General features: G+C 71.5%; 39 protein-coding genes and 3 tRNA genes. 25 read left to right on the top strand and 17 right to left on the bottom strand.

All coding sequences use genetic code 11. The features are described from left to right. From BDW27_RS11145 to BDW27_RS11110, 8 genes are all read left to right on the top strand, one after another. Positions 1-1,559 (top strand): glycosyltransferase family A protein (locus tag BDW27_RS11145; RefSeq protein ID WP_233515726.1); only part of this gene is annotated, 1,559 nt, incomplete at its 5' end. A gap of 94 nt (positions 1,560-1,653) precedes the next feature. Further along, positions 1,654-3,195 carry a glycosyltransferase family 2 protein gene (locus tag BDW27_RS11140; protein ID WP_233515725.1) on the top strand — a complete coding sequence of 514 codons (1,542 nt, stop codon included), beginning with the start codon at positions 1,654-1,656 and terminating at the stop codon, positions 3,193-3,195. Between the two features lie 638 nt (positions 3,196-3,833). Then, positions 3,834-4,898, top strand: a complete 1,065-nt coding sequence (locus BDW27_RS11135) for a 3-isopropylmalate dehydrogenase (RefSeq protein WP_110049243.1) — start codon at positions 3,834-3,836, stop codon at positions 4,896-4,898. Between the two features lie 204 nt (positions 4,899-5,102). Then, entirely contained in the window at positions 5,103-6,227 is a 1,125-nt protein-coding gene (locus BDW27_RS11130; RefSeq protein ID WP_110049242.1) for a branched-chain amino acid aminotransferase, read from the top strand. Between the two features lie 338 nt (positions 6,228-6,565). After that, on the top strand, positions 6,566-8,176 hold the full coding sequence (gene cimA / locus BDW27_RS11125; protein WP_049568507.1) for a citramalate synthase: 1,611 nt from the start codon (positions 6,566-6,568) through the stop codon (positions 8,174-8,176). Between the two features lie 393 nt (positions 8,177-8,569). Then, entirely contained in the window at positions 8,570-9,517 is a 948-nt protein-coding gene (locus tag BDW27_RS11120; protein ID WP_017545906.1) for a carbohydrate ABC transporter permease, read from the top strand. Beyond that, on the top strand, positions 9,514-10,416 hold the full coding sequence (locus tag BDW27_RS11115) for a carbohydrate ABC transporter permease (RefSeq protein WP_017545907.1): 903 nt from the start codon (positions 9,514-9,516) through the stop codon (positions 10,414-10,416). Before BDW27_RS11120 ends, BDW27_RS11115 begins: the two co-directional genes overlap by 4 nt. 32 nt (positions 10,417-10,448) lie before the next feature. Further along, a complete protein-coding gene (locus BDW27_RS11110) occupies positions 10,449-11,852 on the top strand; it encodes an ABC transporter substrate-binding protein (protein ID WP_110049241.1) in 1,404 nt (467 codons plus the stop codon). 60 nt (positions 11,853-11,912) lie between these two features. On the opposite strand, the gene BDW27_RS11105 is transcribed toward BDW27_RS11110, so the two are convergent. Further along, entirely contained in the window at positions 11,913-12,338 is a 426-nt protein-coding gene (locus BDW27_RS11105) for a Rieske (2Fe-2S) protein (protein ID WP_233515723.1), read from the bottom strand. 505 nt (positions 12,339-12,843) lie between these two features. Between BDW27_RS11105 and BDW27_RS11100 the strand changes: the two genes are divergently transcribed. Further along, complete coding sequence (locus tag BDW27_RS11100; protein ID WP_110049240.1) at positions 12,844-14,025, top strand: triacylglycerol lipase; 1,182 nt, start codon at positions 12,844-12,846, stop codon at positions 14,023-14,025. A gap of 64 nt (positions 14,026-14,089) precedes the next feature. Here the strand turns inward: BDW27_RS11100 and BDW27_RS11095 are convergent, their stop codons facing one another. Beyond that, complete coding sequence (locus BDW27_RS11095; protein WP_110049239.1) at positions 14,090-14,884, bottom strand: DUF3152 domain-containing protein; 795 nt, start codon at positions 14,882-14,884, stop codon at positions 14,090-14,092. Between the two features lie 412 nt (positions 14,885-15,296). Between BDW27_RS11095 and BDW27_RS11090 the strand changes: the two genes are divergently transcribed. The 6 genes from BDW27_RS11090 to BDW27_RS11065 all read left to right on the top strand — a co-directional run bounded on the left by BDW27_RS11090 (position 15,297) and on the right by BDW27_RS11065 (position 19,333). Continuing rightward, a complete protein-coding gene (locus BDW27_RS11090; protein WP_017545913.1) occupies positions 15,297-16,097 on the top strand; it encodes a fumarylacetoacetate hydrolase family protein in 801 nt (266 codons plus the stop codon). 104 nt (positions 16,098-16,201) lie between these two features. Next, positions 16,202-17,266 (top strand): GDSL-type esterase/lipase family protein, encoded by a 1,065-nt coding sequence (locus BDW27_RS11085; RefSeq protein WP_199560616.1) that lies wholly within the window; start codon positions 16,202-16,204, stop codon positions 17,264-17,266. A gap of 86 nt (positions 17,267-17,352) precedes the next feature. Beyond that, positions 17,353-18,801 carry a glutamate--tRNA ligase gene (gene gltX, locus BDW27_RS11080; RefSeq protein WP_083927574.1) on the top strand — a complete coding sequence of 483 codons (1,449 nt, stop codon included), beginning with the start codon at positions 17,353-17,355 and terminating at the stop codon, positions 18,799-18,801. Between the two features lie 132 nt (positions 18,802-18,933). Then, positions 18,934-19,005 (top strand) — tRNA-Gln (locus tag BDW27_RS11075). Between the two features lie 51 nt (positions 19,006-19,056). Continuing rightward, positions 19,057-19,132: transfer RNA gene (locus BDW27_RS11070), tRNA-Glu, on the top strand. Positions 19,133-19,257: 125 nt separating this feature from the next. Next, positions 19,258-19,333: transfer RNA gene (locus BDW27_RS11065), tRNA-Glu, on the top strand. A gap of 198 nt (positions 19,334-19,531) precedes the next feature. On the opposite strand, the gene BDW27_RS11060 is transcribed toward BDW27_RS11065, so the two are convergent. From BDW27_RS11060 to BDW27_RS11035, 6 genes are all read right to left on the bottom strand, one after another. Further along, complete coding sequence (locus BDW27_RS11060; protein WP_110049320.1) at positions 19,532-20,134, bottom strand: TetR/AcrR family transcriptional regulator; 603 nt, start codon at positions 20,132-20,134, stop codon at positions 19,532-19,534. A gap of 171 nt (positions 20,135-20,305) precedes the next feature. Beyond that, the gene (locus tag BDW27_RS11055) at positions 20,306-21,448 is read right to left on the bottom strand and encodes a PDR/VanB family oxidoreductase (RefSeq protein ID WP_199560615.1); all 1,143 of its coding nucleotides are present in this window, start codon (positions 21,446-21,448) and stop codon (positions 20,306-20,308) included. After that, on the bottom strand, positions 21,445-22,419 hold the full coding sequence (locus BDW27_RS11050; protein ID WP_110049238.1) for a metal-dependent hydrolase: 975 nt from the start codon (positions 22,417-22,419) through the stop codon (positions 21,445-21,447). Before BDW27_RS11050 ends, BDW27_RS11055 begins: the two co-directional genes overlap by 4 nt. Before the next feature lie 56 nt (positions 22,420-22,475). Continuing rightward, complete coding sequence (locus BDW27_RS11045) at positions 22,476-24,209, bottom strand: SDR family oxidoreductase (protein ID WP_110049237.1); 1,734 nt, start codon at positions 24,207-24,209, stop codon at positions 22,476-22,478. Next, a complete protein-coding gene (locus tag BDW27_RS11040; protein WP_110049236.1) occupies positions 24,206-25,081 on the bottom strand; it encodes a M24 family metallopeptidase in 876 nt (291 codons plus the stop codon). The genes BDW27_RS11045 and BDW27_RS11040 overlap by 4 nt, the downstream gene beginning before the upstream one ends. Before the next feature lie 259 nt (positions 25,082-25,340). Further along, the gene (locus BDW27_RS11035) at positions 25,341-26,027 is read right to left on the bottom strand and encodes an IclR family transcriptional regulator (RefSeq protein ID WP_017545921.1); all 687 of its coding nucleotides are present in this window, start codon (positions 26,025-26,027) and stop codon (positions 25,341-25,343) included. 179 nt (positions 26,028-26,206) lie between these two features. Between BDW27_RS11035 and leuC the strand changes: the two genes are divergently transcribed. The 3 genes from leuC (at position 26,207) to BDW27_RS11020 (ending at position 28,869) form a co-directional block, all read left to right on the top strand. Beyond that, positions 26,207-27,613: a 3-isopropylmalate dehydratase large subunit gene (gene leuC, locus BDW27_RS11030; protein ID WP_017545922.1), complete on the top strand. Its 1,407-nt coding sequence runs from the start codon at positions 26,207-26,209 to the stop codon at positions 27,611-27,613. A 28-nt stretch (positions 27,614-27,641) separates the two neighbouring features. After that, positions 27,642-28,238 (top strand): 3-isopropylmalate dehydratase small subunit, encoded by a 597-nt coding sequence (gene leuD / locus BDW27_RS11025; RefSeq protein WP_017545923.1) that lies wholly within the window; start codon positions 27,642-27,644, stop codon positions 28,236-28,238. Positions 28,239-28,587: 349 nt separating this feature from the next. Beyond that, entirely contained in the window at positions 28,588-28,869 is a 282-nt protein-coding gene (locus tag BDW27_RS11020; RefSeq protein ID WP_014910144.1) for an HU family DNA-binding protein, read from the top strand. 44 nt (positions 28,870-28,913) lie between these two features. On the opposite strand, the gene cofC is transcribed toward BDW27_RS11020, so the two are convergent. Continuing rightward, positions 28,914-29,621 carry a 2-phospho-L-lactate guanylyltransferase gene (gene cofC, locus BDW27_RS11015; protein ID WP_017545924.1) on the bottom strand — a complete coding sequence of 236 codons (708 nt, stop codon included), beginning with the start codon at positions 29,619-29,621 and terminating at the stop codon, positions 28,914-28,916. Between the two features lie 238 nt (positions 29,622-29,859). On the opposite strand from cofC, the gene BDW27_RS11010 reads away from it, so the two are divergent. The 4 genes from BDW27_RS11010 to BDW27_RS10995 are packed head-to-tail and all read left to right on the top strand — an operon-like array spanning position 29,860 to position 34,158. Further along, the gene (locus BDW27_RS11010) at positions 29,860-30,684 is read left to right on the top strand and encodes a 1-acyl-sn-glycerol-3-phosphate acyltransferase (protein WP_017545925.1); all 825 of its coding nucleotides are present in this window, start codon (positions 29,860-29,862) and stop codon (positions 30,682-30,684) included. Further along, complete coding sequence (locus tag BDW27_RS11005) at positions 30,681-31,745, top strand: NAD(P)H-dependent glycerol-3-phosphate dehydrogenase (RefSeq protein ID WP_199560614.1); 1,065 nt, start codon at positions 30,681-30,683, stop codon at positions 31,743-31,745. Before BDW27_RS11010 ends, BDW27_RS11005 begins: the two co-directional genes overlap by 4 nt. An 11-nt stretch (positions 31,746-31,756) precedes the next feature. Further along, entirely contained in the window at positions 31,757-32,974 is a 1,218-nt protein-coding gene (locus tag BDW27_RS11000; protein WP_110049235.1) for a PLP-dependent aspartate aminotransferase family protein, read from the top strand. A gap of 59 nt (positions 32,975-33,033) precedes the next feature. Further along, complete coding sequence (locus BDW27_RS10995; RefSeq protein ID WP_017545928.1) at positions 33,034-34,158, top strand: D-alanine--D-alanine ligase family protein; 1,125 nt, start codon at positions 33,034-33,036, stop codon at positions 34,156-34,158. A 72-nt stretch (positions 34,159-34,230) separates the two neighbouring features. On the opposite strand, the gene BDW27_RS10990 is transcribed toward BDW27_RS10995, so the two are convergent. From BDW27_RS10990 to BDW27_RS10965, 6 genes are all read right to left on the bottom strand, one after another. Continuing rightward, positions 34,231-35,094, bottom strand: a complete 864-nt coding sequence (locus BDW27_RS10990; protein WP_110049234.1) for an EI24 domain-containing protein — start codon at positions 35,092-35,094, stop codon at positions 34,231-34,233. A gap of 9 nt (positions 35,095-35,103) precedes the next feature. Further along, positions 35,104-36,879, bottom strand: coding sequence for a thiol reductant ABC exporter subunit CydC (gene cydC, locus BDW27_RS10985; RefSeq protein ID WP_110049233.1), 1,776 nt, complete (start codon positions 36,877-36,879; stop codon positions 35,104-35,106). Further along, positions 36,876-38,621: a thiol reductant ABC exporter subunit CydD gene (cydD, locus tag BDW27_RS10980; RefSeq protein ID WP_110049232.1), complete on the bottom strand. Its 1,746-nt coding sequence runs from the start codon at positions 38,619-38,621 to the stop codon at positions 36,876-36,878. The genes cydC and cydD overlap by 4 nt, the downstream gene beginning before the upstream one ends. 183 nt (positions 38,622-38,804) lie before the next feature. Then, the gene (gene cydB, locus BDW27_RS10975; protein WP_110049231.1) at positions 38,805-39,845 is read right to left on the bottom strand and encodes a cytochrome d ubiquinol oxidase subunit II; all 1,041 of its coding nucleotides are present in this window, start codon (positions 39,843-39,845) and stop codon (positions 38,805-38,807) included. 12 nt (positions 39,846-39,857) lie between these two features. After that, positions 39,858-41,303 carry a cytochrome ubiquinol oxidase subunit I gene (locus BDW27_RS10970; protein ID WP_110049230.1) on the bottom strand — a complete coding sequence of 482 codons (1,446 nt, stop codon included), beginning with the start codon at positions 41,301-41,303 and terminating at the stop codon, positions 39,858-39,860. 235 nt (positions 41,304-41,538) lie between these two features. Continuing rightward, positions 41,539-42,261 (bottom strand): DUF305 domain-containing protein, encoded by a 723-nt coding sequence (locus BDW27_RS10965; RefSeq protein ID WP_110049229.1) that lies wholly within the window; start codon positions 42,259-42,261, stop codon positions 41,539-41,541. Positions 42,262-42,350: 89 nt separating this feature from the next. Here BDW27_RS10965 and BDW27_RS10960 point away from each other — a divergent pair, with 89 nt between their 5' ends. Continuing rightward, complete coding sequence (locus BDW27_RS10960) at positions 42,351-43,124, top strand: DUF3105 domain-containing protein (protein WP_110049228.1); 774 nt, start codon at positions 42,351-42,353, stop codon at positions 43,122-43,124. A gap of 119 nt (positions 43,125-43,243) precedes the next feature. Here the strand turns inward: BDW27_RS10960 and BDW27_RS10955 are convergent, their stop codons facing one another. Beyond that, the gene (locus BDW27_RS10955; protein WP_110049227.1) at positions 43,244-43,705 is read right to left on the bottom strand and encodes a DUF3515 domain-containing protein; all 462 of its coding nucleotides are present in this window, start codon (positions 43,703-43,705) and stop codon (positions 43,244-43,246) included. Between the two features lie 31 nt (positions 43,706-43,736). Continuing rightward, entirely contained in the window at positions 43,737-43,970 is a 234-nt protein-coding gene (locus BDW27_RS10950) for an Lrp/AsnC family transcriptional regulator (protein ID WP_017545937.1), read from the bottom strand. 153 nt (positions 43,971-44,123) lie between these two features. Between BDW27_RS10950 and BDW27_RS10945 the strand changes: the two genes are divergently transcribed. Together BDW27_RS10945 and BDW27_RS10940 are read left to right on the top strand one after the other, a co-directional pair. Further along, positions 44,124-45,110 (top strand): thiamine-phosphate kinase, encoded by a 987-nt coding sequence (locus BDW27_RS10945; protein ID WP_110049226.1) that lies wholly within the window; start codon positions 44,124-44,126, stop codon positions 45,108-45,110. A gap of 200 nt (positions 45,111-45,310) precedes the next feature. Continuing rightward, positions 45,311-45,964, top strand: coding sequence for a cellulose binding domain-containing protein (locus BDW27_RS10940; RefSeq protein ID WP_110049225.1), 654 nt, complete (start codon positions 45,311-45,313; stop codon positions 45,962-45,964). Positions 45,965-46,010: the final 46 nt, after the last annotated feature.

Here is a 46,010-nt window from a genome sequence, read left to right as displayed (position 1 = left end):
GCCGCAACGACTACTCGGTGCTGGAACCGCCGCCGCTGGGGGAGTGGGAGCCGGACCTGTCGGTGTGCGTGGTCGTCCCGGCGTACGGAGGGCAGGAGAAACTCGACCTGACCCTGGCGTCGATGGCCGCGCAGAGTTATCCGTCCGCCCTGACGGAGGTCGTGGTGGTGGACGACGGCAGCGAACCCGCGCTGCGGCTGCCGCCGATCCGCCCCGAGCACACCCGGATCGTGCCCAACGAGCCCGGCGGCTGGGCGCGCGGGCACGCGTTGAACACCGGCGCGGCCGCCACCGACGCGGACGTGCTGCTGTTCTTCGACGCGGACATGATCGCCTTCCGCGAGCACCTTGAGGCGCAGATGCGCTGGCACCACCTGGCCGACTACGTCGCGGTCACCGGTCATCTGCGCTGTGTCGATCACACGCCCGGGACCCTGTTCCCGGCGGCCGTCCTCGACGCGGTGCGCCGGGGCGCCCCCGAGGCGCTGGTGGCCGGTCCGGGTGAGGAACTGCTCTGGCTGCGGCGTGCCTACAAGCGCACGAACCTCCTGCGCGAGGTCGGCCACCAGGGGTTCCACTACTTCATCGGCGGGACCGGGTCCGTGCGGCGCGCCTTCTTCGAGGAGTCGGGCGGGGCCGCGTCCGCGCTCGTCCTGGGAGAGGACACCCACCTCGGATACCGGTTCGCCCAGAACGGGGCGGTCTTCGTGCCCGAGCAGGAGGCCGGGAGCTGGCACCTGGGACTCCCGCAGATGGAGACGCGCAGGGAGGAGGGGGGCCGGTTCCGCCGCCCCTTCGTCGGCTCCCGGCTCCCGCTCGCCGAAGAGCGGCGGGCCCTGAAGGGACGCCAGTGGGAGGTGCCGCTGGTCGACGCGGTGGTCGACACCGAAGGGGCGGGGTTCGACGAGGTCGCGGAGACCGTGGACGCGCTGCTGGCCGGTGACGTGGCCGACGTCCGGATCACGCTGGTGGGCGCGTGGGGACGGGTGACCCCGGGGCGGCACCGGGTCCTGGACGATCCGGACCTGGACGTGCGCCTGCTCCACGAGCACTACCGGTGCGAGCCGAGGGTGCGCCTGGCCGAGTCGGAGCCGGTGACCGACCCCGACGTCCCCTTCGTGCTGCGGGCCGTTCCGGGGCAACCCATGACCCCCAACGCCCTGAACCACATGATCGGCCTGGCCGACGAGACCCACTCGGGGCTGGTGCGCGCCACGGGGCCCGGTGACGACCTGGGCGGACCCCGGCTGGAACGCGTGGCGGCCCTGGCCCGCGCACGGCGGCTGCGGGTGGCGGAGGAGGACCTGGACGACCTGCTGGACCGGGTGGCCGGAGTGCACTGGATCGACGGCGACTCGGTGTTGTCCAGTCAGCAGGAACCGGAGGGGGCGCGCCCTGTGAAGGCGGTGGCGGAGCCGCCGGGGGACTGGCGGCAACGGCTGGAGGAGGCCCAGGCACGGGCGGAGTCGGAGCGGGTCCGAGCCGAGCGGTTGGAGCGTCGGTTCCGCTGGTTGACCAGGAGTCGAACCGGTCGGCTCCTGTACCGGATCATCGGTTGAGGACGTGGGACGGCACATGGTGAACGAGGGCGTGCGCGGCGCGGGGACCGGTTCCGGACCCGTGCGAGGTGGGGACCCGCGGGGACGGCCCAGGGTGGTCCGCAACGACTACTCGGTGCTGGAACCGCCGCCGCTGGGGGAGTGGGAGCCGGACCTGTCGGTGTGCGTGGTCGTCCCGGCGTACGGAGGGCAGGAGAAGCTGGACCTGACGCTGGCCGCCCTGAGCACGCAGAGCTACCCGTCCGCCCTGACGGAGGTCGTGGTGGTGGACGACGGCAGCGAACCCGCGCTGCGGCTGCCGCCCGTGCGTCCCGAGCACACCCGCCTCATCGCCGCGCCCGAGCGCGGGTGGGGCCCCGGGCACGCGGTCGGCGCGGGGGTGGAGGCCACACGGGCGTCCGTCGTGATGCGGCTGGACGCGGACGTGGTGGTCGGCCGCGAGCACGTCGAGGCGCAGATGCGCTGGCACCACCTGGCCGACTACCTCGTCGTCATGGGCGGGGTCGAGTTCGGTGACCACCCCGACTCCGGGCTCACCCCCGCCGAGGTGTACGAACACGTGCGCGCGGGGAGGCACGCGGACCTCACGGGCGCGGGCACGGACAGCATGGAGTGGATCACCGAGGTGCTGGAACGCACCGACGGGCTGCGTGACGCGGGGCACCGGGCCTGGCAGATCTTCACCGGGGCCACCGCCTCCCTGCCGCGTGCGCTGTACTCGACCGCCGGAGGATCGGCGGCCGACCTGGTGATGGGTGAGGACAGCGAACTCGGCTACCGGCTCTCCCAGCGGGGCGCGGTGTTCGTCCCCGAGCCCCTGGCCACCGGTCTGCACCTGGGGAGGCCGACGACGGAGGAGCGCGGGGCGGAGGCGGCACGCTTCCGGCGGCCGTTCATGGAGAACCGGGTACCCCGGCTGAACTCGCGTCGTGTGGCACCCAAGCGGACCTGGCAGGTGCCGTTCGTCGACGTGGAGATCGACACCGTGGGGCGCGGGTTCGAGGACGTCACCGCGACGGCGGACGCCCTGCTGGCCGGTGACGCGGCCGACATCCGGGTCACGTTGGTGGGGCAGTGGTCCCGGGTGACCCCGGGGCGGCACGCCACGGTGGACGACCCGGCGCTGGACGTGCGCCTCGTCCACGAGCACTACCGGTGCGAGCCGAGGGTGCGCCTGGCCGAGTCGGAGCCGGTGACCGACCCCGACGTCCCCTTCCGGCTGCTGCTGTCGCCGGGCGTCCGTCCGAGGAGGCGAATGGTGCGGGCGCTGACGGGGGCCGCCGACCGTGAGGGCGCCGGGCTCGTCCTCGTGCGGGGCTCCGGTGGACGGACGTGGTCCCTGCGCCTGGAGCGCACCGCGGCCTTCGCCCGCGCGCGGCATCTGGGTGTGGACGAGGCGGACCGGGACGCCGCCGTCGCCGAGTTGTGGGGGGTCCACGAGCTGGACCAGGCCGGGCTCCTGGCGGTGGACGAGGAGGAGGGTGACGGGCCGCCGAAGGACTGGCACCGGAAGATGCGCAAGGCGGAGAAGGCGCAGGTCCGCTGGCGGACGGAGGCCGAACGGTGGGAGCGCCGCGTCCGCGCGCTCACCCAGGGGCGGGGTGCGTGGCTCCTGCTCATGGGTCTCCGGAGGTGACCAGGGGGCAATCGCCGCACTGAGAACGGGTTTCCTTGCGTTGCTTTGACCAGGAGAAACGCCGGAGTGTCTCACGGTATGAGAATTCCTGGTCATATAGTTGGACATCCGATATTCTGACGTCCTAGGAGTCAGTGGTGTCGGCTCCACCGCCGCACACCACGGTCCAGCGCCCTACTCCGCCCGGCGCCACCCTTGTCCGGGCGTCCCGACGCGGTCCTCCGTGTCGGGTCGTGTCGGTGCCTCCGGCAGACGATCCCGCCGGGGCGAGCTCCTGTCCTTCTGTCGTGGACAACGTCGCCCACACCGCGCCCCTTCGGGCCGATCCGGCCTCCGCCGCCATCGGGCCAGGGGTGCACACCGTCGAACGCCAGCGGCCGAGCCGTGCGCTCCCGCCGTCACGCAGAGCCTCCGGAGGATCACATGTACGACATGATCGAGTACCCGTCCACGCCCGACTCCGACGACGAGATCCACCGCGCCCTCCAGGACGCGATCAACCGTCGCGACTGAGCGGACCCGAGGTCGGGCGGCTGTACCGGTCACCTGGACCGGTACAGTTGTCTCACCTACTGTTCCCTTGATCTCGCCAGGTGAGACAGCCGTGGTGGGGTCACGTCCGAGTTAGAGGCAGTCCAATGGCAGCTCGCACCCTGAAACTGGCCGTCATCCCCGGTGACGGGATCGGCTCCGAGGTGGTCGCCGAGGGTCTCAAGGTGCTGGAGGTCGCGGCCTCCCAGTACGACCTGGCCATCGACACCACCGAGTACGAGCTCGGCGCGAGGCTCTGGCACCGCACCGGCGAGACGCTGCCCGACTCGGTCGCCGCCGAGCTGCGCGACCACGAGGCGATCTTCCTGGGGGCCGTCGGCGACCCGTCCGTCCCCAGCGGCGTCCTGGAGCGCGGCCTGCTGCTGCGCCTGCGCTTCGAGTTCGACCACTACGTCAACCTGCGCCCCGTGCGCCTCTACCCCGGGGTGGACAGCCCCCTGGCCGGGGTGGCCCCCGAGGACATCGACATGCTGGTCGTGCGTGAGGGCACCGAGGGCCCCTACGCGGGCGCCGGGGGCGTGCTGCGCAAGGGCACCCCGCACGAGATCGCCACCCAGGACAGCGTCAACACCCGCTTCGGCGTCGAGCGCCTGGTCCGCTTCGCCTTCGAGAAGGCCGCGGCCCGCCCCCGCCGGAAGCTGACCCTGGTGCACAAGGACAACGTCCTGACCTTCGCGGGCGAGCTGTGGCAGCGCACCGTCAGGGAGGTCGGGGCCGAGTACCCGCAGGTGTCCGTGGACTACTGCCACGTCGACGCCGCCGCGATGTTCTTCGTCAACCAGCCGGGCCGCTTCGACGTGGTCGTCACCGACAACCTCTTCGGCGACATCATCACCGACATCGGCGCCGCCATCACCGGCGGCATCGGCCTGGCCGCCAGCGGCAACATCAACCCGGACAACACCTTCCCCAGCATGTTCGAGCCGGTCCACGGCTCCGCGCCGGACATCGCCGGCCAGGGCAAGGCCGACCCCACCGCCACCGTGCTCTCCGCCGCGACCATGCTGGACCACCTGGGCCTGCCCGAGGCCGCCGGCCGGATCGAGGCCGCGGTCTCCGCCGACCTCAAGACCCGCGCCCAGGACGGTGCGGTCCGCACCACCTCCCGCATCGGTGACGACCTCGCCGCGCGAGTAGCCGAGCAGGGCTGACACCATCGATGTCGGCCCTGCCACTTCTGAGGCGCGGCCGACGACGTACGAGCCAACCGTGATCGTCAGCGGGCGCGCCGGAGACCCATCCGCGCGCCCGCTGTCCGTGTGACCCGACCTGGCACCGGGTGCGCTCTTCCGACACACTAGATCCCAGGTCGGCGGCGCTGCCGACCGGTTGCATCCGAGAGGACCACCGACGACATGAACAACAACACCACCACCACTGGGTTGACGTTCGACATCCAGCTCTCCGACCAGCGGAAGACCCCGCAGGAACGTGAGGCACTGCTGGAGAACCCCGGGTTCGGTCAGGTGTTCACCGACCACATGGTGAGCATCCGGTACACGGAGGGCAAGGGCTGGCACGACGCCAAGCTGGAGCCCTACGGCCCGCTGAGCCTGGACCCCGCCACGGCGGCACTGCACTACGCGCAGGAGATCTTCGAGGGGCTCAAGGCCTACCGCCACCCGGACGGCTCGCTGGCCTCGTTCCGCCCCGAGGCCAACGCCGCGCGCTTCAACAGGAGCGCGGCGCGGATGGCCATGCCGGCGCTGCCCGAGGAGCTCTTCCTCAAGTCCATCGAGCTGCTGCTCGAACACGACGGCGACTGGGTCCCGTCCAAGGAGTACTTCAGCCTCTACCTGCGCCCCTTCATGGTCGCCACCGACGTGGGCCTGGGCGTCAACAACCCGTCGCGCAGCTACGTCTACCTGCTCATCGCGTCGCCGGTGGGTTCCTACTTCTCCGGTGGCGTCAAGCCGGTGACGGTCTGGCTGTCCAAGGACTTCACCCGCGCCGCCCCCGGCGGGACCGGCGCGGCGAAGTTCGCGGGCAACTACGCCGCGAGCTTCCTGGCCCAGGCCCAGGCCGTGGAGAAGGGCTGCGACCAGGTCGTGTGGCTCGACGCCCGCGAGCACCGCTGGGTCGAGGAGATGGGCGGCATGAACCTGTGGTTCGTGTTCGGCGAGGGCGAGAACGCCCGCCTGCGCACGCCTCCGCTGACCGGCACCCTGCTGCCCGGCATCACCCGTGAGTCGCTGCTCAGCCTCGCCCCCGACCTGGGCATCCCCGCCGAGGAGGAGCCGCTGTCCATCGAGGAGTGGAGGGCGGCGGCCGAGTCCGGTGAGATGACCGAGGTGTTCGCCTGTGGCACCGCCGCCGTGGTCACCCCGGTCGGCCACGTCAAGAGCGACGACGGTGAGTTCACCATCGGCGACGGCCAGCCCGGCCCGATCACCATGCGCCTGCGTGAGGAGCTGGTGGGCCTCCAGACCGGCCTGCGCGAGGACAGGCACGGCTGGATCACCCGCTTCCAGGGGGCCTAGACCCGGCGGGGGCCGTCACCGGACACCGGTGGCGGCCCCCGACACGTCCCACGGGGCTCCGGAGTCACGGAAGGCGTCCGGTGTGTCCGGTATGAGGATTATTCGTCTCGCCTGGTGAGACATATTGGCCCCGAGCTGCGACTCCGTCGGGTTCGTGTGGCACACTGGCGACATGCTGTCCCAGGTAGTCATTATTTTGGGGCGCGCTGGCTGACGACTTCCCGCGTAGACGCAGGGAAGAAACCGGACCCTGCCAGCGCGCTGACCTCTCGTGTCCACGAGGGGTCTTTTTTGTTGGCCGGGGCCGCCACACACAGCATCGACCGGGAGTTCCACCCATGAGGAACGACAGTTTCCACGTCTTCGACACCACGCTGCGCGACGGAGCCCAGCGCGAGGGGATCAACCTGCGGGTCTCCGACAAGCTGGCCATCGCGAAGCTGCTGGACGACTTCGGGGTCGCGTTCATCGAGGGCGGCTGGCCCGGGTCCAACCCCAAGGACACCGAGTTCTTCCAGCGGGCTTCACAAGAGCTGACGCTGGAACACGCGCGACTCACCGCGTTCGGCGCGACCCGCCGGGCCGGTGTGAGGGCCGCCGACGACCCACAGGTGGCCGCGCTGCGCGACAGCGGCGCGTCGGTCGTCACCCTTGTCGCCAAGAGTGACGACCGGCACGTCGAACGGGCCCTGCGCACGACCCTCGACGAGAACCTCGCCATGGTCGCCGACACCGTCTCGTACCTGCGCGAACACGGGCAGCGCGTGTTCGTGGACTGCGAGCACTTCTTCGACGGCTACCACCACGACCCCGAGTACGCCCTCTCGGTGGTCCGCGCCGCCTCCGACGCCGGAGCCGACGTCGTCGTCCTGTGCGACACCAACGGCGGCATGCTCCCCAGCGACGTCACCCGCGTGGTCACGGAGGTGCTGGAGGCCACCGGCGCCCGTCTGGGCATCCACGCCCAGGACGACACCGGCTGCGCGGTCGCCAACACCCTCGCCGCCGTGGACGCGGGCGCCACGCACGTCCAGTGCACCGCCAACGGCTATGGCGAGCGGGTGGGCAACGCCAACCTCTTCTCCGTGGTCGGGGCGCTCGGCCTCAAACGCGGCATGGACGTCCTGCCCGAGGGCTGCCTGGCCGAGATGACCCGCGTGTCCACCGCCATCGCGGAGATCGTGAACCTGGCGCCCGACACTCACCAGCCCTACGTGGGGGTGTCGGCCTTCGCGCACAAGGCCGGTCTGCACGCCTCGGCGATCAAGGTCGACCCCGACCTCTACCAGCACACCGACCCCGAGCTGGTCGGCAACCGCATGCGCATGCTCGTCTCCGACATGGCCGGGCGCGCCTCCATCGAGCTCAAGGCGCGGGAGCTGGGCCTGGACCTGTCCGGGGACCGCGAACTGTCCGGCCGGGTCGTGGACCGCGTCAAGAGCCTCGAACTGTCCGGGTACAGCTTCGAGGCGGCCGACGCCTCCCTGGAGCTGCTGCTGCGCGAGGAGCTGGGTTCCCCCGTCCGGTACTTCGAGACCGAGTCCTGGCGGGTGCTCACCGAGCGCCGTCCGGCCGCGGGGGTCAGCCCGCTCTCCAACGAGTACGAGAGCCTCAGCGAGGCCACCGTCAAGCTCCGGGTCAAGGGTGAGCGGATCATCGCCACGGCCGAGGGCAACGGCCCGGTCAACGCCCTGGACCGGGCGCTGCGCAGTTCGATGGAGAACGTCTACACGGCCCTCGCCGGGCTGGAGCTGACCGACTACAAGGTCCGCATCCTGGAGGGGACCTCGGGCACCAACGCGATCACCCGCATCCTCGTCACCTTCAGCGACGGGACCGAGGAGTGGACGACCGTCGGCGTGGGTCCGAACGTCGTCGACGCCTCGTGGGTGGCGCTGGAGCAGGCCATCACCTACGGGCTGTTGCACCAGGGCTACCCCCGGAGCTGACGGCCGGGCCACCGGGCCGAGGGGCTTCCGTCACCGCCCGCCCCCGGTGCACTCCGTGCACCGGTCCGGTGTCGGGCCGGTGACGCGAACGTCACGGTCGAAACCTCGACGTCACGCGACCGCCTGACCCGAAAGTCGAGGTCAGGCGGTCGCGTCTTACCTGAAGGTAAGACAGACCTGTCCTTGAGGTCATAGCCAGTGTGTCTGCGACCACTCGATACTGCGGACTTTGAAGATGTCCGAGATGTACGAGTGGTGATAGATGCCCGTCATAACCAATGTGCGCGCTTTCGTTGGCGCGCAGTTCGCCGTCCAGCGAACCGCAGGTCACCTGCGCCCTGAAGACTTCGAGCCGTGTCCTCACCCACCATCCGACAGGACGGGGGGAACAGGGTGACCCACGGTTCGGTGACAGAACGCCGCGCCGCGTCGCCACCCTCCCCCAAGCCCTCGAACAAGCGCGCCCGACCGGGGCGGGACGCGATACTCGCCTGGGGCTTCCTCGGCCCCTCCGTGGCGGTCTTCGCGCTCTTCCTGGTCTATCCACTGGGCCGCACCGTCTACCTGTCGATGCACGGCAACGACATCATCGGCCAGCCCAACCGCTTCGTCGGTCTGAGCCACTTCGCCGAGATGGCCTCGCCCGAGTTCGGCCGGATCCTCCTCACCACCCTGGTGTTCACCCTCGGAGTCGTCGTCCCCGGTGTCGTGGGCGCCCTCGTGGTCGTCCTCCTCCTGGAGGGGGTGCTGCGAGCCCAGCGGTTCCTGCGCGGCGCCTTCGCGCTGCCCTTCGCCTTCTCCGTGGCCAGCGCCTCGGTGATCTTCGCGGTCTTCTACAGCCCCGGAAACAGCGTCCTCAACGGCGTCCTCTACCGGATGGGCCTCGACCAGGTCCCGTGGCTGACCTCCCAGGAGATGGCCCTGTGGTCGGTCGCCCTCACCACGGTGTGGATGAACCTCGGATACGGAGTCCTCGTGCTCGCGGCCGGGGTCGGCTCCATTCCCAAGGAGGTCAACGAGGCCGCCCGCATCGACGGCGCCACCGGGCCGCGCCTGGCCTGGGACGTCACCATCCCGATGCTCGGCCCGCAGCTCTTCTTCCTGATCGTCATCTCCACGATCAACGCGCTCCAGAGCTTCGGGCAGATCCACATCCTCACCGCGGGCGGACCGGTCGGCTCCACGACCACCCTCGTCTACTCCATCTACCAGGACGCCTTCGCCTACGGGACCAGCGACTTCGGCCGGGCCAGCGCCCAGGCACTCGTCCTGCTCGTGGTGGTCCTGGTGTGCACCGTCGTCCAGTTCGGTGTCATCGAGCGGAAGGTGCACTACTCATGACCGCCCCCTCCGCGACGGCCACCGCCGACCAGCTCTCCCGGAGCGAGCCGGTCCGCGTCCGCAGGCGCCACCGGCACGGGGTCGGGCACGTCGTCGGCCGCGTCCTGCTGTACCTCATGCTGGCGGCGCTGCTCATCCCGGTGCTGTTCCCCGTGTACTACGTGTTCGTGGGAACCCTCATGGAGTCGCGGGAACTGTCCACGTTCCCGCCGCGACTGCTGCCCACCGGTGTGAACTTCGAGAACATCCAGGGGGCGCTCGCCGCCGTCCCGCTCCTGCGCATGTACACGAACTCGCTGGTCATGGCCGGGATCATCACGGTCTGCCAGCTCGTGACGTCGGCTCTGGCCGCGTACGCGTTCGTGTTCCTGCGGTTCCGGGGCAGCGCCGTCGTCTTCGCCCTGTTCCTGTCCACGCTGATGGTCCCGGCCGAGGCCACCTTCATCCCGAACTACCTCACCCTGACCGGGTGGGGCCTGGGCAACACCTACGCCGGTCTGGTCCTGCCCTTCCTGGCCTACGCCTTCGGCACCTTCCTGCTGCGCCAGAGCTTCAGGCAGTTCCCACGGGAGCTGTACGACGCCGCGCGCATCGACGGCATGGGGCACCTCAGGTTCCTGTGGACGATCCTCATGCCGCTCAGCAAGCCGGCCCTGACCGCCGTCGGCATGTACGTGTTCATCACCAGCTGGAACATGTACTTCTGGCCGCTGATCATCACGCGCAGCACCGAGATGCAGACCCTCCAGATCGGCCTGAACAGCCTCAAGGCGGGCGAGGCGGCCAACCCTGGCCTCGTCCTGGCGGGTGCGGCCCTGTCCGTCATCCCCACCCTCGCCCTCGTGATCTTCGGACAGCGCTTCATCGTCCGGGGCCTCACCGCGGGCGCGGTCAAGTAGGCCCCGAGAACCCAGTGGAGAAGAAGAAACCCATGACACGTATCCCCCGACGTCGCGGCGTGAAGGCCGCGGCCCTGCTCGCCAGCCTCGGCCTGGCCCTCAGCGCGTGTTCCGGAGACGGAGGGGGCGGTGGCGGCAGCGACCTCACCGCGCCCGGGCCGGAGGTCCTGGACGACCTCGACGAGGCGGTCCAGGTCGAGTTCTGGCACAGCATGGACGCCACCAACGGCCAGGTGCTGGACGGGCTCATCGACGAGTTCAACGCCCAGAACGAGGGCCGGGTGCAGGTCACCGGCTCCTTCCAGGGCCAGTACGACGAGGCCCTGGCCAGCCACCGCGCGGCGATCCAGCAGGGCGACACCGCCGAGATGATCATGATCTTCGACCTCGGTACACAGTTCATGATCGACTCCGCGCAGACCGTCCCCGCGCAGTCCTTCCTCGACGTGGACGACTACGACACCTCCTCGATCGAGGACGCGCTCCTCAACTACTTCACCGTCGGCGGTGAGCTGAGGTCGTTCCCCTTCAACAACTCGACCCCGCTGATGTACGTCAACCGGGACGCGTTCGAGGAGGCCGGACTCGACCCGGACTCGCCGCCCACCGACCTCGCCGGCATCCGTGAGGCCGCCGAGGAGCTCACCGTCCGGGACGACGACGGCACCGTGGTCCAGTACGGCTTCGGCGCCTCCGTGTACGGGTGGTTCATCGAGCAGTTCATGGCGCGCGCCGCCACCCCCTACTGCGACGCCTCCAACGGCCGAGACGGCCGCGCCAGCGAGGTGCTCTTCGACGACCCGAAGATCGTGGAGCTCGTCGAGTGGTGGGACCAGATGATCGAGGACGAACTGGCGGTCCAGATCGGTCGCAACACCGACGACGGACAGGCCGCGTTCACCTCGGGCCGGGCCGCGATGACGCTGGAGTCCACCGGTTCCCTGGGCGGTTTCATCGAGCAGTCCGACTTCGAGGTCGGCGCCGGGTACTTCCCGCTGATCGGCGCGGACGACCCGGGCGGCTCGGTCATCGGCGGTGCCTCGCTGTGGATCAACGGTGAGGGGCACACCCCCGAGGAGATCCGCGGGTCCTGGGAGTTCGTCCAGTTCCTGCTCACCCCGGAGTCGCAGTCGGTCTGGCACGCGGGAACCGGATACCTGGCGGTCAACACCGAGGGCTACGACGGACCCGAGGCCTCCGAGCGCGCCGAGGAGTTCCCGCAGTTCTCCGTGGCCGCCGACCAGCTGGCGGACTCGGTGATCAACGAGAACACCGCGGGCTGCATGATGGGCGTGATGTCCGAGGCCCGCGTCGCCGCCGAGGAGGGCTGGGAGACCGCCCTGACCAGTGAGACCTCCGCCGAGGAGGCCATGGCCAACGCCGCCGCGAGCGTGTCCCGGACCATCGAGGAGTACAACGCCTCGGTCGAGGACTGACGTGAACCGGTGACCGGGGGCCGCGGTGGTGCCACCACCGCGGCCCCCGCCGTTCCCGGCTCAGGCCAGCAGGATGGAGTCCCCGTCGACCCGGATCCGGACCTCCTCCAACGGGGTCCGGGCCGGACCCTCCGTAGGGGAGCCGTCCTCGATGGAGAAGCGGCTGCCGTGGCAGGGGCACTGGATCTGTCCGTCGACGACCTGGTCGACCGGGCACCCCTCGTGCGTGCAGGCGGTGGAGAAGGCGCGGAAGGTGCCCTCCTCGGGCTGGGTGACGACCACCTCGTGCTCGCTGAGGATGGCGCCCTCGCCCACGGGGATCTCGTCGGTGGTGGCGATCGGGGCGTCGAGGCCGTCCTGGTCCGTGTCCTGCCCCTGCTCGTCGTAGCCGCCGCCACCCCCGCCGCCCTCGGTCCCGCCACACGCGGTCACCACCCCGACCACGGCGCCACCGCTGGCGACTCCGAACACGGAGCGCCTGGTCACCTCGGGCTGGACGGTCACGGGACGGGCTGCGCGGCAGTCACACATACGGCCTCACTCTCTCGCCCGACACGGTGCGGGCGGACCTCCGCACGGGGCGCGGGCCCCCTCGCGGGCGACGAACGGCCCCGGTCGGTGGGGCCACCCCCATGGAACACGGTGCGGGCCCTCCGTGTCCGGGAAACCAGCCGAGTGTCCCCGCGCCGATCGACGCGTGTCCCGGTGGCGGACCGGTCGTCGGTCACACCGGCGGCGCCACCGCAACCCCGGTTCCGACCGGGCCGCTACCGCCTCCGCAGACCGGCTGAATCGGGGGTGAAGCGGACCACATCGGGGTCGTTCGGTGCCCACCCGGTTCCGGAGGGCGACCGGATGGACAGGATGCGGTTGCCCGCGTCACCGACCATCCGCTCCCCGCAGGTACGGCGGAAGGCCCTCCCGGACCCCCGGAGGGCCGGTGTGCGGGCGCCTCTCAGGCGTTCGCGCCTCCTCACCGAAAGCGGCCGTGATGACCGACCAACAACAGCCCGTCGTGGAGCCCTTCGGCTTCCTCGCTCCGACCCCGCCCGCCCTGGAGCCGGCGCCCGCCCCGGACGACACCTGGGAGGTCCCGGGCGGCACGGCCTGGGTGTACCTGAGCGACCCCGACGCCGGCCTGCGGAGGCCGGTGATCCTCTCCGACGGCTTCGAGAGCGGCCCCAGTGACCTCGACCGCCTCTGGGCGGGGCTGGAGCGCGGGGACTACGCCTTCTTCACCGAACTGCGCCGACGCGGCCACGACCTGGTCCTGGTCGGCTACGACGACCGCAGCGCGTCGATCCTGCGCAACGCGGAGACCGTCACCCAGGTCGTCTTCCGCGCCATCGGCGAGCGGCTGGGCGACGCCCCGCTCACCGTCGGCGGCTTCAGCATGGGCGGGCTGGTGACACGGTACGCGCTGGCCAAGTTGGAGGCGGACGGCGTCGACCACCAGACCGCGCTCTACCTCTCGTATGACAGCCCGCACCGGGGGGCGTGGGTGCCGGTCGGGCTCCAGGCGATCGCGCACTTCCTCAAGGCCACCCCCGCGCTGTCCCGGCAGATCAACAGCGCCGCCGCCCGGCAGCTGCTGTGGCGCCACGTCGAGAGCGTCGACGCCGAACCGGTCGAGGACGCCCTGCGCACCGAGTTCCTGGCGGAGCTGGCGAGGGTCGGTTCCTGGCCCCAGCGCCCGCGCAGGATCGGAGTGGCCAACGGCACCGGGAACGGCGTCGGTCCCGGTGTGCCGCCCGACGAGGACGCCGTCACGGTCAGCGGAGGCTGGTTCTCGGGGACGGCCCTTCGCACCCAGGCCTCGGGGGACAAGCGACTCGTCGCGCGGCTCAAGGGCCTGCTGTCCGAAGCGGAGGTACGCACCACGGGGATCCCCGCGCTCGACGGGGCGCCGGGCGGCACCCTGGAGACCTTCGGGATCGCCGGCGACCGCCTCAAACTCACGGGGAGCACGGAGATCGCGGTCCGTTCGATCTGCTTCGTCCCCTCGGTCAGCGCGGTCGCCATCGGTGACCTGGACGATCCGTACGCGGAGGTCGACGCGCTCGACCCCTACACGAGCGAACTCGACGAGTTCAAGCTGGCGCGGACCAACGAACCCCACTCGCACATGAGTGAGGCCCTGGGTTCGTGGATCCTGGACCGCCTGCCCCAGTAGGACGCCGTGAGGTCAGTGGTCCGGTCGGCGGTCGTTCGACGACGGCGTCCGGCCGGGCCCCTGGCTAGGGGTGGACCCACCCGTTGGCCTCGCAGCCCTGGAGGCCCAGGGTCTGCTGCTGCATGACCGGGGCGGGCTCCCCGTCTCCGGGGCAGTCCACGTGTCCGTGGCCCAGGGTGTGGCCCACCTCGTGGTTGATCAGGTAGATCCGGTAGGTCTCCAGGTCGTCGTCGAAGTCGTCGACGCCGGACACCCAGCGGTTCTGGTTGATGATGGCGCGGTTGCCGTTGGCGCAGGACACGTACCCGTTGGTGTTCAGCGGCGCGCACATGCGGTCGACCGTGTCCGGCGCGGCCAGCAGCACCCGGATGTCGGCGTCGTCGCCGTCCACCCGCTGGAGGGACCGGTCCCCGTCGTTGCCCCAGCTGCGGGGGTCGCCGAGGATCTCCTCGACGGCCTCCACGAAGTCCGCGTTCCGGCCGGGCAGGCCCTTCTCCACCTCCACGGCGAAGGTGGTGAGCGGGCCGTCGCCCATGACGTCGCCCTCGCCCTTCATCACCTTGACGTCCCCGTCCGCGGTGTCGACCTCCTCCACCACCGAGCGCAACAGGAGCGGGAGGTCGTCCTCGTCGGTCGGTGACGCGCTGGGGGAGGGGTCCGTCCCACCGGAGGTGGTCCCGGCCGCGGAGTCCTCGGAGCCGGGGTGGTCGCGGGTGCTGTCGTCGGGCACCCCGTCGCCCACGGGGCCGGTCGCGGAGGTCTCCTCGGGGGAGCCGAGGTCCGAGCCGGGCTCGGGCACGCTGACCATCAGCACGGCGGACGCGCCCGAGACCAGGCACAGGCCCAGGGCCAGTCCCATGGGGTACCGGCGGCGTCGGCGGTGCTTGGCTCGGGGAGCGGGAGCGGGCACGAGGCTCAACCTCTCGACAGTGGACGGTGGTACCGCCGGGACTCCGGCGGGGCGAGGTGCGGACCGCCACGCACACTGGTGGTATCGCCGACCTCCGGGACGACGGTTCCCGGGGTGCGGACAACGCATCCAGCATGCCAGAGTTCGCCCCCGTAGAGGGCCAGGCGCCGTGCCGGGAAGGGTGGGTGTGTCACGCCTTCGGACCCCGGTCGGCGTCTTGTTGTGAACAATCCGTCACTCTGGGTTCCCTTGTGTGGGCAGCATCGGGCCCGCACACCCGGACGTACCGGGCACGGTCGCGCCGGGCGCCGCTACGCTTCAAGCGGCAAGAACGAGCAACAGGGCTGCTGGGAGGCATCAGGTGCGTATCGCACGGTTCGCGGCCGGTGACGAGGTCGGGTTCGGCCTGGTCGAGACGGACACGGACAGCGGAGAGGAGTTCGTCGCCCGGCTGACGGGGCATCCGCTGCTGGGGGACATCAAGCTGACGGGTGAGCGGGCGAGGCTCTCCGACGTGCGCCTGCTGTCGCCGGTCCTGCCCACCAAGGTGGTCTGCATCGGCAAGAACTACGCCGACCACGTCGCGGAGATGAAGGATGTTACTGGGGAGTCCACCGACGAACCGGTGGTCTTCCTGAAGCCGTCCACGGCCGTCACGGGGCCGTACGACCCGGTGTTCTACCCCTCGGTCTCTGAGTGGGTCAGCTATGAGGGTGAGCTGGCCATCGTCATCTCCCGGCCCTGCCGCGAGGTGCCGCGTGAGCGCGTCAAGGACGTCATCTTCGGGTACACGGTGGCCAACGACGTCACCGCCCGCGACCTCCAGAAGACCGACAAGCAGTGGACGCGGGCCAAGGGCTTCGACTCCTTCTGTCCGATCGGGCCGTGGATCACCACCGGCCTGAGCATCGAGGAGGCCGAGGACCTCGCAGTCACCACGACCCTGGACGGAGAGGTCCGCCAGGATGGACGAACGTCACAGTTCATCCACGACATTCCGGGCATCATCTCCTACGTCTCCTCCTTCATGACGCTGCTCCCGGGCGACGTTGTCCTGACCGGAACACCGGCGGGAGTGGGCCCGGTCGAGGTCGGCCAGGAGGTCTCCGTCACTGTGGAGCGCCTGGGCACCATCACCAACAGGGTGGTCACCCGGGACTGATCCCCGGGGGCGGGCCCCGTCCCGACCCACCGTGCGCGGGGTCCGCCCCCGCGCACGGTCCCCGGCGGCGCACGCCGACCCACCGAGCGGAAGGACCGAACCCCTTGGCACCTCGACAGGCACCACGACCCGGTCTCGGCCGTCCCGCGAGGCTCGCGGGGGTCCTCACCCTGCTCCTGGCACTGGTGGGATCCGGCCTGTGGCTGGTCACCCGGGTCGGTCCGGGGGACCCCGACCCCACCGACGACCGCGCCCCGGGGGCCTGGATGGAGGAGCGGTCGCGGGTGCGCGTGATGCTCGCCGGGGACTCCATGACCCACGGCGCAGGCGGGGACCGGACCTGGCGCTTCCACCTGTGGAACCACCTCGACCCGCACGTGGAGAACCTGGACTTCGTCGGTCCGTACTCGGACCCCGCCACACCGGAGCAGATCATCCCGCCGGAGCTCTTCGGCGGTGACGAGGACGCCGAGCGCGACGCCGAGGGGGAGGGCGAACCCGGCGTCGGGCAGGGGGGCCACCTCGGAAGCCCCGAGGAACGGCGCGCGGAGCGCCCGTTCGAGGGTCCGGCCCCCGCGGAGGGCCTCGACCCCTCCGGGTTCCCGGACCTGCCGGACCCCTCCGGCGCCCCGGACGGCCGCACCTACCGCGACCCCGACTTCGACCAGGACCACAACGCCCGCTGGGGGCGCACCCTGGCTGACGCCCTCACCACCATCGGGGCCGACGTCGCCACTCACCAGCCGGACGTGCTGTGCGTCCTGATCGGCATCAACGACCTGCTCCACCCGATCACCGCCGAGGAGATGGAACAGCGGCTGCGCGCCTACGTCCAGGCGGCCCGCGAGTCCAACCCCCGGATCCGTGTCCTGTTCGCCGAGGCGCCGCCCATCACGCTGGCCGACAAGGACCAGGGCTTCGCCCTGCGCGTGTACGTCTACAACGAACTGGTCCGCTCCGTGGCCGCCGACACGGCCACCGAGGAGTCCCCGGTGGCCAGCTTCGACCTCGCGGGGGCCGAGTCCTGGGACCCCCACACCGACACCTACGACGGCACCCACCCCAACGACGGCGGTGAGATGAAGATCGCCGCCGGTTTCGCCGACGCCCTCTCCCGCGAGTTCGGCCTGGGCCCGGCCCACGCCCGTCCGCTGCCGATCCACCCCTGAGCCCGCACTGGGGCGCACCTCCCGGGCCCGTCCCCCTCTCCGAGACTTCCCACAGGTCATCCCGGGCCACGGATATCCTCGGAACCGTGACTGAGACTCCGATTCGTACCCGCTTCGCCCCGTCCCCCACGGGCATGTTCCACGTCGGCGGCGCACGCTCCGCCCTGTTCAACTGGGCGCTGGCCCAGCAGCAGCCGGAGGGCCGCATGGTCCTGCGCATCGAGGACACCGACGCCGCCCGCAACCGTCCCGAGTGGACCGACGGCATCATCCGCGCGATGTCCTGGATCGGCATCGACGCGAGCGACCCGCACTTCGAGGGCCCCTACTTCCAGTCGGCCTACGTCGAGAAACACCGCGAGACCGCGCAGGAGCTGTACCGCTCAGGCCGCGCCTACTACTGCGACTGCACCCGCGAACAGGTGCAGGAACGCCGCGACAACCCGAACCTGGGCTACGACGGCTTCTGCCGCGACCGCGGCCTGGAGCCGGGACCGGGCCGGGCGCTGCGCTTCCGCGTGCCCGAGGGCGGCCCCACGGTCGTGCGCGACCAGATCCGCGGCGACGTGGAGTTCGACCACGCCGCCATCGAGGACTTCGTGATCGCCCGCGCCGACGGCTCCCCGCTGTTCGTGCTCGCCAACGTGCTCGACGACGTCGAGATGCGGATCACGCACGTCATCCGCGGTGAGGAGCACCTGTCCAACACCCCCAAGCAGCAGCTGCTGTGGGAGGCCCTGGACCTCACCCCGCCCGTGTGGGCGCACCTGCCCGTCATCGTCAACGAGCAGCGCAAGAAGCTGTCCAAGCGCCGCGACAAGGTCGCCCTGGAGTCCTACCAGGAGGAGGGTTACCTGGCGGAGGCGATGGTCAACTACCTGATGCTGCTGGGCTGGGCTCCGGGTGAGGACCGCGAGATCATGCCGTGGTCGGAGATGATGCCGCTCTTCCGCGTCCAGGACGTCAACAGCTCCAGCGCGTTCTTCGACGAGAAGAAGCTGCGCGCGTTCAACGGCGAGTACATCCGCGCGCTGAGCGTCGAGGAGTTCGCCGAGCGCTGCCAGCCCTGGCTCACCGGTGAGGGCACCCCCTGGGACGCGGCCGACTACGACCCCGAGGTCTTCGCCGCCGTGGCTCCGCTGGCCCAGAGCCGCGTGGCCGTGCTCAGCGAGATCGTCCCCAACGTGGACTTCCTGTTCCTGAAGGAGCCCGCCGAGGACGAGAAGAGCTGGAAGAAGGCGATGAAGCCGGGCGTCGGCAAGGAGATGGTGGAGGCCGCCCTGGCGCGCTACGCCGACCCCGGGCTGGAGTGGACGGCCGACGCCCTCAAGACCGCCACCGAGGAGACCGGGGCGACGCTCGGACTGAAGCTGGGCAAGGCCCAGGCCCCGGTGCGCGTGGCCGTCACGGGACGGACGGTGGGCCTGCCGCTGTTCGAGTCCCTTGAGCTGCTGGGCCGCGAGCGGGTCCAGGCGCGCCTCGAGACGGCGCTGGAGCGCCTGCGCGCCGAGGAGAAGGACGCCGTCGACAACTGATCGGCACGGGGTGGCCGGGGACACGGCCGGCCGCCCCGTATTCGGTTCGCGAGCACTCCGAATGTCCGCTAGAGTTAAACACGTCGCCGAGGGGGACAGGGAAGCGAAAGCTACCGGGTCCTCCCAAAGCATTGGCCTATGGTGTAATCGGCAGCACGACTGATTCTGGTTCAGTTAGTCTAGGTTCGAGTCCTGGTAGGCCAGCGCATGACCACGGTTGTCCGTGGTCGGCACGGGTCTTGCGACCCAAGGTGCGCCCCCGTCGTCTAGTGGCCTAGGACGCCGCCCTCTCAAGGCGGTAACGGCGGTTCGAATCCGCTCGGGGGTACCAACGGCAGGAACTCTCCACTTGGTGGAGCGCTTCCTGTTGGGCCGGTGCTTGTCACCGGTGTCCGGTTCGCGTGGGTATCGTATCCTTACGGCTCACGCGCACCAGCGGTCCTCGCGATCGCGTAGGCCCCCGTCGTCTAGTGGCCTAGGACGCCGCCCTCTCAAGGCGGTAACGGCGGTTCGAATCCGCTCGGGGGTACCACGGAGAAGGCTCCATCCACTGGATGGGGCCTTCCGTCGTTTTCGGGGGTACCGCCCTGGTGGCCACGTGCTCGTCGGCGGTGTGTTCCCGGTGGCGCGACGCCTCGGCCACGGCCGTCCTCGGAGGGGCGACGGCGGTCCGACCGCCCCCTCGCGGGGCATCCGGAGGCGGAGGACGGCGCGGGCGCCGGGCGGCGGCTCAGCCGGTGTGGGCGGCGAGGAGATCCCGTTCCTCCTGGGGGCCGCCCGCGGTGAGCAGCATGGCCGTCAGCTGGTCGAGGAGCCAGTCCGCGAGTTCGTCACGGGTCATCTGCCGCTCCCGCAGCCAGGACATCACCGCGGTCTCCACCGCGGACACCCAGCAGCGCAGGGCCAGCAGCAGCCGGGGCGAGGGCTCGCTGACGCCGACCCGGTCCAGGATCAGGGTCCGTACGCCGTCTCGGACCCGGTCGATCTGGGCCTCGGTCTCCTCCGTGGAGATCACCGAACCCCCGTTGAGCAGGGCCGCGTAGGACGGGGCGTAGGAGTCCGCGAAGTCGACGAAGGTGCGCAGGGCCACCCGCAGCTGCTCGGCCGGAGGAAGGTCGTCGGGCGGGGCCAGCCGCGACATGAGCTCGGACATGGCCTGTTCGAGCGCGGCCCGGCGCAGCTCGGCCATGTTGGGGAAGTAGCGGTAGACCAGGGCCCGGGAGACGTCCGCCGCCTCGGCGACCTCCTCGGGGGTGACGTCGCCGGGCGGGCGCCGCGCGAACACGCGCAGCGCCGTCCGGATCAGGTCCGCCCGGCGTTCGTGTGGCGCCATACGGCGTGGCCGCCGCCCGGTACCCGGTCCGTCGACCGGGACCGCCGAACCCGTCACCCGCGCCTGGTGACGGTCGGCCCTGTGGGACACCACCGCTGTCGTAACCTCCCGAGCCCTCCGGCCCCTCCTCGTCGGGGCACCCCTTCCGAAACTACCGCCCCCGGGAACCGCTCACAGGTCCAGCACGAGCTGTGTGCCCTCGTCGGCGCGGGAGACGCACAGGGCGAACCCCGCGCCGCGGGGGGACCCGCCGGTGGGCCGGTCACGGTTGTGGGGCTCCCCGGACAGCAACCCCACCCGGCAGGTGCCGCAGAAGCCCTGGCGGCAGGAGTAGGCGGTCTCCGGTCGGGCCCGGAGCACCACGTCCAGGGCGGACTCGTCCTCCGGGACGGGGAGCACCGGCCCCGCGCGGCCCAACCGCACCTCGAACCGGCGTCCGTCGACGACGGGCGGCGGCGAGAAGCGTTCGGAGAAGAACGGGGTGCCCGGGGGCACCCGTCGCCGCAGCGCGTCGATCAGCGGGGCCGGTCCGCACACGTACACGGCCGTGCCCGGGCTGAGCCCGGCGAGGAGTTCGGCGGCGTCCGGGGGCCCGTACTCGTCGTCGGGGCGCACCGTCACGTCCGCGTCCCGGGACGGTGCGGGGAGCGTGTCCAGGAACGGCATGCTCTCCCGGCTCCGGCCGGTGTAGACGAACCGGAACGGGCGGCCGGCGGCGTGCGCGGCGCGGACCATCGGCAGAACCGGTGTGACGCCGATGCCGCCCGCCACGAAGAGGTACCGGTCGGCCCGTGCGAAGGGGAACGCGTTGCGCGGCCCGCGCAGCGTGAGAACGTCCCCCTCGGCGAGTGCGTGCGCCAGGCCCGAACCCGTGCCGCCGTCGATACGGCGCACCGCGATCCGGTAGGCGGAACGGTCCCGCGGGTCGCCGCACAGGGAGTACTGGCGCACCACACCGTCGCCGAGCACCACGTCCACGTGGTGGCCGGGCTGCCAGCGCGGCAGTGCGCCACCGGGGCGCGCGGGGACCAGGGTGAGGGCCGCCACGTCCCGAGCGGGTCGTTCCACGCGGGCGACCCGTACCGTCAGGTCCCCGGTGGGCGCGGGCGACCGTCGGCCGGGGCGCCAACGTGAGGTGAGCGGCTCGATCCGCGCGGCCACGCGCTCCAGGGCCAGCATGAACCGGTCGGGGTGCCCGCCACGGCCGAACAGGGACACCGGAGGGCGCGGGGCCGCGTACGACTCGGCGCTGTGCGCGGTTCTCCCGCCGCCCCGTTGCCAACCGTCCGCGTTCCAGTGGGGTGCGTTCGTCACTGTGCGCCCTCCCCGCCCGCGGCCTCCCGCTCAGTGGCCTCCCGCTCCGCGGCGTCGGCGGCCCGGGCGGCGGGGGAGACCGCAAGGTAGGCCACGGCCTGGCTGGTGGAACCGTAGTGCGAGGGGTGGTACCTGCGGCGCAGGTACTCGGGGATGGCCCGGGCCAGTTGGCCCAGACGCGGGATCAGGCCGCGCCTCCCGTCCCGTACGGCCCAGGAGGCCCTCGGCCGGCGCCCCCCGATCCTGCCCCTGAGGTAGGGGTCGTTGGCCACCAGGAACCGCACCCCGCGCACCCAGAGCGCGGCCAGCGCGAAGGCGGCCACCCCCATGGCGAGGGCGCGGCGCGGGTAACCGCCGTCCAGGTGTGCGTAGAGGTCGTGGGCGACCGCGCGGTGCTCCACCTCCTCCGCGCCGTGCCAGCGCAGCAGGTCCAGCATGGTGGGGTCGGTGCCGACCTCGTCCAGCTTCCGGGCGTCCAGCACCCACTGGCCCAGGACGGCCGTGTAGTGCTCGATCCCGGCGATCACCGCGAGCCGGGTCCGCAGCCAGGCGAACTCGCGGTCGCCGGACAGGTCGCGGTCGCCGAGCACCACCCGGAACATCCAGGCGATCTGCTCCACGTAGGGGCGCGGGTCCAGCCCGTGCGCGTCCATGTGGTCGAGGACGCCCGCGTGGGCCTCCGCGTGCACGGCCTCCTGGCCGATGAAGCCGAGCACCTGTCCGCGGAGTTCGTCGTCGGTGATGTGCGGAACGGCCTGCTTGAAGACCTCCACGAACCAGCGTTCCCCCTCCGGGAGCAGCAGGTGGAGGACGTTGATCACGTGGGTGGCGAAGGGTTCGCCGGGGATCCAGTGCAGGTCCAGCTCAGTCCAGTCGAACCGGACGTCGCGGGCGTGCAGCACGAGCCGGTCGGGCTCGTCCGCGCCGGACTCGACGGGTGTGGTGGGTGCGAGGGTGTCGTCACCGCTCATGGTCGGCCTCCGTGACGGGTCGAGGGGGTCGGAGAGGGGCAGGGGCGGGGGACGGCTCAGAGCGGCGGGGCCACACGGGCGTATCCGCGGACGGCGGCCGGGGAGATCCGGGAGAGGGCCAGTCCGATGTGCGCCTCGCTGGTGACCGGGACCATCTCCGGGTCGGACTCGACGGCGTCGGCGATCCGCCGGGCCGCCCTCTCCGGGGTGTAGCCGCGCAGCCGGTACAGCCGGTTGAGCCGGTCCTTGGTGCGGGAGACCTCGCCCAGGCCGGACACCCGGGCGCTGGAGACGATCCCGGTGTCGATCAGGCCCGGGCAGACCGCCGTGACGGACACCCCTCGGCCCGCGAGTTCGCCGCGCAGGGAGCGGCTGAGCGCCAGGACCGCGGCCTTGGTCGCCGAGTAGGCGCCGTACAGGCGTGAGGGCAGGTAGGAGGCAGCGGAGGCCGTGTTGACGATCCGGCCGCCGCCCCCGCTCTCCACCATCATGGGGGCGAACGCGCGGACCCCGTTGATCACGCCCCACAGGTTGACGTCCACGACGCGTTCGAGGTCCTCGGCGGTCGCCTCCAGGAAGGGTCCGGCCACGCCGATCCCGGCGTTGTTCACGACCATGTCGGGCGCCCCGTACTCCTCGCGCACCCACGAGGCGAGCCCGTCCATGGCGGCGGCGTCGGTGACGTCCACGCGCCGGGCGGCGGAGCCGGGGGTGACCAGGGAGCAGAGCGCGGCGGTGCGCTCGGCGGCGGGCCCGTTGACGTCGACGGCGACGATCCGCGCGCCGCGTTCGGCCAGCTCGAAGGCGAGACAGCGTCCGATGCCGCCACCCGCCCCGGTGATCACGGCGACCTGCCCGGCGAACGCGCCGCCGTGGCGGCGGGCCTGCTGGGCGGTGAGGTTGCGGACCGGGCGCGGCGCACCGGACTCGATCTCCGCCACGAACGCGCGGACGCGGCGGGCCACGGGAGCGGGACGGGAACGGAGTGACCAGTGTCCTCCGTGGAAGCGGTGGAAGCGGAAGTCGTCCGCCCAGCGCCCGGCGTTGGACTGGACCTGGTCGACCATGAACGCGTCGTGGGTGGGGGCCAGAGCCTGCACCGGCACGCCGGTGCGGCGCCCGGTGGGCCGGGTGAAGCGGCGGAGCATGTTGGCGCGGTACAGGGCCAACCCGTTGAGGTAGTCGCGGGTGGCGCGCCTGGCGGGCACGCGGGGGCCGCCGCCGACGCGTTCCAGAGCGGCCAGGGCCAGGCCGCCGATCCCGCTGAGCCAGGCGGCCTCGGGCAGTCCGGGGGTGCTGAGGAAACCGATGTAACTGGAGCGGACGGCTTGGCGCAGCACGTTCCGGACCCCGTCCGGGGCCTCCCGGAGCCAGTGGCCCGCGTGGTCGAGGTCGGGGCCGGAGAGGGAGGTGAAGGACGCGAAGCGGTGAGCGTGGGCGGGCTCGGTGACGGCGTGCCAGGTCTGGATGGAGCCCCAGTCGTGGGCGACCAGGTGCACGGGGTGGCCGGGGCTGACGGAGTCGACCACGGCGCGCAGGTCGTCGGCCAGCTGGCCCAGCAGGTAGCCGGTTCGGTCGTCGGGGGCGGTGGAACGCCCGGCGCCCCGGACGTCGTAGGTGACGACGTGGTGGTCGGCTGCCAGGTCGGCCGCGAGGGTGTCCCAGACGCTGGCGTTGTCGGGGTAGCCGTGGACCAGCACGAGGGTGGGCCCGGACGGGTCCCCGGCGGAGTAGACGGCCAAGCGCTGGCCGTCGGTGGCGGTGACGTGGCGGTGCGGTCGGGTGCTCATGCGGTCACGGTCTCCTCGCTGGTGTCGGTGGGGGTGGGGGACGTCCGTGCCCAGCGGCGGACGTGCGGCAGGTCGTCGTCCAGCCAGTGGGCGTCGTCCTCGGTGACGACGAGGATCTCCTCGAACTTCACCCCCATGTCGCGGAAGCCGATGTGGGGTTCGACCGCCCACATGCCGGGGGTGGCGGGGTGCGCCGAGACGTCTCCGTCGGCCCACAGCGGGGAGCGGTGGTGCATGCGTTCGACGAGGAGGTCACCGAAGAGGGTCTGGAGGGAGCGGACGCCGAAGCCCGCGACGATCGCCCGGGGCAGCCGCGACCCGACCTTCCCGACCTGGTGGGCGATGACCCGGCCCGGATAGATCCGGTGTCGGTTCTCGTAGCCCTGTTCGCGGATGAGGGCGTCCACGGCGCGGTAGACGTCCTGGAGGGTGTCGCCGGCGCGGACCCGACCCACGATCAGGTCCCGGTGCGCGCGCAGGTCGTCCATGAGGAGGTCGTGGAGGGGGTTCTCGCCCAGGTAACCGGAGTAGCCGATGTCGGCGACGTAGCCGTCCCGGACGGGGGCACAGTCGAGGATGAAGGGCATGCCCTCCTCCAGTCGGCGTCCGGTCGGGAAGAACTGGAGCGGGACGTGGAAGTTCCGGAAGGCGGTGCGGTCCCCGAACCAGGCGAAGGGGGTGTGGAACCAGTCCTGGACCCCGCGTTCCTCCAGGTGTTCGCGGATCCGCCGGGCGGCCTCGCGTTCGGTCACGCCGGGTTCGAGGGCGGCCGCCACGTCGCTGGCGGCCTGGTACGCGAGCTGTTGCAGCTCACGGAAGGCGTCGAACTCGGCCCGGGAGGCTGTGTCCCCGGTCACGTTCTTGTGAGACATTCCGTCATGTTAGACAGAGTGTCAATAAGAGTCCAGGGGCGGGGCCGGCACTTCGCCGTGTCGTGGCGCTGGCCTCACGGGGGCGCGAGAGGCGTGGCGCGGGCGCGGTCGCGCGGGCGGGGTGTCCGGGAACGACGGCGGCCGCGCCCGCCGGGGTTCGGCGGACGCGGCCACGGGTGCGTTCCTGGGGTGCGGGGGAGGGGCGGACGGGGCCTCCGGTCCGGGAGGGCGTGGTGCGGGGCGAGGTGTCCGGAGTCCGCTAGTGCGAGCCCTCGTAGGTGTGCAGCGACTCGCTGATCTTCTCGGCGGCGGAGACCACGGCCTGCGAGTGGATGCGGCCGGGGGACCGGGTCAGGCGCTCTATGGGGCCGGAGACCGACACCGCCGCGATCACGCGACCACCGGGTCCGGACACCGGGGCGGAGACCGAGGCCACGCCCTGCTCGCGCTCGGCGACGCTCTGGGCCCAGCGGCGGCGCCGCACCTGGGCGAGGCTGGCGGCGGTGAAGCGGGCCCCCACGAGCGAGCGGCGGATGCGGTCGGAGTCCTCCCAGGCCAGCAGGACCTGGGCGGCCGAACCGGCGTTCATGGGCAGTTCGCTGCCGACGGGGACGGTGTCGCGCAGGCCGCTGCTGCGTTCGGAGGCGGCCACGCACACGCGCAGGTCGCCCTGGCGGCGGTAGAGCTGGGCGCTCTCGCCGGTCAGGTCGCGCAGCTGGACCAGGACCGGTGCGGCCACGGCGAGCAGGCGGTCCTCGCCGGTGGCGATCGACAGCTCTCCCAGGCGCGGCCCGAGCACGAACCTGCCCTGGCTGTCCCTGGTGACCATGCGGTGCCGTTCCAGGGCGACGGCGAGACGGTGGGCGGTGGGGCGGGCCAGACCGGTGATCTGGACCAGCTGGGCCAGCGACGCGGGCCCCGACTCCAAAGCGTCGAGGACGGACATCGTCTTGTCCAGGACACCGACACCGCTGGATGAGCTAGAGTTGTCCATGGCTTGATATTGCCGTCTCGAAATATGGAATGCAAGTCGGCCGCACATCCGTGCGCGAGGCCAGCGGCCCTGGCGAAGCACCCCGTGACGAGGCGAGCACGAGACGCGACACACGAGAGGGGCGATCGCCCATGGCACGCACGATGGCCGAGAAGGTCTGGGAGGAGCACGTCGTCCGGCGTGCCGACGGCGAGCCGGACCTGCTCTACATCGACCTCCACCTCGTCCACGAGGTGACCAGTCCGCAGGCCTTCGAGGGTCTGCGACTGGCGGGTCGAGGCGTGCGCCGCCCGGACCTGACCATCGCGACCGAGGACCACAACGTCCCGACGATGGACCTCCTGGCCCCCATCGCCGACCCGGTCTCCCGCAAGCAGGTCGAGACCCTGCGCAAGAACTGCTCCGACTTCGGGGTGCGCCTGCACCCCATGGGCGACATCGACCAGGGCGTCGTGCACGTGGTCGGTCCCCAGCTCGGTCTCACCCAGCCGGGCATGACCGTGGTCTGCGGCGACAGCCACACCAGCACCCACGGCGCGTTCGGCGCCCTGGCCTTCGGTATCGGCACCAGCCAGGTCGAGCACGTCCTGGCCACCCAGACCCTGCCGATGCAGCCGTTCAGGACGATGGCCGTCACCGTCAACGGCACGCTCCGGCCCGGGGTGTCCGCCAAGGACATCATCCTCGCCGTGATCGCGAAGATCGGCACCGGCGGCGGTCAGGGCTACGTCATCGAGTACCGGGGCGAGGCCATCGAGGCCCTGTCCATGGAAGCGCGCATGACGGTGTGCAACATGTCCATCGAGGCGGGCGCCCGTGCCGGGATGATCGCTCCGGACCAGACCACCTTCGACTACGTCCAGGGCCGCCCGCACGCGCCCCAGGGCGCGGACTTCGACGCCGCCGTCGAGCACTGGAAGAGCCTGCGCACCGACGAGGGCGCGGAGTTCGACGCCGAGGTGGTCCTGGACGCCGACGAGCTCAGCCCGTTCGTCACCTGGGGCACCAACCCGGGTCAGGGCGTGCCGCTGGACGCCGAGGTGCCCGACCCCGCGTCCTACGAGGACCCCTCCGCGCGCGCTTCCGCCGAGAAGGCCCTGAAGTACATGGACCTCAAGGCCGGGACGCCGATGCGTGAGGTGAGCGTGGACACGGTCTTCCTCGGCTCGTGCACGAACGGCCGAATCGAGGACCTGCGCGCGGCCGCCGAGATCGTGCGCGGACGCAGGGTCGCCGACGGCGTCCGGATGCTCGTCGTGCCCGGTTCCATGCGGGTCAAGGAGCAGGCCAACGAGGAGGGCCTGGGGCAGGTCTTCCTGGACGCGGGCGCCGAGTGGCGCGAGGCGGGCTGCTCGATGTGCCTGGGCATGAACCCGGACCAGCTCAAGCCCGGTGAGCGCAGCGCCTCCACCTCCAACCGCAATTTCGAGGGGCGCCAGGGCCGGGGCGGCCGCACCCACCTCGTGTCGCCGCAGGTCGCCGCGGCCACCGCGGTGCGCGGCACCCTGTCCTCGCCCGCCGACCTGGACCCGCAGTAGTCCCCGACCCCGTCAGGAGAGTCCTCCCATGGAGAAGTTCGACGTCCACACCGGTCGGGCCGTCCCGCTGCGCGCCAGCAACGTCGACACCGACCAGATCATCCCCGCCGTCTACCTCAAGCGGGTCAGCCGCACGGGGTTCGAGGACGGCCTGTTCGCCGAGTGGCGCAAGTCCGACCCGGACTTCGTGCTCAACCGCCCCGAGTACGAGGGTGCGTCCGTCCTGGTGACCGGGCCGGACTTCGGTACCGGCTCCTCCCGTGAGCACGCCGTGTGGGCGCTCCAGGACTACGGCTTCAAGACCGTGCTGTCCTCGCGCTTCGCGGACATCTTCCGGGGCAACTCGCTCAAGGGCGGCCTGCTGACCGTCCTGCTGCCGCAGGAGGTCATCGACCGGCTGTGGGCGGCCGTTGAGGCCGACCCCGCCACCGAGGTCACGGTGGACCTGGTGGCGCGTGAGGTGCGCGCCCCGGGGGCGGACGTGCGGGAGCCGTTCGAGCTCGACGACTACACCCGCTGGCGTCTGCTGGAGGGTCTGGACGACATCGCCCTGACCCTCCGTCACACGGACGAGATCGGTGAGTTCGAGACCACGCGGGAGCCCTGGAAGCCCGTCACGCTCTAGTTCCGGAACGCCTCTCCGACACGGGATCGGGGGTCGCTGTGACTCAGCGCACCCCCGGTCCCGAATAATTTTACCTTTACTTGACGTGAGCGTTCGCTTACGGTCTTTGTGTCCTTAAGCGCGGCGCGCCCGGAGCCCGGAATCCGGTTATACGTAGGCTTTTGAGGCCCACAGAAGGGGGCAAAAGGGGCTGGTTCACCACCCCCTCCCCTTGCTCAACATCCGTCGCGGAGGGTGACCTCGCAGGTCGGAAGGGCCCCGACACGCCTTGCCCGTGGGCGTTTGTATTTGTGTAAGGGCCTCTGCTTCCCCTAATTTCGTGCGAGCAAGGGGGAACCGGAGGAACCTTATGAACAAGCGTGACCTGATCGACGCGATCTCCGACCGTCTCGGAGACAAGAAGACCGCGACCGAAGCGGTCAACGCTGTGCTTGAGACCATTCAGGCCACCGTGGCGTCGGGCGACAAGGTCGCCATCACGGGCTTCGGCGTTTTCGAGAAGTCCGAGCGTGCGGCTCGTACCGCCCGCAACCCCGCCACTGGCGCCACGATCAACGTCCCCGCGAGCTTCGTTCCGAAGTTCCGCGCTGGCGCTGACTTCAAGGCGCTCGTCAACGGCGACAAGAAGTAGTCTCGCCGCCGTCAGGCGGAGAGGCGTACCCGCCCGGGTTCCCGTCAGGGGACCCGGGCGGAGTGCTGTCCGGGGTGCGGGCCACCGTCCTCGGGACCGGGGCGACGCCGGGCCGCGTCGGGGGAGACCACCGGCGCGAGGTCCAGCAGGGCGCGGGTGCGGGGGCCCACACCCATCGCGGAGGCGGCCGCCAGGTCCTCGGGGGTGTCCACGTCCCGCCGGACCGACTCCACTCCCGGGACGGACAGTTCCCGGGCCCCACCGGCCAGGTGGCGCGCGCGTGAGGCCCCTTCGAAGGCCGGGGCCAGCAGTCTGCCGGGCGCCGCGGCGAGCAGGGTGGTCCCCACACCGGGTGTGTCAGCCAGGAACGACCGTTCGTGGCCGGAGGCGGCCGCCAGGACCCGCTCCAGCTCCTCCGCCCTCAGCGCGGGCAGGTCGGCGGAGAGCGCGCACACACCGAATCCCGGCAGTCTCCCGGCCGCGATACGCGCTCCGTGCTCCAAGGCGGGGTTCAGCCCCCCGCCCGGCTCACCGCCGACCACCACCGCGCCCAGCTCCGACAGTTCGGCGCGCGCACGGGGGTCCTCGGTCACCGCGAAGACCGCCGCCGTCGCCGCGCACGTCCGCGCGGCGGCCACCGTGTCGCAGGCGATCGCGAGCGCCAGCTCCTCCCGCCGCTCCCCGGCGGCCCGGGCCAGTCGTGTCTTGGCCATGCCGAGGTGCTTGACTGGGACGATCAGGGACCAGCGCACCCCGGCGCGCGGGGCCCCGTCGCGCTCTCCAAAGCCGGTCACGGTTCCCCCGGGACGTTGATACGGCCACGACAGTGACGAGGGTAGGCCTTCGGGGTACGGCGCGGCGCGGGCGCCCTGGGCGTGTCCGTCCGGGCCGGAAACGGCGTAACCCGGAACTTCGGGACACGTCCTAGACTGAGTCGGTTGAGCTTCCGTGGTCCGGACCGGGCCGGGAGCGAGAAGTGAGGAGTCCCCCGTGGCCAAGCAACGAGAATCGCGATGGGTCAAGTGGGTCGTGTCCCGCATCGTCCGGTTCGTCCTGTGGTTCGTGACCAAGCCCGAGTGGAAGGGCACCGAGCACGTGCCCGCCCAGGGCGGCGTGATCATCGCCGCCAACCACCTGTCGGTGACCGATCCCCTGACGGTCGCGCACTTCCTCTACATCGGTGCCCGCCGCTGGCCGACCTTCACGATGAAGGACGGGGTCATGAAGATCCCCGTGGTCCGCTCGGTGGCCAGGAGCACCGGCCAGATCCCGATCAAGCGCGGCAGCGCCGACGCGGTCAAGGCGCTGGGCGAGGCCGAGAAGGCGCTGGTCCAGGACGGCTCGTCGGTGATCTTCTACCCGGAGGGCACCTGCACCCGCGACCCCGAACTCTGGCCGATGACCGCCAGGAACGGCGTGGCCCGGCTGGCCCTGACCACCGGGGTCCCGGTCATCCCCGTCGCGCACTGGGGCGAGCAGAACATCCTTCCCTACGGTGAGAAGAAGCCGCGCCTGCTGCCCCCGCGCAAGCGCATCCAGTTCCACGCCGGTCCGGCGGTGGACCTGTCCGCCTTCCAGGACAAGCCGCTCACCGCGACCGTCCTGGACGGCGCCACCCGGGCGATCATGGCCGACATCACCGCGCTCCAGGCCGAGATCCGCGGCGAACAGCCGCCCGCCGAGCCCTTCGACTTCCGGAAGGCCCGCCAGCAGGAGGCCGAGGCCCGGCGCGCGGAGCGCGGGACCGAGGAGCCGGAGGACGCCCGGAGCGCCGACGCCGACACTGACAACGGGAAGAACAGCACGGGGGCATGACCGACCAGATGAGCGCTGACAACGTGAAGGTCGCGGTTCTGGGCAGCGGGTCCTGGGGGACCACGTTCGCCAACATCGTCGCCGACGCCGCGGACCTCGCGCGCAAGAACGGCGAGGGTCCCGTGGCCGAGGTGGTCCTGTGGGGGCGCCGGGCCGAGGTCGTCGACGCGATCAACGAGTCCTCGGAGAACCCGGAGTACTTCCCCGGGATCACGCTCAACGGGGGGCTGCGTGCCACCACGGACCCGGCCGAGGCGCTGACCGGCGCCCGGGTCGTGGTGCTGGCCGTCCCCTCGCAGACCCTGCGGCAGAACCTGGCCGCCTGGCGCGAGCACATCGCCGAGGACGCCGTGGTGGTCAGCCTCATGAAGGGCGTCGAGCTCGGCACCCTCATGCGGATGAGCCAGGTGGTCGGTGAGGTCCTGGATCTGCCCCGGGAGCGGATCGCCGTGGTGTCCGGTCCCAACCTGGCCCGCGAGATCATCGAGCGCCAGCCCGCCACCGCCGTGGTGGCGTGCCCGCACGAGGAGACGGCCGTCCTGCTCCAGGGGCTGTGCAAGTCCGCGTACTTCCGGCCGTACACCAGCACCGACCTGGTGGGCGTGGAGATCGGCGGCGCGATGAAGAACGTGATCGGCCTGGCCGTGGGCGTCGCCGAGGGCATGGGGTTCGGTGACAACACCAAGGCGTCGCTGATCACCCGGGGCCTGGCCGAGACCACCCGGCTGGCGGTCACCCTCGGCGCCGACGAGCACACCCTGTCCGGACTGGCCGGGATGGGTGACCTCGTGGCGACATGCTCGTCCCCGCTGTCGCGGAACCGGACCTTCGGTGAGAAACTGGGCGCGGGCAAGACCCTCGAACAGGTCATCGCCGAGACCAGGCAGACGGCCGAGGGGGTCAAGTCCTCCGAGTCGATCCTGGAACTCGGGTGGACCCACGGGGTCGACATGCCGATCACCGAGTCCGTCGTCAAGATGATGCACCACGACATGAGTCCGGCCCAGGCGCTGCTGGCGTTCATGTCACGCAGCACCAAGCCGGAACGCTACGGGGTCTGAGAGCGAGCACGATGACACACACACCCGGTCCTGGGAGCGCGGGGGAGCATACGCGGGCGGTCCGGGCCCCGGCGGCCCCGGTCCCCACCGAGCGCCCCATGCGGATGCCCGTCCACCGAGCCACCACCTACGCGTTCGACACCTCGCAGGGGTTCGCCGACGTGCTGGCCGGTACGCGCGACGGCTACTCCTACGCCCGCATCGACAGCCCCACCGTGGACGCCTTCGCGGACGCGGTCGCGGCGCTGGAGGGCGCGGGGCTCCCGGACCGGGTGCGCGGCCAGGCCTTCGCCTCCGGGATGGCGGCCATCAGCACCGTGCTGCTCGCCCTCACCGAGTCGGGCGCGCACGTGGTGGCCTCCCGCTCGATCTACGGCAACACGTACTCGCTGCTGGACCGGCTGATGCGCCGGTTCGGTGTCCGCACGGACTTCGTGGACATCACCGACCTGGACGCCGTCGAGGCGGCGGTCACCCCCGAGACCCGGGTGGTGTTCACCGAGACCCTGTCCAACCCGTCCATGACCGTCTCCGACCTCCCCGGGCTGGCACGGATCGCGCGCGAGGTGGGCGCCGCCCTGGTGGTGGACTCCACGTTCGCCTCCCCGGCGGTCTGCCGCCCGCTGGAGTTCGGCGCGGACGTCGTCGTGCACTCGGCCACCAAGTACCTGGGCGGCCACAGCGACACCACCGGCGGCGTGGCGGTGGCCGCGCCCGACCTCATCGACCGCGTCCGCTCGGCCCGGATCGACCTCGGGCCGTGCCTGGCCCCGGACGAGGCCTACCTGCTGCACCGTGGCCTGGAGACCCTGCCGCTGCGGGTCGAGCGCCAGTGCGCGACCGCGGCCGCCTTCGCCGCCGCCCTGGAGGGGCACCCCCTCGTGGAGCGGGTCGACCACCCGTCGCTGCCCTCGCACCCCGGCCACGCGCTCGCGGGGAAGCTCTTCGACCAGGGCCGCCACGGCGCCGTGGTCACCGTCCACCCGCGTGGCGGCCGGGACGAGGGCATGGCCTTCGCCGACCGGCTGAGGGTGGCCACCATCGCCGCCTCCCTCGGCGGCACGCACACGCTGGCCGGGCACGTGGCCTCGACCTCGCACCGGAACATGAGCGGGGCCGAGCTGGCGGCAGCCGGTGTCTCGCCGGGCGCGGTGCGGTTCTCCATCGGCCTGGAGGACCCCCAGGACCTCATCGAGGACGCCCTCGCGGCGCTCGACGGGGGAAAGTGACACACGGGCGGTTTTCGCCCGTACCGGATTCATCAGCAGGCGAGATAGGGTCAGGCAGCATGTCGTCCGAGCAGCGCAAGATTCGGGTCGCCGTCGTCTTCGGCGGTCGTAGTTCCGAGCACGAGATCTCCTGCGTCACGGCGGGCAGCGTCCTGTCCGTCATCGACCAGGACCGTTACGAGGTCGTCCCGGTGGGGATCACGCCCACCGGCAACTGGGTCCTGACCTCCGGCGACCCCGAGAGCCTGCGCATCGACGCGGCGACCAAGGCCCTGCCGACCGTCTCGGAGGAGGGCGTCGAGATCGCGCTGCCCTTCGACGCGGCGGGTCAGCTCATGACCGTCAGCCCCAACGAGGGCACGCAGCGGCTGGCCGAGGTCGACGTGGTCCTGCCGCTGCTGCACGGGCCCTTCGGCGAGGACGGCACCATCCAGGGTCTCTTCGAGATGATGGGTGTGCGCTACGCGGGCGCCGGGGTGTTCTCCAGCGCCGCCGCCATGGACAAGGTCTTCATGAAGGCCCTGCTGGTCGGCAACTCCATCCCCACCAGCGACTACGTCGCCATCACCGAGCGCAGCTGGCGGACCGAGCGCAAGAAGGTCTTGGACGACGTCGCGGAGCTGGGCCGGACGGTGTTCGTCAAGCCCGCCCGTGCCGGGAGCAGCGTCGGCATCAGCAAGGTGAGCGACGCCTCGGACACCGACGCCGTGATCGCCGCCGTCGAGGCCGCCCGCGAGCACGACCCCAAGGTGCTGGTGGAGGCACAGGTCATCGGCCGCGAGATCGAGTGCGGCGTGCTGGAGTCCGAGGACGGCGGCACCCCCGACGTCTCCTTCCCCGCCGAGGTGCACGTGGCGGAGGGCTTCGACTTCTACGACTTCGAGGCCAAGTACCTGTCCACCAGCGGCCTGACCATCCCCGCCGAGATCCCGGAGGAGGCCACCGCCCGTCTGCGCGCGATGGCCGCCGACGTCTTCGAGGCCATGGGCTGCGAGGGCCTGGCCCGGGTGGACTTCTTCTACACCGAGGACGGGCGGATCCTCGTCAACGAGCTCAACACGATGCCCGGCTTCACGCCGTCGTCGGCCTTCCCGCAGATGTGGGGCGCCACCGGCCTGGACTACGCCGCGCTCGTGGAACGCATGATCACCACGGCGCTGCGCCGCAGCCCCGGTCTGCGCTGACCGCACGGAGACACGGAGGAGGGGGCGGGCGACCGGTGGGTCGCCCGCCCCCTCCGGCGTTCACGGGGGCCGTCAGGGGTGTCCCGGGGGCTGAGGCGCCCCCTGGGGTCCCTGCGGCTGCTCGGGCGGGGGCGAGTGGGGGTGCGGAGGAGTGCGCGGGTCCTGGGGAGGCTGGGAGCCCTGGGGCGTGGCGGGCAGCAGCTCACGCGCGAGGATGGTGCCGCCAGCCGTCGCCGCGGGGAACACCGCCACGGCGACGAAAGGGATCGCCAGCAGGAAGTACGTGGGGACCGCGAAGCCCAGCACGCGCCAGCGCCGGGTGCCCATGAAGTGGCGGCGGTCGCGGACCAGGAGCAGACCACGGCGGTCGAAGGCGCTCGCGGTGAGCTCCACGCCCAGCAGCCACCCGCCCATCACGGCGGTCAGCACCGGTCCGATCATCCAGCCCACCAGCGGGATCAGTCCCAGCAGGAACGCGCCCACGGTCACCAGGAGGGAGACCAGCACGATCCCCACGGACTGGCGGATCGAGCGGACCAGCCCGGCGGCCAGGGACTCCTCCGGGGCCTCCGGCGCCCCGCCCAGCTCCTGTTCGACCAGCTCGGCGATCTTGTCGTAGATCGGCGCGCCCAGGCCCAGGGTGACCGTCGTGAACGCCACCACCATGACCAGGACCGCCCCGGCGAGCAGACCCACGGACAGGGCGCCGCGCAGCAGGCCCTGCCAGACGGTGTCCCACTCCCGGGCGAAGGGCGTCGCCCACGCCACCAGGTCCGTCAGGTTCACCGCCAACGTGACCAGCGCCGCCAGGAACAGCAGCGACGTGATCAGGGCGGGCAGCGCGCCCAACAGGAACAGGCGTGGTCTGCGGAGCACGATCGCCAGACCGCGCAGCAGAACGCCGAAACCACCGAAGACCTCACGTACGGGATTCACGGGCGAACACTAGCGCTCCCAGACCGACCGGTACCACCCAGGCCGTGCGAGCAGCTCCTCGTGGGTCCCCGACTGGAGCACCCGGCCGTCGCGGACCACGTAGACGCGGTCCACCCGGTCCAGGCCGGTGAGGTCATGGGTGATGAGCAGGGTGGAGAACCCCTCGGCGGCGTCGAGCAGGTCGGCCACCACCGCGTCGCGGGTGTCCGGGTCCAGGTGCGCGGTCGGCTCGTCCAGCACGAGCACGCGCGGTGCGGCGAGCACGGCCCGCGCCAGCGCCAGCCGCTGCCGCATCCCGCCGCTCAGCCCCGTGCCGTGCGAACCCACCTGGGTGTCCAGCCCCTTGGGCATCGCCTCGACCTCACCGGCCAGGCGCGCCCCACGGAGCGCCGCCCACAGTTCGTCGTCCCCGGCCTCCGGCCTGGCCAGCCGCAGGTTCTCCCGGAGCGTGGAGGCGAACACGTGCGGGTCCTGCGGAACCCCGGAGACCACACGGCGGACCTCGTCGGCCGGGTAGTCGGTGATGTCCACGCCGCCGATCTCCACGCGGCCGCCGTCCGGGTCCATGAAGCGCAGCAACACGGAGGCGAGCGTGCTCTTGCCCGCGCCGCTCGGGCCCACCACCGCCACCGTCGCCCCGGCGGGGATCTCCAGGTCCACCCCGTCCAGCGCCCACGGTTCCTCGGGGCCGTACCGCACGCGCAGGCCGCGCACCCGCACGGTGGCGTCGGCCGCCGGGTCGATCTCCCACCCCTCCCGCGTGGGCGGCGCGACCCCGGGCGGCGTGTCGAGGACACCGAGCAGCCGCTCGCCGCTGGCCCGGATCGAGCCCAGCCGCGCCGCGACGGCGGGCAGCGGGGCCACGATCTCGAAGGCGGCCAGCGTGGTCAGCACCAGCACCGCCAGCGCCGTCGGGCCGATCATCCCGTCGTCCACGGCCAGCACGCCCAGGAACAGGGCGCCCCACACGGTCAGCCCGGTGATCAGGGCGTTGGCCCCGGCGCTCAGTCCGAGGGTCGCGGCGTCGCGCCGGGCCACCCGCGTGAGCTCGGCGTCGGCCTCGTTCACCCGGGCCACCTGACGCTCCATCGCCCCGTAGGCGACCAGGTCCGGGGCGCCCTGGAGGGTGTCCACCAGGGTCGTGGAGAGGCCTCCGCGCGCCCGGGCCTCCCGCCGTCCCGGCCCGCGGCCCAGTGCGGCGGCGGCCAGCGGAACCGCGAGCCCGGCGAGCAGCAGCCCCGCCGCCAGCAGCAGGCCCCCGGGGACGTACACCACGGTCAGGACCAGCACCGTGGCACCACCGGTGACCACCGACACCAAGGGCGGCGTCAGCCCGCGCACCAGTAGGTCGAGGGTGGCCTCGGTGTCGTTGACCAGGCGCGACACCAGGTCGCCGGCGCGGAAGCGCCCGAACGGCTCGGTCCGGGCCAGCCGCTCGTACACCCGGACCCGCACCTCGGCCAGGGTTCGGAAAGCCGCGTCGTGGGTGACCAGGCGCTCCAGGTAGCGGGTCACGCCCTTGCTCACGCCCAGCGCCCGGGTGGCGACCACGGCGACGCTCAGCGCGGTGATGGAGGGGTGGTTGGCCGCGGTGGCCAGCATCCAGGCGGCCACGCCCAGCAGGGCCACGCCCGAACCGGTGGCGGCGGCGCCGAGCAGCACGCCCAGAGCGAACCGCGCGCTCCGGGGCCGGGCCAGTCCGATCATCCGGCGCAGGGGGTCCCGGCGCCGTTCCCGCTCTCCGACCTCCCGCGGGTCGGTGGCGGCGGTCGTCTCGGCGCTCATCGGCGGGCCTCCCGGGTCGGCAGCGGAAGCGCGGTGGTCCTGAGGTTCGCGCCGAGCGCGGACTCGGCCCACCCGGTGTCGTGGGCGACGATCACGGCGGTACGCCCCTCCAACAGGCGGGCCACCGCGGTGCGCACGGCCCCGGCGTTCTCGGGGTCCAGGTGCGCGGTGGGCTCGTCCAGCAGCACCAGCGGCGCGTCCCGGCACATCGCCCGGGCCAGGGCGATTCGCTGCCGCTGCCCGGCGGACAGGCGCGCGCCCCGTTCGCCCAGCCGGGTCCCGTACCCCTCGGGGAGGGCGGACACGAACGCGTCGGCCTCGGCCATCCGCGCCGCCTCCCGCACCCGGTCCATGTCGGCGTCGGGTGCGCCCAGCCGGATGTTGTCGGCGACGGACACGTCGAACAGGTAGGGGTGCTGGGGCACCCAGGCGACGCCCAGACGCCAGTCGTCGGCGGGCACCTCGTCCATCGGGGTCCACCGCCCGCCGGGAGCCCGCACGCTGATCCGCCCCTCCGTGGGTTCTCCGAGCCGCAGCAGGAGGGACAGCAGGGTGGTCTTGCCCGAGCCGCTGGGCCCGGTGAGCAGCAGGTGCTCACCGGAGCGGACGGTCAGGTCCAGCCCGGCCAGGGCGGGCACCTCACGGCCCGGGTAGAGCAGACCCACCCCCTCGAAGCGGATGTCACCCGAGGCGGCGGCTGCGGGGACCCCGGTCGGTGCCGGGGCCCGCCGCTCCTCGCCGTCGCCGACCCGACCACCCGTCCCGCGCTCGCGGTCGAGTTCGGTGAAGACCTGGTCGGCGGCGGCCACGCCCTCCATGCTCGCGTGGAACCGGGCGCCCACCTCTCGCAGCGGCAGGTAGGCCTCGGGCGCGAGGATCAGGACCAGGAGGGCGGTCTGGTAGTCCATGTGCCCGCCGAGCAGGCGCAGTCCCACCTCGACCGCGACCAGCGCGACCGCCAGGGTGGCCAGCAACTCCAGGGCGAAGGCCGACAGGAACGCGATCCGCAGCGTCCCCATGGTCGCGGCCCGGTGGTCGTCGCCGACCCTCCGGATGAGGGCGGCCTGCGCCTTGGCGCGGCGGAAGACCGCCAGGGTCGGCAGTCCCTCCACCACGTCGAGGAAGTGCCCGCCCAACCGGCTCAGCAGCCGCCACTGGCGCTCGGTGCGCTGCTGGGTGTGCATACCGATCAGCGCCATGAAGATCGGGATGAGCGGCAGGGTCACCAGGATGACGATCCCGGAGATCCAGTCCGCCCAGAACACGACCGCCAGCACCGCGAACGGCACGATGCAGGCCAGGACGAGTTGGGGCAGGTACCGGGAGAAGTACTCGTCGAGGGCGTCCAGGCCGCGGGTGGCGAGGGTGACGAGTTCCCCGGCCCGGGGCGAGCCGTCCTCCCGGTCGCCGCCCTCGGCCAGCCACACCCTGCCCGATCCGGTCACGTGGGAGACCAGTTGGCGCCGCAGCTGCGACTTCGTGCGTGCGGCGCTGTGCAGGGCGGACGCCTCGGCGAGATAGGACAGCAGGGCGCGGATGATCGCCACCGCGGCCACGGCGGCGATCATCCAGCCCAGTACGTCCATGCCCTCACCGGCCCACACCCCCGTGATGACCCGGGCCAGCAGCCAGGCCTGGGCGAGGATGAGGCCGGTGATCAGCACGCCGCTGACCACGGTGACGGCCAGGTGCGTCCGGACCGCGCCCGCGGTGCGCACCAGACGTGGGTCGAGCGGTTTCATGTGCGTGGAACCTCGTGGCGTCGGGGCCCGGCCGGAGCGGTGAGGCCGATGGGGCGGATGAGTCGGGGACGCGGGATTCTGTGCGGTCCGGACCAGTATCCAGGGAGGTCGCCGGTCGCGCCGTACCCCGCCCTCCGGGGCGATGCGGAGGGGGGAGGGTACGGCGCTGGGGAACGCGGCCGGTCAGGTGGCCCGTTCCGGTTCGTTCCCGGTCGGTGTGGTGATGGGGCCGCCGATCTGCTCGCCGGTGACCCGCTTGCGGAAGACCCAGTAGCTCCAGGACTGGTAGCCGATCACCAGCGGCAGGAACACCAGGGCCACCCACGACATCACGGTGAGCGTGTAGTCGGCGGACGAGGCGTTCTCGACGGTGAGGCTGAAGGCCGCGTCGGTGGTGGACGGGAGCACGTCCGGGAACAGCGACCCGAACAGCGCGGTCACTGCGGTCAGGATGGTCACCGCGGTGGCCAGGAACGACCAGCCCTCACGGCGGTACCAGGCCGCGACCACTCCGGCCACCAGGGCCAGGGCGGCGATCAGCACGAGCGGCAGCGTCCACGGCTTGCCGTAGGCCAACTGGGTCCACAGCAGGAACACGGCTCCCGCGGGCACGGCCACGCAGGCGGTGACCAGGGTGGCGCGGCGGGCGCGGACCCTCACCGGCCCGTCGGTCTTGAGGGTCAGGAACACGGCGCCGTGCAGGGTGAACAGCGACAGCGTCGTCAGCCCCCCGAGCAGGGCGTACGGGTTGAGCAGGTCCAGCAGGGACGCGGTGACGATGTGGTCGGAGTCCATCGCCACGCCCCGGACGATGTTCGCGAAGGCCACGCCCCACAGGAAGGCGGGGACGGAGCTGCCGAAGAAGATGGCCCGGTCCCACCAGTCCTGCCAGCGCGGGTCGTCGCGCTTGCCCCGGTACTCGAAGGCCACGCCGCGCAGGATGAGCGCGATGAGGATCAGGAACAGCGGTACGTAGAACCCGCTGAACAGGGACGCGTACCAGGCGGGGAAGGCGGCGAACATGGCGCCGCCCGCCGTGAGCAGCCACACCTCGTTGGCGTCCCAGACCGGGCCGATCGAGTTGATGGCGACCCGGCGGTCCACGGAGTTGCGCCTGCCCATGAAGGGCAGCAGGGTGCCCACTCCGAAGTCGAATCCCTCCAGGACGAAGTACCCGATCCACAGGACGGCGATGGCGACGAACCAGATGACGGCCAGTTCCATGGTCGTTGGCTCCTAGTAGCTGAAGTGGGGGATCTGGGACTCGTCCTCGTCGTTCTCCAGATCCGGGACGAGGTGTGCGGGGCCCTTCTTGACGTACTTCCACAGCAGGCCGACCTCGATGACGAACAGCAGCCCGTACACGGCGGTGAAGATCCCGAGGCTCATGGCCACCGTCCCGAGGCTGACCCCGGGGGAGACGCTGTTCGCGGTGAGGAGTTCACCGTGGACGGTCCAGGGCTGGCGGCCCATCTCGGTGAGCACCCAGCCGAAGATGTTGGCGAACAGGGCGGCGGGCAGGGCCGCGATCGCGGCGTAGTAGAACCACCGGGTCCTCGGCAGCCGCTTCCGTCCCCGGGTGAGCCACAGCCCCAGGGCGGCCACGGCCACGCCGAAGATCCCGAAGCCCATCATCAGCCGGAAGGCCCAGTACACGACGAACACGTTGGGGATGTAGTCCCCCGGCCCGTAGAACTCCTCGTAGGCCTCCTGGAGGTTGTTCATCCCGTGCACCTCGCCGTCGAAGTGTCCGGTGGCCAGGAAGCTCAGGATGTTGGGGACGCCGACGTCGATCGGGTTGTACCGCGCCTCGGTGTCGCCGACCGCGAACGTGGAGAAGGGCGCGCCCTCCTCGGTCTCCCACAGGGCCTCGGCGGCGGCGAGCTTCATGGGTTCGTACTCGGCGGCGAGCTTGGCCTGGTGGTCGCCGGAGACGAACGTGAGCGCACCGGCCATGAGGGTGAAGACCAGACCGACCTTCAGGGTGGAGCGGAAGAGCGCGAGGTCGCGCTTGGGCGGGGTGACACCGACCTCGCCGGTGTCGTCGTGCCGGGTGTGGCGCCACAGCTTGAAGGCGCTGACGGCCACCACGAAGAGCCCGGCGGTGACGAAGGCGGCCGAGACGGTGTGCAGGTACGTGGACCAGGCCTGGTCGTTGCTGAGCACGGCCCAGATGTCGTTCAGCTCGGCGCGGCCGTTCTCCGGGTTGACCTCGTAGCCGACGGGGCGGCGCATCCAGGCGTTGGCGGCCAGGATGAAGTACGCGGAGAGGTTGGTGCCGACGGCGACCACCCAGATGCAGGCCAGGTGGATGCCGCGCGGGAGCCGGTGCCAGCCGAAGATCCACAGGCCGATGAAGGTGGACTCCAGGAAGAAGGCCAGCAGGGCCTCCATCGCCAGAGGCGCCCCGAAGACGTCCCCGACGAAGCGCGAGTACTCGCTCCAGTTCATGCCGAACTGGAACTCCTGCACGATCCCGGTGACCACGCCCATGGCGAAGTTGATCAGGAACAGCTTCCCGAAGAACTGGGTGGCCTGGAGGTACTCGTGTCTTCCGGTGCGGTACCAGAAGGTCTGGAGCACGGCCACGATGAACGAGAGCCCGATCGTCAGGGGGACGAAGAGGAAGTGGTAGATCGTGGTGACGCCGAACTGCCACCTCGCAAGGTCTAGAGCTTCCATGCCCGCCTCTCAGTTACCGACCGCCGGTAGTACTACAAACTGTAGTGCTACTGCTTGTCGTACGTGGGTGGACCCCCCTGAGAGACAGGACACGTCAGGTCAGCGGGCGGGGTGACCCACCGGGACAGCCCCCGGGCAACACGACGGCGCGCCCCCGGTTCGGGGCGCGCCGTCGTGATCGCGTCTTCGTGGCCCTGGTGCGGAACGGGGTCAGGGCCGTCGTGTGGAGGAGGGGCTACCCCCGCAGCTCCAGCAGTCGTTCCATGTTGTCCACCTCGGACTGCTGGGCGTCGACCATCCCCTGGGCGAAGGTGGTGACCAGTTCCTCGTTGCCGAGCTCCACCTCGGCCTCGGCCATCTCGATCCCGCCGAGGTGGTGGGCGATCATCAGCTCCAGGAAGAGGATCTCGGCCTCCTCGCCCTCGGCGTCGGCGAGCCGCACCAGCTGCTCCTCCGTGGCCCACCCCGGCATGGTCCCGGGGACCTCGCCCTCACCACCGCCGTGGTCGTGGTCGGCCATCCAGGTCATCGGCGGTTCCGAGGCGCGGGCGTTGAGCCCCCAGGAACTCAGCCAGCCCTGCATGATCCCGATCTGCGCCTGCTGGGTCCGCGCCATGTCCGTGGCGATCGTGTGCAGCTCGACGTCGTCGGTGCGCTCCATGACGACCAGCGACATGTCCACGGCCTGGGCGTGGTGCGTGCTCATGTCACGCAGGAAGCCGGCGTCTGCGCTCGTGTCCAGCGGGTACGACGGACGGCCCATGAGGAACCCCCCGACCAGCGCGAGGGCGACCAACGTCACTGCCATCCAGAGCGGGACGGAGCGTCCGGGTGAGGTCGGCTGCGCGGAGTCGCCGCCCTCCTCCGAGTGCTCGTCGTGCTCGGCCGACCCGTCCTCGTACGACTCCTCGTCGGAACGGTCGGCGTCGCTCGCCGCCGCCCCGGTCACATGCCCCATCGGAACCACCCTGGTCAAATCGCACCACTCTGATGACAAAGTAGAGGATAGGAAAGTCCCATTCGACCACATCCAGCCCAGGAGACCCAGTGGCCAAGAAGACGAAGGCGGAGGAGCGTCGAGCTCGCGCCGCCGCCCTGCGGGAAGAGCAGCGTAAGAAGGAACGCCGCGCCAAGATCCTCAAGATCGCCGGGATCAGCGTAGCCTCCGCGGCGGTCCTGGGTCTGCTGGGAACCGCGGTCTTCATGGAGTTCCGCTCCCGCAACATCGCCGGTGTGCAGGAGTACGCCATCGACGAGTACAACCACGTCCCGGACGGCCAGCGCGTCGACTACGAACAGTCCCCGCCGGTCGGGGGCCAGCACTGGAACAGATGGCAGAACTGTGGTGTGTACACCGAACCGCTGATGCCGGAGTTCGCGGTCCACTCCCTGGAGCACGGCGCGGTCTGGATCACCTACGAACCGGACATCGCCGAGGAGGAGATCGAGGCGCTCCAGGGCTTCTACAACCCCGGCGACTACCTCGTCATCAGCCCCTACGAGGGTGACATGCCCGCGCCGATCGTCGCCTCCAGCTGGGGCCGCCAGATCACCGCCGAGAGCGCGGACGACGAGGACCTCGCCCGCTACGTCCAGTTCTACGAGCGCGGCCAGGACGTCCCCGAGCCCGGCGCCGCGTGCTCCGGCTCCATCTCGTTCACCGCGGCCGAGATCGAGGCCGAGATCGCCGAGGACGGCGCGGACGCCGAGTCCCTGGAGGGCGCGGACAGCGACGAGTCCGGCTCGGACGCGGAGAACGAGGACACCGACTCCGAGGGCACCGACGAGCCCAGCGAGGCACCCGAAGAGGGCGGAGAGTAGGGCCGAGGCGCCCCACCCACCCCCCGACACCTCCCCAGGACGCGAGAACGGGGCCGAAGGCGATCCTCCCGCCTCCGGCCCCACACGTGTCTCGGGGAACGGGCGCCGCTCGGGCGCGGTCACTGCCGGCTGTCGGCCCGCTCTTCCAGGTGCTCGGCGATCAGGTCGCTCAGCTCGCTCAGAGCCGGGGCGGGCGGACCGTAGGAGGGGGGCACGGACAGTTCGACGTAGGCCTCGCGCTCGACCGCCGTGTACACGGTGGGAGCGTCCTCGGGCTGGGGGAGCCACGCGACACCGTTGACCTCCTCCAGGATCGAGTCCAGTTCCAGGGAGGAGGGCCGGGGAACGCCGCACCGCAGGCCGATGGGCGGGTCGCCCCAGGCCGCCATGATCTCCGACTCGGGCTGGACCGTCGCGCGGTCGGCGCCGAGCAGGGTGTCCGGGAGGTCCGCGACCAGCGCCGCGCAGGCCTCGGCGGTCTGACCGTCCGTCTCGGGGGGTTGCATCTGCACGGTCTGGCCTCCGCAACCGGCCGTCACCAGGACGACGGCAAGGGCCGCTCCGAAGTAGCGCTTGGGCACGGGCAACCTCGCTCCGTCGACTCAGTCGACCTCAGATGTTGACGATGGGACAGGTAAGGGTACGGGCGATGCCGTCCAGACGCTGAATCCGGGCGACCACGAGGGAACCGAGGGCGTCCATGTCCTCCGCCCGCGCCTGCACGATCACATCGTAGGGACCGGTGACGTCGTTGGCCTGGTCGACCCCCGCGATCCCGCGCACACGCTCCGCGACCTCGGCGGCCTGGCCGACCTCGGTTTGGACCAGGATGTATGCCTGCACCATGTTGACTACTCCTTCGTGCCGGGCCGGGTGGGGTGCCGAGCGGACGCGACCCCGGCCGGAGGGGGCACAGCCGATGACGAACGGGTGACGAAAGTGGGGCCTGACCACGGGGTCTAGACCACTGCGCCGGAGCGTCACCGTACCCTGATCTGTGTGTTGAGCACCATTGGGGGTCTTGGCGAGTTCGCTCTGATCGAGCGCGTGACGGGCCAATTCCCCAGGACGGACGACGTAATCCTCGGACCCGGCGACGACGCCGCGGTCGTGGCCGCGCCCGACGGGCGCACGGTCGCGACCACGGACCTCCTCGTCGAGGGCCGCCACTTCCGGAGGGACTGGTCCACCGCCCGCGACGTCGGGCACCGCGCCGTGGCGCAGAACTACGCCGACGTCGCGGCCATGGGCGCGCGCCCCACCGGGCTGCTCATCGGCTTCGCCGCACCGGCCGAACTCCCGCTGGCCTGGGCCGAGGAGTTCACCGCCGGGGTGCGCGACGAGTGCGCCCGGGCCGGGGGAGCGGTGGTCGGCGGTGACACGGTGGGCTCGCCGACCCTGACCATCGCCGTCACCGCTCTCGGGGACCTGGAGGGCCGGGCCCCGGTCCGCCGCGACGGCGCCCGGGCGGGGGACGTGGTCGCCTACACCGGCCACCTCGGCCTGTCCGCCGCCGGTCTCGCCCTCCTGGAACGGGGCGTCGACGGACCGGCGGAGTGCCTGTCCGAGCACCGCAGACCCAGCCCGCCCTACGCCGCGGGTCCGGAGGCGGCCCGGCTCGGCGCGACCGCCATGCTCGACGTCAGCGACGGGCTCGTCCAGGACCTCGGGCACGTGTGCCGTCGCAGCGGGGTGGGAATCCTCCTTGACTCGGAGGCCTTGCGGCCCGAACCCGCACTCCTCGAAGCCGTCCGTGTACTCGGGGCTCCCACGGGGAAGGCTGTGGACGCCGCCCGTCGCCTGATGGTGGCCGGCGGTGAGGATCACGCTCTCGCCGCGGTCTTCCCACCCGAGGTCGTGCTCCCGGAGCACTGGCACCGCGTGGGCACCGTGGGCGAGGCACCTGAGGGGGGCGGCCGGGCCGCCGTCACGGTGGACGGGAACGTGGTCGAACGCGGTGGGTGGGATCATTTCCGGCGGGACTGAGCCCGTTTGGATTTGTCCTGTTTGGTGATCGCGCTAGGCTTTGCCATCGCGGTCAGCGTTGGCCTACGGACAGTGGTCCGGCCTCGCCGGGCCCGAACCCGCGGCGATCCACCCGAGGTGAGACCCCTGGTCGGCACGGCCGGCGGCCCAGGGTGAGCAAGGCCAGCGGAACAACGTCGGAGGGCGGCACATGGGGCGGCATGGCTAGGCGGCACGGCCACCGTCGTGGAGCCCACCGCAGCGAACCGGAGAACGCCGGGGCGCTGCGGCGGTTCGGAGGACTCCTCGAGAGCACGGTGCCCAAACGGGTCGAACCGCCGAGGCTGCTCAATGTGCTCGTGGTCTCCGGGGTGATACTCGGACTGCTCCTGTTCGGCTACAGCACCACACAGATCTACCTCCAGTTCGGCGGCCCTCCCGGCGCCACGGAGGCACCCGGACCCCAGGACGGCACCGAACCCACCCACGACGCCTCCCCGCGTCCGGACCGCGGCGGCGCCTCCTCCGGGGAGGGGAACACCGGGCCGCAGACCCAGGCGGGGTCGGAGCCCACGGCCGTCTCGTACCAGGTGCTGGAGGCGACGTCGGTCGGCTTCACCAGCAGGGTGACCGTCACGAACACCTCGCGGACCCGGCTCGACGCGTGGGAACTGGCCCTGGCCTTCGAGACCGCCGACGTCACCGAGGTGCACGACGCGGACTGGGAACCGCTGGAGGATGGCATCCTCGCACGCCAGTCCGGGACCGACGGCCACCTGGAGCCGGGTGAGTCGGTGACCCTGACCTTCGACGCGATCGGCGTCTCCCAGAGCCCGGTCCGGTGCTCCCTCAACGGCCACGTGTGCGACCTCTAGAGTCGTGACCCGGGTCGTCCGGTCGTCACACGAGTCACTCCAGCAC

It is taken from the genome of Nocardiopsis sp. L17-MgMaSL7, assembly GCF_003182025.1.
Lineage (GTDB): Bacteria > Actinomycetota > Actinomycetes > Streptosporangiales > Streptosporangiaceae > Nocardiopsis > Nocardiopsis prasina.
Note: the sequence above shows the minus strand (reverse complement) of the source record. Positions and strands in the feature narration are given on the sequence as shown.

Bases quoted from the DNA above. Each gene is read 5' to 3' on its own strand.
- BDW27_RS11135 (WP_110049243.1), top strand. From the start codon at position 3,834: ATGGCAGCTCGCACCCTGAAACTGGCCGTCATCCCCGGTGACGGGATC.
- BDW27_RS11130 (WP_110049242.1), top strand. From the start codon at position 5,103: ATGAACAACAACACCACCACCACTGGGTTGACGTTCGACATCCAGCTC.
- cimA (WP_049568507.1), top strand. From the start codon at position 6,566: ATGAGGAACGACAGTTTCCACGTCTTCGACACCACGCTGCGCGACGGA.
- BDW27_RS11115 (WP_017545907.1), top strand. From the start codon at position 9,514: ATGACCGCCCCCTCCGCGACGGCCACCGCCGACCAGCTCTCCCGGAGC.
- BDW27_RS11110 (WP_110049241.1), top strand. From the start codon at position 10,449: ATGACACGTATCCCCCGACGTCGCGGCGTGAAGGCCGCGGCCCTGCTC.
- BDW27_RS11100 (WP_110049240.1), top strand. From the start codon at position 12,844: ATGACCGACCAACAACAGCCCGTCGTGGAGCCCTTCGGCTTCCTCGCT.
- BDW27_RS11095 (WP_110049239.1), bottom strand. From the start codon at position 14,884: ATGGGACTGGCCCTGGGCCTGTGCCTGGTCTCGGGCGCGTCCGCCGTG.
- BDW27_RS11060 (WP_110049320.1), bottom strand. From the start codon at position 20,134: ATGGCGCCACACGAACGCCGGGCGGACCTGATCCGGACGGCGCTGCGC.
- BDW27_RS11050 (WP_110049238.1), bottom strand. From the start codon at position 22,419: ATGAGCGGTGACGACACCCTCGCACCCACCACACCCGTCGAGTCCGGC.
- BDW27_RS11045 (WP_110049237.1), bottom strand. From the start codon at position 24,209: ATGAGCACCCGACCGCACCGCCACGTCACCGCCACCGACGGCCAGCGC.
- BDW27_RS11040 (WP_110049236.1), bottom strand. From the start codon at position 25,081: ATGTCTCACAAGAACGTGACCGGGGACACAGCCTCCCGGGCCGAGTTC.
- BDW27_RS11035 (WP_017545921.1), bottom strand. From the start codon at position 26,027: ATGTCCGTCCTCGACGCTTTGGAGTCGGGGCCCGCGTCGCTGGCCCAG.
- leuC (WP_017545922.1), top strand. From the start codon at position 26,207: ATGGCACGCACGATGGCCGAGAAGGTCTGGGAGGAGCACGTCGTCCGG.
- leuD (WP_017545923.1), top strand. From the start codon at position 27,642: ATGGAGAAGTTCGACGTCCACACCGGTCGGGCCGTCCCGCTGCGCGCC.
- BDW27_RS11020 (WP_014910144.1), top strand. From the start codon at position 28,588: ATGAACAAGCGTGACCTGATCGACGCGATCTCCGACCGTCTCGGAGAC.
- BDW27_RS11005 (WP_199560614.1), top strand. From the start codon at position 30,681: ATGACCGACCAGATGAGCGCTGACAACGTGAAGGTCGCGGTTCTGGGC.
- BDW27_RS11000 (WP_110049235.1), top strand. From the start codon at position 31,757: ATGACACACACACCCGGTCCTGGGAGCGCGGGGGAGCATACGCGGGCG.
- BDW27_RS10995 (WP_017545928.1), top strand. From the start codon at position 33,034: ATGTCGTCCGAGCAGCGCAAGATTCGGGTCGCCGTCGTCTTCGGCGGT.
- cydC (WP_110049233.1), bottom strand. From the start codon at position 36,879: ATGAGCGCCGAGACGACCGCCGCCACCGACCCGCGGGAGGTCGGAGAG.
- cydD (WP_110049232.1), bottom strand. From the start codon at position 38,621: ATGAAACCGCTCGACCCACGTCTGGTGCGCACCGCGGGCGCGGTCCGG.
- cydB (WP_110049231.1), bottom strand. From the start codon at position 39,845: ATGGAACTGGCCGTCATCTGGTTCGTCGCCATCGCCGTCCTGTGGATC.
- BDW27_RS10970 (WP_110049230.1), bottom strand. From the start codon at position 41,303: ATGGAAGCTCTAGACCTTGCGAGGTGGCAGTTCGGCGTCACCACGATC.
- BDW27_RS10965 (WP_110049229.1), bottom strand. From the start codon at position 42,261: ATGGGGCATGTGACCGGGGCGGCGGCGAGCGACGCCGACCGTTCCGAC.
- BDW27_RS10950 (WP_017545937.1), bottom strand. From the start codon at position 43,970: ATGGTGCAGGCATACATCCTGGTCCAAACCGAGGTCGGCCAGGCCGCC.
- BDW27_RS10940 (WP_110049225.1), top strand. From the start codon at position 45,311: ATGGCTAGGCGGCACGGCCACCGTCGTGGAGCCCACCGCAGCGAACCG.